This window comes from Amnibacterium sp. CER49 (genome assembly GCF_029846255.1).
In the GTDB taxonomy this organism is placed as follows: domain Bacteria; phylum Actinomycetota; class Actinomycetes; order Actinomycetales; family Microbacteriaceae; genus Amnibacterium.
Genome location: NZ_JARVWQ010000001.1, coordinates 1902980 through 1955594, shown reverse-complemented (window position 1 = coordinate 1955594; position 52615 = coordinate 1902980). Strand labels below are relative to the sequence as shown.

The 52615-nt window shown below is 73.0% G+C and carries 63 protein-coding genes and 2 tRNA genes (2 of these 65 cut by a window edge); 24 read left to right on the top strand and 41 right to left on the bottom strand.

Going from position 1 to position 52615, the window contains the following annotated elements; translation table 11 throughout:
• From QDR37_RS09630 to QDR37_RS09605, 6 genes are all read right to left on the bottom strand, one after another.
• On the bottom strand, positions 1-153 hold the 5' end (the start) of the coding sequence (locus QDR37_RS09630; RefSeq protein WP_279713427.1) for an MDR family MFS transporter. The gene continues 1377 nt to the left of window position 1, outside the view; 153 of the gene's 1530 nt are visible here — the first part of the coding sequence; it begins with the start codon at positions 151-153; the stop codon falls past the left edge of the window.
• A gap of 193 nt (positions 154-346) precedes the next feature.
• On the bottom strand, positions 347-805 hold the full coding sequence (locus QDR37_RS09625; protein WP_279713426.1) for a YbaK/EbsC family protein: 459 nt from the start codon (positions 803-805) through the stop codon (positions 347-349).
• A complete protein-coding gene (locus tag QDR37_RS09620; protein WP_279713424.1) occupies positions 802-1338 on the bottom strand; it encodes a DUF1697 domain-containing protein in 537 nt (178 codons plus the stop codon). The genes QDR37_RS09625 and QDR37_RS09620 overlap by 4 nt, the downstream gene beginning before the upstream one ends.
• A 180-nt stretch (positions 1339-1518) precedes the next feature.
• Positions 1519-2511, bottom strand: coding sequence for a ribonucleotide-diphosphate reductase subunit beta (locus tag QDR37_RS09615; RefSeq protein WP_279713423.1), 993 nt, complete (start codon positions 2509-2511; stop codon positions 1519-1521).
• Between the two features lie 110 nt (positions 2512-2621).
• Complete coding sequence (locus tag QDR37_RS09610) at positions 2622-2723, bottom strand: ribonucleotide-diphosphate reductase subunit beta (protein ID WP_279713422.1); 102 nt, start codon at positions 2721-2723, stop codon at positions 2622-2624.
• Between the two features lie 2 nt (positions 2724-2725).
• On the bottom strand, positions 2726-5203 hold the full coding sequence (locus QDR37_RS09605; protein WP_279713421.1) for a ribonucleoside-diphosphate reductase subunit alpha: 2478 nt from the start codon (positions 5201-5203) through the stop codon (positions 2726-2728).
• Positions 5204-5459: 256 nt separating this feature from the next.
• Between QDR37_RS09605 and QDR37_RS09600 the strand changes: the two genes are divergently transcribed.
• Positions 5460-6650: an MFS transporter gene (locus tag QDR37_RS09600; RefSeq protein ID WP_347882101.1), complete on the top strand. Its 1191-nt coding sequence runs from the start codon at positions 5460-5462 to the stop codon at positions 6648-6650.
• Here QDR37_RS09600 and QDR37_RS09595 read toward each other — a convergent pair.
• The 4 genes from QDR37_RS09595 to QDR37_RS09580 all read right to left on the bottom strand — a co-directional run bounded on the left by QDR37_RS09595 (position 6647) and on the right by QDR37_RS09580 (position 8604).
• Positions 6647-6769: a hypothetical protein gene (locus tag QDR37_RS09595; protein WP_279713419.1), complete on the bottom strand. Its 123-nt coding sequence runs from the start codon at positions 6767-6769 to the stop codon at positions 6647-6649. The genes QDR37_RS09600 and QDR37_RS09595 overlap by 4 nt on opposite strands.
• Positions 6766-7185, bottom strand: coding sequence for a pilus assembly protein CpaE (locus tag QDR37_RS09590; RefSeq protein WP_279713418.1), 420 nt, complete (start codon positions 7183-7185; stop codon positions 6766-6768). Before QDR37_RS09590 ends, QDR37_RS09595 begins: the two co-directional genes overlap by 4 nt.
• 99 nt (positions 7186-7284) lie before the next feature.
• Positions 7285-7638 carry an Lsr2 family protein gene (locus QDR37_RS09585; RefSeq protein ID WP_279713417.1) on the bottom strand — a complete coding sequence of 118 codons (354 nt, stop codon included), beginning with the start codon at positions 7636-7638 and terminating at the stop codon, positions 7285-7287.
• A gap of 342 nt (positions 7639-7980) precedes the next feature.
• Positions 7981-8604: a nucleoside/nucleotide kinase family protein gene (locus tag QDR37_RS09580; RefSeq protein WP_279713416.1), complete on the bottom strand. Its 624-nt coding sequence runs from the start codon at positions 8602-8604 to the stop codon at positions 7981-7983.
• A gap of 89 nt (positions 8605-8693) precedes the next feature.
• Between QDR37_RS09580 and QDR37_RS09575 the strand changes: the two genes are divergently transcribed.
• Positions 8694-9686, top strand: a complete 993-nt coding sequence (locus QDR37_RS09575) for an aldo/keto reductase (RefSeq protein ID WP_279713415.1) — start codon at positions 8694-8696, stop codon at positions 9684-9686.
• Positions 9687-9726: 40 nt separating this feature from the next.
• On the opposite strand, the gene QDR37_RS09570 is transcribed toward QDR37_RS09575, so the two are convergent.
• Both QDR37_RS09570 and QDR37_RS09565 read right to left on the bottom strand, forming a co-directional pair.
• Entirely contained in the window at positions 9727-10770 is a 1044-nt protein-coding gene (locus tag QDR37_RS09570; RefSeq protein ID WP_279713414.1) for an NAD-dependent epimerase/dehydratase family protein, read from the bottom strand.
• Between the two features lie 117 nt (positions 10771-10887).
• A complete protein-coding gene (locus QDR37_RS09565) occupies positions 10888-11364 on the bottom strand; it encodes a MarR family transcriptional regulator (RefSeq protein ID WP_279713413.1) in 477 nt (158 codons plus the stop codon).
• 50 nt (positions 11365-11414) lie between these two features.
• Here QDR37_RS09565 and QDR37_RS09560 point away from each other — a divergent pair, with 50 nt between their 5' ends.
• Positions 11415-11648, top strand: a complete 234-nt coding sequence (locus tag QDR37_RS09560; RefSeq protein WP_279713412.1) for a hypothetical protein — start codon at positions 11415-11417, stop codon at positions 11646-11648.
• Between the two features lie 19 nt (positions 11649-11667).
• On the opposite strand, the gene QDR37_RS09555 is transcribed toward QDR37_RS09560, so the two are convergent.
• Positions 11668-12012 carry a hypothetical protein gene (locus QDR37_RS09555; RefSeq protein ID WP_279713411.1) on the bottom strand — a complete coding sequence of 115 codons (345 nt, stop codon included), beginning with the start codon at positions 12010-12012 and terminating at the stop codon, positions 11668-11670.
• 53 nt (positions 12013-12065) lie between these two features.
• Here QDR37_RS09555 and QDR37_RS09550 point away from each other — a divergent pair, with 53 nt between their 5' ends.
• Positions 12066-12428: a hypothetical protein gene (locus QDR37_RS09550; protein ID WP_279713410.1), complete on the top strand. Its 363-nt coding sequence runs from the start codon at positions 12066-12068 to the stop codon at positions 12426-12428.
• A 57-nt stretch (positions 12429-12485) separates the two neighbouring features.
• Positions 12486-12558 (top strand) — tRNA-Ala (locus QDR37_RS09545).
• A 139-nt stretch (positions 12559-12697) separates the two neighbouring features.
• On the opposite strand, the gene QDR37_RS09540 is transcribed toward QDR37_RS09545, so the two are convergent.
• The 4 genes from QDR37_RS09540 to galU all read right to left on the bottom strand — a co-directional run bounded on the left by QDR37_RS09540 (position 12698) and on the right by galU (position 16568).
• The gene (locus QDR37_RS09540) at positions 12698-13795 is read right to left on the bottom strand and encodes an acyltransferase (RefSeq protein WP_279713409.1); all 1098 of its coding nucleotides are present in this window, start codon (positions 13793-13795) and stop codon (positions 12698-12700) included.
• A gap of 83 nt (positions 13796-13878) precedes the next feature.
• Complete coding sequence (locus QDR37_RS09535) at positions 13879-14781, bottom strand: hypothetical protein (protein WP_279713408.1); 903 nt, start codon at positions 14779-14781, stop codon at positions 13879-13881.
• 234 nt (positions 14782-15015) lie between these two features.
• Positions 15016-15657 carry a GNAT family protein gene (locus QDR37_RS09530; RefSeq protein ID WP_279713407.1) on the bottom strand — a complete coding sequence of 214 codons (642 nt, stop codon included), beginning with the start codon at positions 15655-15657 and terminating at the stop codon, positions 15016-15018.
• A gap of 14 nt (positions 15658-15671) precedes the next feature.
• Positions 15672-16568, bottom strand: coding sequence for a UTP--glucose-1-phosphate uridylyltransferase GalU (gene galU / locus QDR37_RS09525; RefSeq protein ID WP_279713406.1), 897 nt, complete (start codon positions 16566-16568; stop codon positions 15672-15674).
• 40 nt (positions 16569-16608) lie between these two features.
• On the opposite strand from galU, the gene QDR37_RS09520 reads away from it, so the two are divergent.
• The 3 genes from QDR37_RS09520 to mscL are packed head-to-tail and all read left to right on the top strand — an operon-like array spanning position 16609 to position 18035.
• Positions 16609-17220: a 5-formyltetrahydrofolate cyclo-ligase gene (locus tag QDR37_RS09520; RefSeq protein WP_279713404.1), complete on the top strand. Its 612-nt coding sequence runs from the start codon at positions 16609-16611 to the stop codon at positions 17218-17220.
• A gap of 2 nt (positions 17221-17222) precedes the next feature.
• Complete coding sequence (locus QDR37_RS09515; protein ID WP_279713403.1) at positions 17223-17540, top strand: FmdB family zinc ribbon protein; 318 nt, start codon at positions 17223-17225, stop codon at positions 17538-17540.
• Between the two features lie 27 nt (positions 17541-17567).
• The gene (mscL, locus tag QDR37_RS09510) at positions 17568-18035 is read left to right on the top strand and encodes a large conductance mechanosensitive channel protein MscL (RefSeq protein WP_279713402.1); all 468 of its coding nucleotides are present in this window, start codon (positions 17568-17570) and stop codon (positions 18033-18035) included.
• A 69-nt stretch (positions 18036-18104) separates the two neighbouring features.
• On the opposite strand, the gene QDR37_RS09505 is transcribed toward mscL, so the two are convergent.
• The 3 genes from QDR37_RS09505 to QDR37_RS09495 all read right to left on the bottom strand — a co-directional run bounded on the left by QDR37_RS09505 (position 18105) and on the right by QDR37_RS09495 (position 23276).
• Positions 18105-18248 (bottom strand): hypothetical protein, encoded by a 144-nt coding sequence (locus QDR37_RS09505; RefSeq protein ID WP_279713401.1) that lies wholly within the window; start codon positions 18246-18248, stop codon positions 18105-18107.
• A gap of 23 nt (positions 18249-18271) precedes the next feature.
• Entirely contained in the window at positions 18272-22039 is a 3768-nt protein-coding gene (locus tag QDR37_RS09500) for an AAA family ATPase (RefSeq protein WP_279713400.1), read from the bottom strand.
• A gap of 154 nt (positions 22040-22193) precedes the next feature.
• The gene (locus QDR37_RS09495; RefSeq protein WP_279713399.1) at positions 22194-23276 is read right to left on the bottom strand and encodes a ScyD/ScyE family protein; all 1083 of its coding nucleotides are present in this window, start codon (positions 23274-23276) and stop codon (positions 22194-22196) included.
• A gap of 198 nt (positions 23277-23474) precedes the next feature.
• Between QDR37_RS09495 and QDR37_RS09490 the strand changes: the two genes are divergently transcribed.
• Positions 23475-24125 (top strand): helix-turn-helix transcriptional regulator, encoded by a 651-nt coding sequence (locus tag QDR37_RS09490; protein ID WP_279713398.1) that lies wholly within the window; start codon positions 23475-23477, stop codon positions 24123-24125.
• Here QDR37_RS09490 and QDR37_RS09485 read toward each other — a convergent pair.
• Positions 24122-24481: a DUF4440 domain-containing protein gene (locus tag QDR37_RS09485; protein WP_279713397.1), complete on the bottom strand. Its 360-nt coding sequence runs from the start codon at positions 24479-24481 to the stop codon at positions 24122-24124. The genes QDR37_RS09490 and QDR37_RS09485 overlap by 4 nt on opposite strands.
• 49 nt (positions 24482-24530) lie before the next feature.
• On the opposite strand from QDR37_RS09485, the gene QDR37_RS09480 reads away from it, so the two are divergent.
• Positions 24531-24602: transfer RNA gene (locus tag QDR37_RS09480), tRNA-Arg, on the top strand.
• 229 nt (positions 24603-24831) lie between these two features.
• Here the strand turns inward: QDR37_RS09480 and QDR37_RS09475 are convergent.
• Complete coding sequence (locus QDR37_RS09475; protein WP_279713396.1) at positions 24832-26265, bottom strand: MFS transporter; 1434 nt, start codon at positions 26263-26265, stop codon at positions 24832-24834.
• Positions 26266-26608: 343 nt separating this feature from the next.
• On the opposite strand from QDR37_RS09475, the gene QDR37_RS09470 reads away from it, so the two are divergent.
• The 4 genes from QDR37_RS09470 (at position 26609) to QDR37_RS09455 (ending at position 29373) form a co-directional block, all read left to right on the top strand.
• Entirely contained in the window at positions 26609-26896 is a 288-nt protein-coding gene (locus QDR37_RS09470) for a hypothetical protein (protein ID WP_279713395.1), read from the top strand.
• Positions 26897-27129: 233 nt separating this feature from the next.
• The gene (locus QDR37_RS09465; protein ID WP_279713394.1) at positions 27130-27846 is read left to right on the top strand and encodes a phosphatase PAP2 family protein; all 717 of its coding nucleotides are present in this window, start codon (positions 27130-27132) and stop codon (positions 27844-27846) included.
• 190 nt (positions 27847-28036) lie between these two features.
• Positions 28037-28435, top strand: coding sequence for a BlaI/MecI/CopY family transcriptional regulator (locus QDR37_RS09460; protein ID WP_279713393.1), 399 nt, complete (start codon positions 28037-28039; stop codon positions 28433-28435).
• Positions 28435-29373, top strand: a complete 939-nt coding sequence (locus QDR37_RS09455; protein WP_279713392.1) for a M56 family metallopeptidase — start codon at positions 28435-28437, stop codon at positions 29371-29373. The genes QDR37_RS09460 and QDR37_RS09455 overlap by 1 nt, the downstream gene beginning before the upstream one ends.
• 70 nt (positions 29374-29443) lie before the next feature.
• Here QDR37_RS09455 and QDR37_RS09450 read toward each other — a convergent pair whose 3' ends face one another.
• The gene (locus QDR37_RS09450) at positions 29444-29635 is read right to left on the bottom strand and encodes a hypothetical protein (RefSeq protein WP_279713391.1); all 192 of its coding nucleotides are present in this window, start codon (positions 29633-29635) and stop codon (positions 29444-29446) included.
• A gap of 111 nt (positions 29636-29746) precedes the next feature.
• Positions 29747-29971 carry a D-alanyl-D-alanine carboxypeptidase family protein gene (locus tag QDR37_RS09445; RefSeq protein WP_279713390.1) on the bottom strand — a complete coding sequence of 75 codons (225 nt, stop codon included), beginning with the start codon at positions 29969-29971 and terminating at the stop codon, positions 29747-29749.
• 101 nt (positions 29972-30072) lie between these two features.
• On the opposite strand from QDR37_RS09445, the gene QDR37_RS09440 reads away from it, so the two are divergent.
• Entirely contained in the window at positions 30073-30744 is a 672-nt protein-coding gene (locus tag QDR37_RS09440; protein ID WP_279713389.1) for a hypothetical protein, read from the top strand.
• A gap of 90 nt (positions 30745-30834) precedes the next feature.
• Here the strand turns inward: QDR37_RS09440 and QDR37_RS09435 are convergent, their stop codons facing one another.
• Together QDR37_RS09435 and QDR37_RS09430 are read right to left on the bottom strand one after the other, a co-directional pair.
• Positions 30835-31089: a hypothetical protein gene (locus QDR37_RS09435; protein ID WP_279713388.1), complete on the bottom strand. Its 255-nt coding sequence runs from the start codon at positions 31087-31089 to the stop codon at positions 30835-30837.
• A gap of 177 nt (positions 31090-31266) precedes the next feature.
• Positions 31267-31887, bottom strand: coding sequence for a tetratricopeptide repeat protein (locus tag QDR37_RS09430; RefSeq protein WP_279713387.1), 621 nt, complete (start codon positions 31885-31887; stop codon positions 31267-31269).
• A gap of 75 nt (positions 31888-31962) precedes the next feature.
• Between QDR37_RS09430 and QDR37_RS09425 the strand changes: the two genes are divergently transcribed.
• On the top strand, positions 31963-32253 hold the full coding sequence (locus tag QDR37_RS09425; RefSeq protein ID WP_279713386.1) for a hypothetical protein: 291 nt from the start codon (positions 31963-31965) through the stop codon (positions 32251-32253).
• A gap of 10 nt (positions 32254-32263) precedes the next feature.
• On the opposite strand, the gene ribA is transcribed toward QDR37_RS09425, so the two are convergent.
• Both ribA and tal read right to left on the bottom strand, forming a co-directional pair.
• Positions 32264-32878, bottom strand: coding sequence for a GTP cyclohydrolase II (ribA, locus tag QDR37_RS09420; protein WP_279713385.1), 615 nt, complete (start codon positions 32876-32878; stop codon positions 32264-32266).
• Complete coding sequence (gene tal, locus QDR37_RS09415; protein ID WP_279713384.1) at positions 32875-34050, bottom strand: transaldolase; 1176 nt, start codon at positions 34048-34050, stop codon at positions 32875-32877. Before tal ends, ribA begins: the two co-directional genes overlap by 4 nt.
• A 230-nt stretch (positions 34051-34280) precedes the next feature.
• Here tal and QDR37_RS09410 point away from each other — a divergent pair, with 230 nt between their 5' ends.
• Entirely contained in the window at positions 34281-36242 is a 1962-nt protein-coding gene (locus QDR37_RS09410; RefSeq protein ID WP_279713383.1) for a potassium transporter Kup, read from the top strand.
• 6 nt (positions 36243-36248) lie between these two features.
• Here QDR37_RS09410 and QDR37_RS09405 read toward each other — a convergent pair whose 3' ends face one another.
• From QDR37_RS09405 to QDR37_RS09390, 4 genes are all read right to left on the bottom strand, one after another.
• Positions 36249-37925, bottom strand: a complete 1677-nt coding sequence (locus QDR37_RS09405) for an FAD-binding dehydrogenase (RefSeq protein ID WP_279713382.1) — start codon at positions 37923-37925, stop codon at positions 36249-36251.
• On the bottom strand, positions 37925-38887 hold the full coding sequence (locus tag QDR37_RS09400; protein ID WP_279713381.1) for an LLM class flavin-dependent oxidoreductase: 963 nt from the start codon (positions 38885-38887) through the stop codon (positions 37925-37927). The genes QDR37_RS09405 and QDR37_RS09400 overlap by 1 nt, the downstream gene beginning before the upstream one ends.
• Before the next feature lie 7 nt (positions 38888-38894).
• Positions 38895-39197 (bottom strand): putative quinol monooxygenase, encoded by a 303-nt coding sequence (locus tag QDR37_RS09395; RefSeq protein WP_279713379.1) that lies wholly within the window; start codon positions 39195-39197, stop codon positions 38895-38897.
• A 69-nt stretch (positions 39198-39266) separates the two neighbouring features.
• Positions 39267-39950 carry a pyridoxamine 5'-phosphate oxidase family protein gene (locus QDR37_RS09390; RefSeq protein WP_279713378.1) on the bottom strand — a complete coding sequence of 228 codons (684 nt, stop codon included), beginning with the start codon at positions 39948-39950 and terminating at the stop codon, positions 39267-39269.
• Between the two features lie 134 nt (positions 39951-40084).
• On the opposite strand from QDR37_RS09390, the gene QDR37_RS09385 reads away from it, so the two are divergent.
• The gene (locus tag QDR37_RS09385; protein ID WP_279713377.1) at positions 40085-41218 is read left to right on the top strand and encodes a glycoside hydrolase family 3 N-terminal domain-containing protein; all 1134 of its coding nucleotides are present in this window, start codon (positions 40085-40087) and stop codon (positions 41216-41218) included.
• Positions 41219-41256: 38 nt separating this feature from the next.
• Here the strand turns inward: QDR37_RS09385 and QDR37_RS09380 are convergent, their stop codons facing one another.
• The 4 genes from QDR37_RS09380 to QDR37_RS09365 form a co-directional block, all read right to left on the bottom strand.
• Complete coding sequence (locus QDR37_RS09380) at positions 41257-41472, bottom strand: hypothetical protein (protein ID WP_279713376.1); 216 nt, start codon at positions 41470-41472, stop codon at positions 41257-41259.
• A complete protein-coding gene (locus tag QDR37_RS09375) occupies positions 41469-41966 on the bottom strand; it encodes an HNH endonuclease (RefSeq protein WP_279713375.1) in 498 nt (165 codons plus the stop codon). The genes QDR37_RS09380 and QDR37_RS09375 overlap by 4 nt, the downstream gene beginning before the upstream one ends.
• Positions 41967-42267: 301 nt before the next feature.
• The gene (locus QDR37_RS09370) at positions 42268-43131 is read right to left on the bottom strand and encodes a C40 family peptidase (RefSeq protein ID WP_279713374.1); all 864 of its coding nucleotides are present in this window, start codon (positions 43129-43131) and stop codon (positions 42268-42270) included.
• A 122-nt stretch (positions 43132-43253) separates the two neighbouring features.
• The gene (locus QDR37_RS09365; RefSeq protein WP_279713373.1) at positions 43254-43946 is read right to left on the bottom strand and encodes a metal-dependent transcriptional regulator; all 693 of its coding nucleotides are present in this window, start codon (positions 43944-43946) and stop codon (positions 43254-43256) included.
• A gap of 88 nt (positions 43947-44034) precedes the next feature.
• Between QDR37_RS09365 and serC the strand changes: the two genes are divergently transcribed.
• Positions 44035-45165 carry a phosphoserine transaminase gene (serC, locus tag QDR37_RS09360; RefSeq protein WP_279713372.1) on the top strand — a complete coding sequence of 377 codons (1131 nt, stop codon included), beginning with the start codon at positions 44035-44037 and terminating at the stop codon, positions 45163-45165.
• A 59-nt stretch (positions 45166-45224) separates the two neighbouring features.
• On the opposite strand, the gene QDR37_RS09355 is transcribed toward serC, so the two are convergent.
• Positions 45225-45809: a DUF3027 domain-containing protein gene (locus QDR37_RS09355; protein ID WP_279713370.1), complete on the bottom strand. Its 585-nt coding sequence runs from the start codon at positions 45807-45809 to the stop codon at positions 45225-45227.
• A gap of 2 nt (positions 45810-45811) precedes the next feature.
• On the bottom strand, positions 45812-46192 hold the full coding sequence (locus QDR37_RS09350) for a cold shock domain-containing protein (protein ID WP_279713368.1): 381 nt from the start codon (positions 46190-46192) through the stop codon (positions 45812-45814).
• A 111-nt stretch (positions 46193-46303) separates the two neighbouring features.
• On the opposite strand from QDR37_RS09350, the gene QDR37_RS09345 reads away from it, so the two are divergent.
• From QDR37_RS09345 to QDR37_RS09330, 4 genes are all read left to right on the top strand, one after another.
• Entirely contained in the window at positions 46304-46561 is a 258-nt protein-coding gene (locus QDR37_RS09345; protein ID WP_279713366.1) for a hypothetical protein, read from the top strand.
• Between the two features lie 140 nt (positions 46562-46701).
• Complete coding sequence (locus QDR37_RS09340; protein WP_279713364.1) at positions 46702-47394, top strand: response regulator transcription factor; 693 nt, start codon at positions 46702-46704, stop codon at positions 47392-47394.
• 65 nt (positions 47395-47459) lie between these two features.
• Entirely contained in the window at positions 47460-49154 is a 1695-nt protein-coding gene (locus QDR37_RS09335; RefSeq protein WP_279713363.1) for a HAMP domain-containing sensor histidine kinase, read from the top strand.
• 44 nt (positions 49155-49198) lie between these two features.
• A complete protein-coding gene (locus QDR37_RS09330) occupies positions 49199-49486 on the top strand; it encodes a WXG100 family type VII secretion target (RefSeq protein ID WP_279713361.1) in 288 nt (95 codons plus the stop codon).
• Between the two features lie 68 nt (positions 49487-49554).
• On the opposite strand, the gene groL is transcribed toward QDR37_RS09330, so the two are convergent.
• From groL to QDR37_RS09315, 3 genes are all read right to left on the bottom strand, one after another.
• Positions 49555-51177, bottom strand: a complete 1623-nt coding sequence (groL, locus tag QDR37_RS09325; protein ID WP_279713360.1) for a chaperonin GroEL — start codon at positions 51175-51177, stop codon at positions 49555-49557.
• A gap of 202 nt (positions 51178-51379) precedes the next feature.
• Complete coding sequence (locus tag QDR37_RS09320; RefSeq protein WP_279713359.1) at positions 51380-51943, bottom strand: LytR C-terminal domain-containing protein; 564 nt, start codon at positions 51941-51943, stop codon at positions 51380-51382.
• A gap of 23 nt (positions 51944-51966) precedes the next feature.
• Positions 51967-52257: a DUF3263 domain-containing protein gene (locus tag QDR37_RS09315; RefSeq protein ID WP_279713358.1), complete on the bottom strand. Its 291-nt coding sequence runs from the start codon at positions 52255-52257 to the stop codon at positions 51967-51969.
• 150 nt (positions 52258-52407) lie between these two features.
• Between QDR37_RS09315 and msrB the strand changes: the two genes are divergently transcribed.
• Positions 52408-52615, top strand: partial view of a peptide-methionine (R)-S-oxide reductase MsrB gene (gene msrB, locus QDR37_RS09310; RefSeq protein WP_279713357.1) — the 5' portion only. Its footprint extends 200 nt past the window's final position; only the first 208 of its 408 coding nucleotides appear in the window; the start codon lies at positions 52408-52410; its stop codon lies off the right edge, out of view.

The following is a 52615-nucleotide window of genomic DNA, read 5'->3' as shown; positions in this document are numbered from 1 at the left end:
GAAGGCGGCCACGAGCAGCACGGCGATGACCGTGCGGTCGCGGACGGAGAGCCGCTCGATCGGCGCACGCTGCGGGGAGCGCTCGCCGGTGACACGTCCCGACCTGCCGCGGCCGGCCTTGGCGCGCTGCACGCGCTCGGCGGTTCCGGTCATGGGGGGCCTCCTCGAGCACCGTGGGATGGGTCAGACGCAGCGGTGCGCATGAAGACGGGAGGGACGACCGCGGAGAACAACGTCGTATTCCCGCTTGCGGTGACGTTCGCCTCGCCCGATCCCCGTCGGGGCTCAGTCTTGCAGACACCTCCGACAACCTCCCCGGACCGCCCGACCGCGTCGTTCAGCAGCGTCAGGCGATCGGGAGGACCTGTCCGCCCGTCAGGGCGACGAGCTCGGCGAACGAGGTGCGGAAGACCGAGTGCGGCGTCCCGGCGGCCGCCCACAGCTCCGGATACCGCTCGAGGTCCTCGTCGACCACCGCCCGGAGCGGCGACGGGTGGCCGACGGGCGAGACGCCACCGACGGTCTGGCCGGTGGCCGCACGGACCTGCTCGGGCGTCGCCCGCTCGATGCGGCCGACGCCCAGGCGGGCTGCGAGTCCCGTCGTGTGGACGCGATGGGCACCGCTCGCCATGACCAGCAGCGGCGCTCCGTCGGCGAGGAAGACGAGGCTGTTCGCGATGGCACCGACCTCCACGCCGAGTGCGGCCGCCGCCTCCCCCGCGGTGCGCGTCGAGTCCGGCAGCGTCACGGGCTCGCTCGCGCCGGCGGTGCGCAGCGCCTCGGCGACGCGGTCCGCAGCGCTCATGCCCGATCCTCGCCGGCGAGGATCTTCTCGAGGGTGTTCAGGTTCCTCGTCGTCACGACGCCGGTGCGCTGCTGCCCGCCGTAGTGCCTGCCGAAGGCGGTGGTGAGCGTCTCGCCCTTGGGCGCGTCCCAGTAGAGGACGCCCTCGCCCGGCTGCACCCGCTCGACGGCCGGGTCGAGCGCGCCCGCCGACTCGAGCAGCGCCGCGAGCGCGTCCGGCCGCTCCGCGAAGACGACGTAGGCGTGACGGTCCGGAGCGCGATCGAACGGGTACTCGTCGACAGCGGTCGCGACGAGCGGCATGGGAAGCGCGATCGCCGCGACGTCGAAGCCGAAGGCCTGGCGGATCACCCCGCTCACCGCCCGGCCGATGGCCCGTGCGTCGTCCTGGTCGCCGGTGAGCACGACGTTGCCGCTCGCCAGCACGGTGCGCACGTCGGTGAAGCCCGCCTCCATGAGGCGCGCGGCGAGCTCCTTCATCGGGAAGCGCACACCGCCGACGTTCACACCCCGCAGCAGGACGACGGCACGCACCCGCTCATGCTGCCGCGACCGCGGCTGCCGGCGCCACTCGGGCGTCCGTGTGCCGTCGGGACGCCTGCAGGCCTCGTCGGGCTACTCGAGGTCCCGACGGCATGCATGCGCGGCGCGTGGAACGCCGCAGCGGCCGCACAGGGGCGGGGACCCCGTGCGGCCGCTGCCGGATGGACGAGCTCAGCGCGAGGAGACCGTCGCCTGCGCGTTCGACTCGTAGGAGGTGTTCGTCGACTCGAAGAAGTTGACGAGCTGCAGCGTGTCGTTCGCCGTCGCCATCCACTTCGCCGGGTTCGACACCTTGTAGTGCGGCTCGAAACCGAGCTCCTCGAGGCGCCGATCGGCGAGGTACTTCACGTACTGGTTGATGTAGTTCGCATTCAGACCGAGGATGCCGTTCGGCAGGAGGTCGCGGTTGTACTGCTCCTCCATCTCGACGGCGTTCAGGATCATCGAGCGGATCTCGTCCGCGAACTCCGGCGTCTGCAGATCCGGGTTCTCGTCGAGGACCGTGAGGATCAGGTTGATGCCGAACTTCAGGTGGAGGCTCTCGTCGCGCACGATCCAGTCGACGAGCGACCCGAAGTTGCGCAGCAGGTTCCGCTGCCGGAACGACAGCGCCACCATGAACCCCGAGTAGAACCAGATGCCCTCGAGGATCACGTTGTAGGCGACGAGATTCCGCACGAAATCGCGCTTGCCCTCGGTGGTCGAGATGTCGAGCGTCTGCTCCGTCATGCGACGGATGAACTCGACCTCGAACTCCTCCTTCTTGCGCATCGACGGGATGTCGACGTGCGAGTTGTAGGCCTCGTCGCGGTCGATCGGGAACGTCTCGAGGACGTACTCGAACGACATGCAGTGGTTGGCCTCCTCCCACATCTGCTTCGCGAGGTAGAGGTGCGCCTCGGGCGCGTTCACGTAGGGGTAGACGCCGAACGCGAGCGCCTTGTTCACGAGGAGCTCGCTCGGGTTGAAGTAGCTCATCAGGAACGTCACCGCGTGACGCTCCTCGTCGGTCATCCGCTTGAAGTCGGCGATGTCCTCACCGAGCTGGATCTCGTTGGGGAACCAGGTGTTCGCCACGGCCTGCTCGTACAGATCCATGGCCCACTGGTAGCGGACCGGCTTGAGCAGCAGGCCCTCCTGGATCCCCGTGCCGAGGATGCTCATCTCGTCCCTCTTCCTTGTGTACTCGAGCGATCGTGCCGCCGCCCGGGACGGGCGTCGGCGCCGGCGTCGCGGGGACGGCCGGAAACGGCCGTCCCCTCAGCTCCCGCGCGCTACTGGCACGAGTCGCACTGCAGCAGATCCATCGGGTCCATGGGCACGGCGTAGCCGCCGACCTGGTCGATGTCGTTCATGAGCGAACCCCCCTCGTTCATCGTCATTCCCCCTTCGCGACGCCGCCGAAGCCGAACCCGCGGCGAGCGGGTGCGGCAGGCGCTGAAGGCGCGACCGCGGCCGCCGGCTGCGGCGCACCGAAACCGCGGCGTGCGGGCGCCCCGGAGTCGATGGTCTCGGCCTTGTTCACGCGGACCGTGGACTGCTCGGCGGTGTGGCGCGGCTTCATGTGCAGGTAGTACGTCGTCTTGACGCCGCGCTCCCACGCCCCCGCGTAGATCGCCATCATGTCGCCGAGGTCGCGGGTCTCGAGGTACATGTTGCGGCTGATGGCCTGGTCGATCCACTTCTGCGCACGCGCCGCGACCTCGAGGAACGCGTACGGCGAGAGCTGGAAGCTCGTCTTGTACGCGTCCTTGATCTCGTCGGGGATGTCGGCGACGTGCTGGATGTCGCCCTGGCTGCGGAGGATCTGCTCGCGCACGCGCTCCCAGAGCCCGCGCTCCTGGAGCGCCGTCACGAGGTTGCGGTTGACCTCGAGGAACTTGCCGCTCGACGTGGCACGGCTGAAGATCTGCGAGAACTGCGGGTCGAGGCCGGGCGTCGTGCCGGCGACGAGGCCGATCGACGCGGTCGGCGCGATGGCCATGAGCGTCGCGTTGCGCATGCCGCCCTTGACCCGCGCGCGGAGCGCGTCCCAGTCGAGGCGCGTGGTGCGGTCGACCTGGATCGGCACGCCGCGGTCGGCCTCGGTGAGCGCGATCGTGTCGAACGGCACGAGGCCCTGCGACCAGCGCGAGCCCGCGAAGTTCGGGTAGGCCCCGCGCTCGGCGGCGAGGTCGACCGACTCCTCGATGGCGGCGTAGGAGACGTGCTCCATGATCTCGTCGATGAGGGCGTAGGACTGCTCGCTCTCGTACGAGTAGCCGAGGCGCTCGACGACGTCGGTGAAGCCCATGACGCCGAGGCCGATCGCACGGTTCAGCTCGTTGGAGTTGTCGGCCTCGTCGACGCTCGACAGCGTGATGTCGATGAGGTTGTCGAGCTGGCGGACGGCCAGCTTCGCGCTCTCGGCGATGCGGGCCCAGTCCATGCCGAGCGAGCCGTCCGCCTGCACCACGAGGTGCCGGGAGAGGTTGATCGACGCGAGGTTGCAGACGGAGACGTTGTCGCGGTCCTGCGGCAGCGTGATCTCGGTGCAGAGGTTCGAGGAGTGGATCGTGCCGGTGTTGTTGTTGAGCGCCCGGTTGTTGATCGTGTCCTTCCACGTGAGCCACGGGTGGCTCGTGGTCTGCAGCGCGATGAGGATCGACTTGAACTGCTCGCGGGCGCCGATGCGCTTGAACGCCCGCATGCGGCCCGCCTCGGCCTCGGCGATGTAGTGGGCGTACCGCTCCGAGAACGCCTTGCCGGTGAGCTCGTTGAGGTCGGGCACCTCCAGCGGGTCGAACAGGTACCAGTCCTGGTCGTCCTGCACCCGCTTCATGAACTCGTCGGAGATCCAGACGGCCGTGTTCGCGGTGCGGGTGCGCCGGTACGGGTCGCCGGAGTTCTGGCGGAGGTCGAGGAACTCGGGGAAGTCGAGGTGCCAGTTCTCCATGTAGAAGCAGAGGGCGCCGAACTTCTTGCCGCCGCGGCTGACCGCGCGGAGCACCGAGTCGATGGTGTGCATGAACGGGATCGGGCCGGTGGACATCGTGTTGTTCGACCGGATCGGCGAGCCCTGGGCCCGCAGCTTGGTGACGGAGAGGCCGATGCCGCCCGTGCCCTTCGTGAGCCACATGACGTCGCGCACGCTCTTCGCGATGTGCTCGATGTCGTCCTGCATCTCGAGCACGAAGCAGTTCGAGAGCTGCGGGTAGCGGGTGCCGGCGTTCACGAGCGTGGAGCCCGCGGCGAGGTAGTCGAGGCTCGACATCTTGCGGTAGAAGTCGAGCGCGATCTCGGTGGGCTGCTGCTCGTTCAGCGCGAGGCCCATCGCGATGCGCATGAAGAAGTACTGGGGCACCTCGAGCGGCTCGCCGTTGCGGGCCTTGATGCCGTAGCGGTTGTTCAGCGTGACGACGCCGATGTACTTGAGCAGCTCGTCGCGCTCGGGGTCGAGCGCCGCACCGAGCGCCTCGAGGTCGAAGCGCGACCCGAGGCGCGGGTCGAGCAGGTCCTCGGCCACGCCGCGCTCGATGTAGCGGCGGAAGTGCTCGGCGTGGAGCGCCCGGACGTCGGCGTCGCTGTCGTAGTCGCCGAGGACGCGCTTGTAGATGGTCTTCAGCAGCAGCCGCGCGGCGACCGTGTCGAACGCCGGGTCGTCCTTGACGTTCTGCAGCGCCACCTGGATGACGGCCTCGTCGAGCTGCTGGGTGGTGATGCCGTCGAAGAGCGTGAGCTCGAGCTCGGACGCGATCTGGGTGACCCACGTGATGTTCGGGTCGAGACCGGCGCTCGCGTGCTCGATGGCCAGGTTGATCTTGTTGGCGTCGTACGGCTCCCTCGTGCCGTCGCGCTTGACCACCGTGATGCCCATGGAATCTCCTCTCGAGGCGGTCGCTCCGCCGTCCCCCGGCCGGAGGAGGACTCGCCCCCGTCGAACCGGCCATCACTATATACAGGGGTGCCCGAAGGGCAAGAGCCCTACATGTTGTGGAAACCCCCGGCGTGTCGTCCACATGCCCTGGGGATGGCTGTGGACAACGAGGGGGTCGCTGGGGAGACCGTAGGCCGAGGCCCGGACACTGGGCGGGACCTAGGATGGAGGGCCTGTGAGCGGTGGGTACGGCGGGCTGTTGAGAACCCGGGGCGTCGCGCGGATCATCGCCGCGCAGCTCGTCGCCCGGTTCCCGAGCGGCATGCTCTCGCTCGGCCTGCTCTTCCACGTCGAGCGCTCGACGCACTCCTTCGGCGCCGCCGGCGTGGCGCTCGCCGCGCTCAGCATCGGGCAGGCGCTCGCGGGACCGGCCACGGGGCGGCTCATGGGGCGGGTGGGGATGCGCCCGGTGATCATCGTCACGGCGATCGCCTGCGCCGCGGGGGTCGCGGTCATCGCGCTCGTGCCGATGCCCCTCGCCGGCGTCGTCGCGCTCGCGTTCCTCGCAGGGCTCGCGTTCCCACCGATCACGTCGGCCGTGCGCACGATCTACCCGAAGCTCGTGAACGCGCGGATGCTCACCCCGCTCTACTCGCTCGACGCGTCGCTGCAGGAGCTCATCTGGATCGGCGGCCCGGTCGCCGTCACCTTCGTCGCGACCACGCTCAGCACGGCGCTCGGCCTGCTGCTGTCGGTCGCCCTGCTGCTCGGCGGCGGCGCGTGGTTCGCCGCGTCGCCGGAGGTCGGCCGCGTGCGGATCCCGCGCAGCAAGCGCCGCTTCGGCGCCGTGCTGGCGCGGCCGCCGGTGCTGCTCTCGACGGTCGTCGGGTTCCTCATGATCGCGGCCTGCGCCGACGTCGAGGCGAGCGTGCCCGGCGCCTTCGGCACGACGAACCCGCTCTCCGGGGTCGTGCTCGCCATCTGGTCGCTCGCCTCGCTCGTCGGCGGGTTCGCGCTCGGGCGCCTGCCGATGCGCCGGTGGTCGCTCACGCTGCGGCTGCTCATCGTGACGGCCGGCTCGGCGCTGCTCCCCTTCGTCTCCGGGTTCGCGGGCATCTCCGGCGCGCTCGTGGTCGCCGGCTTCGGCATCGCCCCCGCCCTCGGCGTGATGTCGGCGATCGTGTCGTCGTCCGTGCGCTTCAGCGACACCGCGGAGGCCTACGGCTGGACGAACACGGGCCAGCTGATCGGCGGTGCGCTCGGCGCTGCGCTCGCCGGCTGGTTCCTCGACGTGGCGGGCCCGCCGGCCGCGTTCGGCTGCGGCGCCGTGCTCTCCGCGGTGGCGCTGGGCGTCGCCGCCGCGGCGCACCGCGCGACGCCCGACATGCGAGGCCGCGACGCGGGCCCGGTGCCGGAGACCGCGCCCGTCCCGGTGCAGCCGGCCTAGCCCCGGTCGTCCTCGTCCGGGTCGCGCGGCCGGCGGGGACCGCGATCCGGCACGAGCAGGAACGCGACGACGCCCGCGACCGCGGCGATCGCCGCGACCACGGCGGCGACGGTCGTCATGCGAGCGCCGACTCGACCTCGGCGAGCACCGCGAGCGCGTAGGCGTCCTCGGCGGTGTCGGCGGCGTGCTCGCGCGGCTCGCCGCGGAACACGGTGCGGACGACGAAGCGCCCGGCGTCGTCGCGCTCGAGGCGGAGGAAGGTGCCGCGCAGCGCCTGCCGCAGCTGGTCCTCGCGCGGGAACCAGAGCGCGTCCTCCAGCGCGACGGAGTCGAGCGCCCACTCGGTGGTGCCGTTGAACCCGAGCACCACGCCGGTCGGGTAGTGGTGCGCCTCGATCGTCATGTCGCTGACGGTGAACAGCTCGGTGCCGGTCGACTCCATGTCCTGCTTCAGGAACTGGAAGCGATCCCCCGCCTCGGGTCGCCAGACGAGTCCGGCCTCGCGCAGCCGCAGCGCCAGCTCCCGGGAGATCATCCGGACAGGATACGAACGCCCGCCGAGCGTTCCTCCCGGGAACGACGGGAGGGCCCGGCGCGGATCGCTCCGCGCCGGGCCCTCCCTCTCGATCGGCCGTCAGTTGGCCGCGTTGTACGCCTCCTGCACGTTCGACGGGATGCGACCCCGGCTCGAGACGTGGAAACCGTTCTGGTTGGCCCATTCACGGACCACCTTGAGGTCGCCGCCGCTCTTCGCGCCGCCGCGCGAGGAGGAACCGGTGGACGACTTGGCCTTGACTGCGACGTCGGCCTTGCGAGCAGCGTTCACGTACTGCGAGAGCGCGTTCCGCAGGTCGTCGGCGTGCTCACGCGTGAGATCGATGGTGTAGCTGACGCCGTCGAGCGCGAATCGCACGCTCTCGCCGGCCCCGTCCTCGATGGGCTGCTGCGTGAGGTCGTCGACGAGCTGCACGATGTACTTCTGTGCCATGTTCGGCGTTTCTCCCCGGAAGTCGGAATCGGATGACGCGGAGCGGGGGCTGCGCGATGCACATGACTGTAGCGGGAATTCCGTCTATTCCGCGCGCAATTCGAAGGCGTTTTCAGCGTTTTTTCGGCTGGGCGTTTCGAAACGGTGATCGATAACGTTCGAGAGGCGCTTGAAGGAGCGCCTATTCGATCTCCGACACGTCGGGCGCGGATCCGCGGAAGGGCAGTCGGACTCTGGTAGAAAGCCGTCGGCCTTCCCCGCGCCACGTGCCGGCCCACCCCCGGCTTCCTGGGTAGACCGACCCGGTTTCCGCTGGAATGACGGGCGATTCGGTCGCCGAACCTACGGGATCCGCAGCAGGAGATCGGCGGAGGCGCGCGTTCCCTGCACGAGGACGGCGTTCGGCTCGTCGCTGCGCGACACCCATTCGGCGGCCGCGTCGGGCGCCTTGCCGAACCGCACGTGCCGCGCGAGGAGCCGCTCCCGCCGCAGGTCGCCGTCGACCTCGACGAACCAGGTCTCGTCGAGCGCCGCCCGCGCGTGCGACCACGGCGCGTCCGGCAGCAGCAGGTAGTTGCCCTCCGTGAGCACGAGCCGCGTCGCGGGCGGCACCGCGATCGACCCGGCGATCGGCTGCTCGAGGTCCCGCTCGAACGCCGGCGCCCACACGATGCCGTCGCCGGCGCGGATGCGCTGCAGCAGCGCCGCGTACCCGCCCGCATCGAAGGTGTCGGGCGCGCCCTTGCGATCGAGGCGGCCGAGGGCGGCGAGCGCCCGGTCGGCGAGGTGGAAGCCGTCCATCGGCACGACCGCCGTGGCGATGCCGGCGTCCTCCGCCGCGCCCGCGAGCGCCGCGGCCAGCGTCGACTTGCCAGCGCCGGGGGCACCGGCGATGCCGATGAGCACCCGCGGGCGCCCCGCGAGCAGCCGCGCGACGCGGGCGAGCAGCGCCGGCGGGTCGGTCATGCACCCATCCTCCCCGTCCGGGCAGCACTCAGCCACGCGCGGGTAGACCGATCCGCGGTCCGCCAGGACCGACACGAGGGAGGAACGCGATGGACACGCGCACGCTCGGCGGGCAGGGGCTCGTCGTCTCGGCCGAGGGACTCGGCTGCATGGGGATGAGCGCCTTCTACGGCGCGCACGACGATGAGGAGTCGACCGCGACGATCCGCCGCGCGCTCGACCTCGGCGTCACGTTCTTCGACACCGCCGACGTCTACGGCCCGTGGACGAACGAGCGGCTCGTCGGGAAGGCGCTCGCCGACCGGCGCGACGAGGTCGTGATCGCGACGAAGTTCGGCAACGAGATCGACGAGCAGGGCAACCGCACGGGGAAGGTGAACGGGTCGCCCGACTACCTGCGGCGAGCGGTCGACGGATCGCTGTCGCGGCTCGGCATCGACGTGATCGACCTCTACTACCAGCACCGGGTCGACCCGGACGTGCCCGTCGAGGACACCTTCGGAGCGCTCGGCGAGCTCGTGCAGGCCGGCAAGGTGCGCTTCCTCGGCATCAGCGAGGCGTCGCCCGCGAGCATCCGGAAGGCGCATGCGACGGCCCCGCTCACGGCCGTGCAGACGGAGTACTCGCTGTTCACGCGCGACGTGGAGGACGACGGGGTGCTCGAGACCGTCCGCGAGCTCGGCATCGGCTTCGTGCCGTACTCGCCGCTCGGCCGGGGCTTCCTGTCCGGGAGGATCCGCTCGGTCGACGACTTCGCCGAGGACGACTTCCGTCGCACGAGCCCCCGATTCCAGGGCGACAACTTCCGGAAGAACCTCGAGCTGCTCGATGAGGTCGGGAAGATCGCCGAGGCGAAGGGCGTGACGCCGTCGCAGCTCGCGCTCGCCTGGGTGCTCGCGCAAGGCGACGACGTGGTGCCGATCCCGGGCACGCGGCGCATCCCGAACCTCGAGGAGAACGTCGCGGCGCTCGAGGTGACGCTCACCGCGGAGGACCTCGCGGAGATCGACCGGGTCGCGCCGTCGGGCGCGGCGGCCGGCGACCGCTACGCCGCGCAGGGCATGGCGACCCTGAACCGCTGAGACGGAGGGCGTCCGCCTCGCCGTGGTGCGGGGCGGACGCCTACTGCGCCATGGTCGGCGGCCACGGATGGCGCCCGAGGTGCGGGGACGCGGCCTCGATCTCATGGTCCGCGACGCCGACGATCGCCTCGCGCAGCGCGTCGATCGCGTCGACCTCCGGCTCCCAGCCGAGCACACGGCGCGCGCGCTCGGTCGACATGACGGGCACGCTCAGGGCGATGTCGAGCCAGCCCGGGTCGACGCGGATGAGGTGCAGCTGCCACGCGAGCCAGATCGCGCCGCGCACGGGGGCGATGCGCACCGGGATCCACCTGGCCTTCAGCACCTCCGCCACCTCCTCGGGGCCGACGCGCGGCTCGGTGGCGATGTTGAAGGCGCCGCCCGCGCGCCGGTCGACCGCCCGCCAGAAGGCGTCGCCGAGGTCGTCCACGTGCACGACCTGCGAGACGGTGCGGATCGGCATCGGCAGCACCCCGAGCGGGACGCGGGTCATCCACCGGGTCGGCACGAACGGCCCGACGAAGAGGCGGACGAGGTCGGCGCCCGCCTTCCTGTTCATGACGAGCCCGGGCCGCAGCCGGGTGACGACGATGTCGGGATGGGTGCCCTCGAAGGCGTCCAGCATCCGCTCGACCCTCGCCTTGTGCCGCCCGTAGTGCGAGCTCGCGATCGAGCCGGTGGGCCAGGTCTCGTCGACCCGCGCGGTCTTCGGCCCCTGGCTGTACGCCCCGACCGACGACGCGACGACGACCTGGGGGACCCCCGCCGCGGCGACCGCCTGCAGCACGTGCCGGAGGCCGCCGACGTTCGTCGCGGCGAGCACCCGCTCGTCGTGGTTCGGCTGCAGCAGCCACGCGAGGCTGATCACGGCGTCGGCGCCGGACAACGCCAGCGTGAGGTCACGGACCGCCGTGTCCTCGGCGATGTCGATGGCGTGCCAGGAGACGCCGGCGTAGGGCGGGGGCGCGTCCGGGCCCGGGACGCGCCGGGCGACCCCGACGATCTCGATGTCCTGCTCCCGCTGGAGGCGCCGCAGCACCCCGAGCCCCACGTTGCCGGTCGCCCCGACCACCACGATGCGCATCCGCTCCCCTTCGCCGACCGACCTCACGCTACGGAGGGGCCGTCGGGCGGCACCGCGCGGGCGGCCCGGTTCCCACGGGATGCTCGGCGGGATGTCGGCGGCCGTCGAGCGGACGGGTCAGGCGGCGCGGCCGCCGTCCTCGGTCTGCTCGGCCCCCGCCTGCTCCGCACGGCGAGTGGCGGCGAGCAGCTCGGTGAGCCGGTCGCGGAGCTCCTCGAGCGCCGCGAGCGGCATCCCGAGCCGCTCGACGATACGAGCGGGCACCTGCTCGGCCCGACGGCGCAGCGCAGTCCCGCGGTCCGTGAGGCCGACGGCGAGCTCGCGCTCGTTCGCCCGGTTGCGCTCGCGGGTGACGAGGCCCGCGGCCTCGAGCCGCTTCAGCAGCGGGGTGAGCGTGGCGGGCTCGAGGTGGAGGGCGTCCGCGAGTGCCCGCACGGTGCGGGGGCTGCGCTCCCAGAGGGCGAGCATCACGAGGTACTGCGGATGGGTCAGCCCCAGCGGCTCGAGCACGGGCCGGTAGAAGGCCACGACGCTGCGGCTCGTCGCCGCGAGCGCGAAGCACACCTGCCGGTCGAGCGCGAGGGGATCCGTCATGTCGCCAGCGTAGCGCGATCGTTAGTGCACGAAGGATTAGACTGCTCGACATGGTGAAGGATCGGCTGTTCGGGTGGGCGCGGCGCATCGACCGAGGCCTCCTGCCCTGGGTCGGTCCCGCGCAGGTCGGCATCGGCCGCCCCGAGGCGCCCTACGTGCCGCCGGCCGACCCGTCCTGCCCGATCTGCGGACGACCGCTCGCGCAGCACACGTTCGAGCGCGGCCGCGACCAGTTCTCGGCGACCCGCATGCTCTGTCCGACGGACGACGGGCCTGCGGCCTGATGCGCCTCCGCTCGAGCCGCTAGCCGAAGAGCCCCGCTGCGATCGCGTACCCGATCACCGCGACCGCGCCGAGCCCGAACGCGCTCGTCACGGTGAAGGCGGTGCGCTCGACCACGACGCGCACCGGGCGGGGCGCCGGCAGCGGCGGACCGCCGTGGTGCGCGGCGAGCGCGGCCATCGCGGTGTCGAGGCCGTCGTACCGGCCGATCGTGCCGCCGTCGACGTCGAGCGCGGTGTAGCGATGACCGTGCTCGACGGTGCCGAGCGGCCGCCCCTGGCGCGACGCGGCCCACAGGCGGCGGTCGAGCCGACGCCACGCGACCTCGTCGATCGCGTCGTCGCCGTGCAGCGTGCCGGATCCCATCGGGCGCAACCTAGCCGACGGGCCTGACCCCGCGGGGGTGCGAGGATCGCCGCATGGAGCTGTCGGCGAAGCTGCAGCTGCGCCCCGGCGTCGCGCTCGAGGTGGTCGGAGCGCCCGACGGGCTCGAGCTCGACGGCGTGGCGCTCGGCGCCCCGGGCTCCCCCGCGGTCCTCGCCTTCGTGCGCATGCGGTCCGATCTCGACGGCATCGGCGAGGCCGTCGAGGCCGCCCGGGCGGACCGCGTCGCCTGGATCGCGTACCCGAAGGCGGGCGCCCTCGGCACCGACCTGAACCGCGACCGTCTCGCGGCGGCGGCCGAGGCGCTCGGCATCCGCCCGGTGCGGCAGATCGCGCTCGACGCGACGTGGTCGGCGCTGCGCTTCAGGCCGGCGACGCCCACGCCGTCCCCGGCCTGACCGCGCGTCGGCGCCCGGATCGGCCTGCCCCGGGGTGCTAGCCTGGTCCGCGCACACGGGCCCATGGCGCAGTTGGTAGCGCGTCTCGTTCGCAATGAGAAGGTCGGGGGTTCGAATCCCCCTGGGTCCACGACGCAGAAGGCCCCGTCCAGTCGGACGGGGCCTTTCTCGTTCCCGCCACCGATTCGGACGGCAGCAACGGATCCTGCTCACGAGCCGAATCGGTGGCGGATCGGCCGCTGAGCCGAATGCGTGAGGGACGCAGAGAGTCAGACCGGAGACGGTGCGACGCGGTGCGCCTCCGACGTCGGCGACTCCGCATCGGGGGTGCGGTCGCGGCGCAGCAGCGCCCCGACCGCGGCCGCGACCCGGCCGTCGCGGAACGGCTGCTCCACGAACCGGTACGAGACCCAGGCCAGCAGCACCGACAGGGCGAGCGCCGACAGGATCGCGGCGGGAGTGACCCCGAGGAAGCCGCAGACGAACGCGAGCACCGGCAGGTGCCAGAGATAGAGGGAGTACGACAGGTCGCCGACGACTCGGAGTGGCCGGATCGCGAGCACCCGCGGCGCGGCGACGAGAAGCGCCGCAGTCCCGAACACCGGCAGCAGCGCTCCCGGGAACGGGTACACGAACGCCTTCGGCATCAGCAGAGCGGCCACCGCCATCGCACCCGCTCCGACCAGGCCGAACCCGAGGCGGCGCGTGCGATCCGGCGCTCCCACCGGGAGCAGCGCGAGCAGGCCGCCGGCAGCCAGCTCCCAGCCCCGCGAGGCGGTCGAGAAGTACCCGAGCCCGACAGCACCGGCGGTGTCCGTCCGGCTGACGAGCAGCGATGCCACGAGCACCGCAGCGACCGCCACGGCGGCGCCGCCCACGGGCCGGTTCCAACGCCGGCCGACGGCGGTGCCGACGAGGATCAGCAGGGGCCACACGAGGTAGAACTGCTCCTCCACCGCCAGCGACCAGTAGTGGCCGACCGGGTTGAAGTCGCTCGAGGTCAAGGCGCCGATGCTCATCTGCCTCCAGTTCTCGCCTCCGAGCAGCGCCCAGAGCAGGTCGTCGCTCACCTTCCCCCGGACGGTCGGCGGAAGCAGCAGCGCGAGCAGCCCGACGACGCCGAGCAGTAGCAGCGACGCCGGCAGGATCCGCCGTGCCCGCCGAAGGTAGAACCCGGGCAGCGCGATGCGTCCAGACCTCGACACCTCGCGCATCAGGCCCGAGGTGATCACGAAGCCGCTGATCACGAAGAACATGTCGACGCCGACGAAGCCACCGCGTGGCTCCCCCAGTGCATGCAGCCCGACCACGAGCAGCACGGCGACGGCGCGGAGCCCCTGGATGTCCGGTCGCCGCGGCTCGCTCACGAGGTCGCACGCTAGGAGCACGGAGCCCGGGACGTCGAGCGATGTTCAGCCCGTTGAACCCGGGACGTCGTGATGCGCCGGGGTCAGCCGGCGCGGCGACGGCGCAGCACCGCGTCGAGGTCGGTGAGCACCGGACCCGACTCGTGCACGACGCCGGGCGCGGGGTAGCCGATGCGGATGCCGCTCGTGTCGATCGACACGACCTCGGGCGCCCCCTGGGCCGCACGCAGGGCGCTGTCGGACCGGCGGGCGGCGGCGTCGAGCCGGGCGGCCGCGGCGGCCGGATCCTCGCGAGGCCCGCGGGCCTCCTCACGGTCGAGGTAGAGCGGTCGCGGCACGGGCACCGGCGTCCAGGTCGGCCGCACCTGCTCGCCGCGCTGCCAGTCGACGAAGCTGCGCTGCGCCTCCGGGACGACGACGGTGCGGTCGACGGCGTCGACGAGGCGGTGCGCCGCGGCGACCGTCGCGGCACGCTGCAGGAGCGCGAGCGCGCCGAGCAGCCCGACGATCCCGAGCACGAGCGGGAGCCAGGTGCCGCCCGACATCGCGGACGGCAGGCCGAAGGAGGCGACGGCGACCGAGACGAGCAGCACGCCGCCAGCGAGCATCCGCGACCGGCGGAGTCGCGCCGCGGCGAGCGCGGAGACCGCACGGGCGCGCTGCCGAGGCTCGCGCGGCTGCCGGCTGCGGCGACGCAGCGCACGCTCGGCGGCGGCTTCTCGCGGCCGGGACACGCTCTCGGCCTGCCGGGCGGCCTCGCGGAGCGCACGGTGCTGGTCGGCGATGCTCCGCGCGGTCACCTCGGCCCGGACCTCGTCCGGCACCTCGGTGGTCTCCGCGAGCACGCGGAGCGTCTGCTGCAGCCGGACGGCGGTCCGCTCGGTCTGCAGGTAGCGGCGTCGCTGCACGAACGCGGGCGTCAGGTAGAGCAGCCAGAGCACGGCCGCGAACGCGAGGATCACCCCGCCGCCGAACCCGCCCGCCATACCACGACGCTACGGTCAGCGCGGGTTCCGCACCGGGAGCGCACGAGCGCGTGTCGCGCCAGCCGACACGCGGGCGTGTCCCCGGCACGCGGGACTCCCCAGTCCTGGCCGCCGGCATGTCGTAGCGGAACCGCGCGTAGGTGATCCGCCCGGGCGTAGGTCCAGAAGGCGGATCCGGACCTACACGAGGGCGAAGTACCTAGACGCGGTGGTCGGACGGGCGGGAGCGGCGGGTCAGGGGAAGCGGCTGCGCGCGAGCTCCTGGTCGGACTCCGGCACCGCCGCGGCGTCCACCGGCACCGAGCCCTCGCGCCAGCGGCGGAGGACGCCCTGGGGCACCTCCTCGGTGACGAGCGCGAAGCAGAAGTGGTCGCGCCAGGCGCCGTTGATGTGGATGTAGCGCCGGCGGAGCCCCTCGTAGCGGAAGCCGAGCTTCTCGACCACGCGCAGGGACTTCGCGTTCTCGGGCCGGATGCAGATCTCCATCCGGTGCAGTCCGAGCGCCTGGAAGCAGTGGTCGGTCGCGAGCGCGACGGCGGTCGGGGTGGCGCCCCGGCCCGCGAAGCGCTCCGCGATCCAGTACCCGATGGTGGCGGACGACAGCGACCCGTAGGAGATCGACGTGACGTTCAGCTGGCCCGCGACCTGCCCGTCGACCTCGATGACGAACGGCAGCCCCTGCCCGTTGCGCGCGTTCTGCTGCAGCGCGCGGATGCTGGAGCGCGTGTCGAAGCCCACGGAGCCGCGCGGGCTCGTCGCCTCCCACTCGCGCAGCCAGGAGCGGCCCTCGACGAGCTCGCGCTCGACGGCGCGCGCGTCACGCAGCCGGATGGGCCGGATCGCGATCGCGCCGCTCGCCAAGGTGGGGATGGGCACGGCTGCCTCGTCGCTCAGTCGAGACCGGCCGAGAACTGCTTCAGCCAGGGCCGCAGCTCGGGGCCCAGGTCGTCGCGCTCGGTCGCGAGCTGCAGGATCGCCTTGATGTAGTCGATCTTGTCGCCGGTGTCGTAGCGACGGCCGCGGAAGACGACGCCGTACACGCCGCCCGTCCACTCCGGCGCCTTCGCCATGCGCTGCAGCGCGTCGGTGAGCTGGATCTCGCCGCCCTTGCCCGGCTCGGTGTGCTCGAGCACCGAGAACACCTCGGGGCGCAGCACGTAGCGGCCGATGATCGCGAGGTTCGAGGGCGCGTTCTCCTTCGACGGCTTCTCGACGAGACCCGTGATGCGCACCACGTCCTCCTCGTCGGTCGGCTCGACCGCGGCGGCGCCGTAGAGGTGGATCTGGTCGGGGTCCACCTCGAGCAGCGCGACGATCGAGGCGCGCCGCTTCGTCTGCTCGGCGATCATGCGCGACAGCAGCGGGTCGCGCGAGTCGATCAGGTCGTCGCCGAGGAGCACCGCGAACGGCTCGTGCCCGACGTGCATGCGCGCCTGGAGCACCGCGTGGCCGAGGCCCATCGGGTCGCCCTGGCGGAAGTAGTGGATGTCGGCGATGTTCGTCGACTCGTGCACGCGCTGCAGCTTCGCGTGGTCGCCCTTGCGCTCGAGCGTGGCCTCGAGCTCGTACACCCGGTCGAAGTGGTTCTCGAGCGCGTACTTGTTGCGGCCCGTGACCATGAGCACGTCGTGCAGACCGGCGGCGACGGCCTCCTCGACCACGTACTGGATGGCGGGCTTGTCGACGACGGGCAGCATCTCCTTGGGCATCGCCTTGGTCGCGGGGAGGAATCGGGTCCCGAGTCCCGCGGCCGGGATGACGGCCTTCGTGATGTGGTGCTGCGCCATGGCGCCAGGCTAACCGAGCGTTCCTTTTTAGGATCCTGGTATGAGCGCCGATGCCATGTCCCAGAAGAGGGCACTCCGGGCCGAGCTGCGCGAGCGTCGGCGCACCCTCACGCAGTCGGAGCGCCGCGCCGCGACCGAGGGCATCACGGCGCAGCTGACGGCCCTCGTGCAGCGGTTCGGCGCGCGCAGCGTGTCCTGCTACCTCTCCGCCGTCGACGAGCCGAACACGCGCCCCTTCCTCAACTGGGCGAAGCAGCAGGGCGTGCGGGTGCTGTTCCCGATCTCGCGCGCCGACGGCCTGCTCGACTGGACGACCGCGACGCCGGGCGAGGAGGAGTTCATCAGCGCGTACGGCGTGCCCGAGGCGGTCGGCGAGCCGCTCGGGCCGATCGCGATCAACGACGTCGACCTGATCGTCGTACCGGCCGCCGCCGTGGACAGGTCCGGGATGCGCATGGGCTGGGGCCGCGGCTACTACGACAAGACGCTCGGCTCGATGGAGCGGTGCCCGCCCGTCTACGGGGTAGTCTTCGACGGCGAATTCGTGGACGAGGTGCCCCGCGAGCGTCATGACGAGGCGCTCGACGGCGTGGTCACCCCCACTCGCACCGTGGACTTCTCCACGCGTTCCGGTCACCGACGGAGGACGTGAGCATGCCCGTGTACGCCTACAAGTGCCGTGACTGCGGCACCCCGCTCGAGGTGCACCAGGAGTTCAGCGACGCTGCGCTGACCGTCTGCCCCACCTGCGGCGGCACGCTCCGCAAGCAGTACGGCTCCATCGGCGTCACCTTCAACGGCTCCGGGTTCTACCGCACCGACTCCCGCGAGGGCGCGAAGAAGGGTGACGGGGCCGCGAAGGCCGATGCCGCCACGAAGTCCGACGGCGCGTCGACGAGCCCCACGTCGGCGCCCGCCGCGCCCGCGAAGTCCGACAGCGGCACGAAGACGGCGAGCACTCCCGCCTCCTGACGCACCGCGGTGCTAGACCTGGGGTCCGTGAAGGGCTTCCGGGACTTCCTGCTGCGCGGCAACGTGCTCGACCTGGCGGTCGCCGTCGTGATCGGCGCCGCGTTCACCGCGATCGTGACGTCGGTCGTCACGAACGTCATCACGCCGCTCATCGGCGCGCTGTTCAACGCGAGCAGCCTCGACAGGACGCTCATCGTGGCGATCCCGACGCTCACGCACAAACCGGCGGAGCTCAAGTTCGGCGCCGTGCTCGGCGCGGTGATCAACTTCGTGATCGTGGCCGCGGTCGTCTACTTCGCCCTCGTGCTGCCGGCGAACTGGGCGATGAAGCGGGCCTTCCAGCGCAAGCAGGAGGAGCCGACCGCGACCCCGGCCGACACCCCGCCGACCGAGGCCGAGCTGCTCATCGAGATCCGCGACCTGCTCGCCGGGCGCCCGTCGCCGGAGGGCGACCACGCCCAGCCACCGACGCGGCCGGCGGTCCCGCCGACCTGAGCCTCCTGCTCCGGATCCGTGTCGCTGCGGCCGCCGGAGAGCGGCGAGGATCCGGAGCAGCGCGGCCGGTCAGCCCCAGTGCGGCGGCACGTCCTCGCGCAGGCGCGCGTCGTTGCCGTCGCCGCGATCGCCCCACGCTCGCGGCTCGTCCTCGGCCGCGACGTCGCCCGACTGCGGCGCCGGGTCCGAGCCCGGCGCCGGTGGGGTCCGCACCCGTCGGTGCCGCCGCCCTGCGGTCAGGGGCGGACCTCGACGATCGGGATCGTGTTCGTGAGCGGCGACGGCTCGCGCGCCCCGAGGGCGATCGCGATGCGCTGCGCGACGGCGTCGGGGTCGGAGAACAGGTCGAAGCTGTGCACACGGAGGTAGTGCCAGCCGAGGCGCTTCAGCATCTCGGGCTTGAGGCGCAGGCTCTGCCGCAGGGTGCCCGAGCCGAGCGTCGCGTCGGTCTCGACGGTGATCGCGCGGGAGCCGTACGAGGCCACGAGCGCGAGCTTGCCGTGGTAGCCGAGCGAGGCGCGCATGCCGAGCACCCGGAGGCGGCGCGCGAGGTCGACGAGCATCGCGTCGCGCTCGTCATCGGGTGACGTGTCGGCGACGCGCGCCTCGGCGTCGGCGAGCAGCCGTCGGAGCGCGAGCACGCCCTGCGGCATCCGCTCGCCCTCGAGGTCCTCGGGCCGGAAGCAGGAGACGACGGCGAGGCCGCGGCGGGCGCGGGTCGCGGCCGCCGCGAGGAGCCGCTCGCCACCGGGCTGGGCGAGCGGGCCGAGCGAGGCGAGCACGCGCCCGTGGGGCGTCCGCCCGTACCCCACGCTGAAGATCACGCGGTCGCGGCTGTGTCCCACCGCCTCGGCGAGGGTGACCGCCATGAACGGCTCGGGCTGGTCGCGCACGAAGAAGTCCATGAGGTCGCCACGCCGCACGAGCGCCTTCAGCACCGCCTGCTGCACCCGCACCGCGTGCTTCGCGCTGCCGGAGATCACCATGAGCGACTCGCGCGGCCGGTGCTGCGCGTGCTCGATGACGCGGTCGACGACGCGCTGCACCTCGGGCTCCACCGCCTCGACGGTGCCGGTCTCGGCGTCGGGCAGGCCGTGGCCGTTGTCGACGTAGTCGAGCACGAGGCTGCCGTGGCCGAGGAACGTGCCCGCCCACGGCACGCTCTCGATGCGGCCCTCGTAGAAGCGGCGGTTCACGGCCTCCGCGAGGTCCTCGCCGCCGGCGCGGTAGCTCGTCGTCAGCTCGAGCGACGGCACGAGGTCGGCGAGCCGGGAGAAGACGGAGTCGGCCGCGCGCTCGTCGAGCCGGCGCTGCGTCTCGCGCGGCGGCTCGGTCTCCCGCACCGCGATGTCGAACGGGCTCGGCGTCTGCGTGACCGGGTCGCCGAACGCGACGACCTGCTTCGCACGGCGGACCGCGCCGATGCCCTCGGCGACCGACAGCGCGGCGGCGTCGACCACGAAGACGGTGTCGAACGGGATCGCGTCGCCGAGCTCGTGCACCTCGTACGGCGAGGCGAGCCACACCGGGGCGAGCAGCTTGAGCAGGTGCGGCGCCTCGCGGTGGAGCACGACCGGGTCGTCGATCTTCGCCTGCAGCAGCTGCCGCAGCGCCTCGGCCTCCCCCGGCCAGTCGGTGACGCCGAGCCGCCACGCGTCGGCGAGCTGCCAGGCGAGCCGCTTCCCGTTCGACTTCTGGTGCGCCTCGTCGACGAGCCGGAAGTCCTGCTCGAGCCGGTCGAGCACGGTCGTGTTCGCGCCGAGGAGCGCCGGGTCGTCGGCGAGCATCCGCTCGAGCACGCTCTTCCACCAGGCGAGCTCGAGCTCGACGGCGACCTGCTCGGGCGCGACGTGCCGCCCGGCGAGGTCCTCGAGCAGCGGCGCGAGGTCGAGGTCGCGCAGCTCGGCGACGAGCTGGGTGCGGTCCTGCAGGTTGTGGAGCACCTCGGAGTCCGCGGCGAGCGCGGCGAGCCGCTCGGGCAGGAAGTCGATCGGCATCTGCAGCAGCGAGTCGGGCGTGTTCGCCGTGCCGAGCGGCTCGTCGAGCGAGGTGAGCTCGGACGCGGCGCGCTGGTAGTCCGTCCAGAGGTCCGTGATGCCGGCGGGCACATCGGGCGTGACGCCGCCCGTGACGAAGCGCTGGTGGAGCACCCGCTGCTGCTGCACGCGCACGAGCCAGTCGTTGAGGTCCGCGATGTGCACGCCGGGGCGCACGTACTCCCGGGCGAGCTTCTTGAGGCGGCGCCGGTTGACGCTCGACATCTCGCGGGCGTCGCGGCGCGGCCCGGTGGCGACGATGAGCTCGCCGAGCGAGCGGTCGAACACCGCGGGCACGAACTTGTCGAGCGTCTCGCGGATGTCGAGCAGCAGCCGCAGGTAGATGCCGAGCTCGGCGAGGGTGGTGAACGGGCGGAGCCGCGTCGAGGCGAGCAGGGCGTTCGCGCGCTCGAGCAGCCGCGGCACGTCGGCCTGGGAGAGGCGCTTCGCGAGCCGGTGCGCGGTGGCGGCGGCGTCCGCCGTGGAGAACATCGCGCCGTACCAGGGCGAGTCGCCGGGGCCGTAGCGGAACTCGCCGAGCGCCGCGGCCCGCTGCAGCGCGGCGGCGACCGACGCGCGGTCGATGGCGAGCGCCTCGACCGCGCGGGTCGAGAGCCGGGCGGTGGTGGCGGGCGGCTCAGGCAGCAGCGCGAGGCGCGACAGCTCGCCGAGCGCGTCGAGCACGCTGACGCGCAGCTGCGGGTCCCGGCGGGTGAGCGCCGAGCGGTAGTCGAGCAGCACGGAGCGCAGGCGCACGAGGGCCTCGTCGACCTCACCGGTCTCGGGCTGGGCGGCCTTCTCGTTGCGGGAGATCGAGGCGATCAGGTCGCGGCGCAGCGTCCTCGGCGACACCGCGAGGCCGCCGAGGCCCACGTCGGCGAGCCGCGTGGCCACGCCGCGGAGCGTCGCGTGCCGGGGGCTCACGACGAGCACCCGCCTGTGCTTCGCGACGAGCGCGCCGAGCGCGTTCACGATGGTCTGCGTCGCCCCGGTGCCGGGCAGCGTGTGGACGGCGAGCGTGTCGCCCGCCGCGATCTGCGCGACGATCTGCTCCTGCTCCGGATCGGCGTCGAGCACGGCGGTGTCGAACGTCGGAGGCCTCTCGTCCTGGCCGAGCACCTCGACCCGCTCGACGCCGTGCGTGAGCCGTTCGATCGCCGCGGGGTTGCCCGCTACCGCGTCGAGGACCGGGTGGCCCAGGTGCTCGGCGTCGGCGAGCAGCGCGGGGCCGACCTCCGCGAAGGAGGAGATGAGCAGCCGGGGCTGCACGCTGAACCGCTGCAGGTGCGCGGTGAGCTCACGGAGGCGGTCGATGACCGGCTGCGGCTTGAAGGCACCGGCCTGCAGGGCGAGGGCGACGAAGGCAGCGGGGTCGAGCACGATCCCGTACTGCTCCTCCATCGCGCGGACGAGCCCGGGGTTCAGGGTGAGCGCGCCCTTCAGGCGCAGCTCGAAGTCGCGGCCGTAGCGTCGGATCGCGAGGGGCCGCAGCAGGACCGGGCCGCGGAACTCCTGCTTCTCGAACCGCCATTCGGCGAGGCCGATCGCGAGGTGCATCGAGTCGATCCCGCGGGTCGCGGCGAGCTCGACCGCCTTCGCGGTGAGCGTCGAGGCGGCCGCGCTCGCGGTGCGGAAGGCGATGTCCTCACGGATCAGGTTCGACAGGAGCGTCGTCTTGCCGGTGATGAACTGCGCGAGCCCCGACGGGTGCGTCGTGGACAGCTCGATGCGGGTGCGCGGGGTGTCCTCGAAGTGGATGAGCGGCGAGGTGCCGCCGATCCGCTCGAGCTCGTCGCGCCACCGCTCCCACGAGGGGGCGGCGATGTTCACGGGCTGGAAGCGGGCGTCACCCACCGTGACGGCGTGCGGGCCCGTGACCGCGGAGGTCGGCCCCGTCACCGGCACCTTCACGGGGTCGGTGCGGGTCGACTGCTCGTCCTCCGCGGAGAGGTCCTCGGCACGCCACACGAGTAGCCACTGTAGGCACCGGGCGTCCCCCGTCCGGGTGACGCGCCGGTGAGCGTCCGATCGTTCCCCGGGCGCCCGGCGTGGCGTGGCGGGCGCACGGATGCGGCCCGCGAGACTGACGGGTCATCGCGGGCCGCACCGTGCTGGATCGGGCCTACCCGAGGAGCAGGATCTGCCCCGGCGCCTTGCCGCCGGTGACGGCCGGCGCAGTCGAGGCGTACAGGTGGTTGTTCGCCCACTCGACGCCGACGACGCCGGGGATCATCGCCGCGGTCGAGACGCGGCCCTCGTGCACCTTCGCGATGGCGCCTGCGCCGAGCTGCGCGACGTAGACGTCGCCGTTGCCCGCCACCGCGATGTTCGTCGCGAGCGCGAAGCCGGTCGCGAGGCGGGTGAGGTGGCAGTCGTGGATGCGCCAGACGCTGCCACGCGCCGGCACGCCGGGAGCCTCCGGACCGCCGGGCAGCGTCGACACGTAGATGCCGCCGGGGCCCGTCTCCACATCGGTCGGCACGGGCTCCGTGCGGTAGTCGATGCCCGCGCAGTCCGGCGCGCCGAGCGCCTTCGCAAGATCCGCCGTCACGTGCAGCGTCTGCGGCGGCAGCACCGCGACGACCGAGATGGCGCCGTGGCGGTCCACCTTGAGGATGTCGTTGCCGCCCGCGTCCGCGACCAGCCAGGCGTCGTGATCGAGAGCCGCGACCGCGTAGGGGTGCGAGTCCACCTTCCCGCGGTACCGCACGCTTCCGGTGCCCTTCGTGAGCTCCGCGGAGCACTTGGCGTTCACCGATCCGACGGCGCCGTAGGTGTTGCGGTGGTCCGGGTTGTGCTGCGCCTCGAACGTCGACAGCGACACCCGCAGCTTCACGTGGCCGTCCTGCAGCACGGTCAGCCGGGTGTCCTTGTGGTCGCCGGTGCTCTGCGTGTAGGCGACCGCCTCGTCGGATGCGGCCACGCCGGCGAGGTCGCCGCTCGCCTCGGGGTTCGACGTCGGTGTGCCGCCCCGGGCGATCACGTGCTTCGGGTTGTGGATCTCGGTGAGGGTCGACATCGCGGAGTCGGCGACGTAGACCTGGCTGCCCCTCACGGCGAACTGCAGCGGCGCCACGTAGGCGCTCGAGAGGACCTTGGTGACCTTCAGCTGCGGGGTCGCGGCGCTGGCGCCACCGGCCCCGGTCGCGACCGCGATCCCCAGTCCCGCGGCCGCTGCGACGGCCAGGGCTTTCCGAACAGACATGGTGCTCCTCCGATGGGGCATGGATGGATGGACCCGCGCTCGGCGTCCATCCGGGTCCCCTCAGCGTCGACCGGGCACGGGGCGGATCGCCATACGTAGAAACACGCAGATGCCCCCGGAAACTGGGGAGACAGCCGCACTCCGCCGGGAGTACGGTGCGCTCGGCGCGGGAGCGGACCGCGCCGTGGAGGCGTTCGAATGCGCATTCTCGACGACGAGGTCGCGCCGGTCGACTACCATTCCGTGCTCGATCTCGCGCTGCGGCTGCACGCCGCTCCCACGCCGCGATCGTTCATCACGGTGCTGGCCACGGACCTCGGCTCACTCATCCCCTACGAGCACGCCGACTGGGGTGACCTCGTCCGCGGGGGCATCGAGGTGGAGCGCGACGAGTTCGCGGCGCTGCTGCGCGGCGCCCCCGGTCCCCGCACCGCGTCGCCGCCGCTCGAACCGGTGCCGTCACCGGAGCACCGGCTCGCGCTCAGCATCGCCACCGGTTCCCGGGTGCTCGGCTTCGTGCTGCTGCGGGTGCGCTCCCGGTTCGCCCGGCGCGACCGGGTCGTCGCCGACCTGCTGCAGCCGCACCTCGGCGCCGCGTTCGACCACGTCCGGCTGCGCGCGGCGGACTCAGCATCGCACCGCTCGCTCCCCTCCCTGACGGTGCGCGAGCAGGAGGTGCTCGCCCTCGTCGCCGATGGCCGCACGAACCGCGACATCGCGACGACGCTGGTGATCGAGCCGCGCACGGTCGAGAAGCACGTGGAGAACATCCGCGCGAAGCTCGGCGCGCGCAGCCGCGCCGAGGCGGCGGCGAAGTGGGCGCGGAGCGCCGGGATGGTGCAGGTCTAGGCCACCGGCGTGCCCTGGTGGAAGCGGAGCCGCCACCCGGTGGTGCCGCGCACCCAGATCGAGCTGCGGTTGGCGCGCAGCACCTCGCCGCCTGCGGCGACCTCGCTGACGTAGACGGCGAGCACGACGTCCTCGGCGAGGGCGGACAGCCGGTACCCGGGGAGCGGCAGCGTCGCGGTGAACGGCTCGGCCTCGGCGCCGAGCGTCGCGGCGAGGTCGTAGGTGCGGCCGGACCTGCCGAGCTCGAGGAAGTCGGGCGTCAGCGCGGCCCGCATCCACTCCCGGTCGAAGCGGGTCGCGGACCGCCACATCCCCTCCTCGAGCCGGCCGATCTCGCGCTCGTCGTCGGCGTCCATCCCGATCCCCTCTCGTCCCGCTCCTCTACACTGTCGGAACCCGGCGCACGCCTCTGTAGCTCAATGGAAGAGCAGTTCCGTCCTAAGGAAACGGTTGGGGGTTCGAGTCCCTCCAGGGGCACGACGAGTGGCTGACCGGAGGGCGGCGACTCGGCGTGCCGGTGGGTGGCCTTCGCGGAGCCCTCGGGTGCGCCCCTGGAGCCGGTACCGGCGCGCCCCCCAGCGGCGTGACGGCCGTGCGACAGGGATGGAGTCCCTCCAGGGGCGGAGGGCCCGATCCGCTGCTCGAGGAGCCGCCGCAGCCGACGGCTCGAGCCCTGCGTGGGCGGCATTCACCCGCAGATCCGTGGTCACGAGGCGGCCGAGCCCCGCGTGCCCGGCCGTGACGTGGTGAGTGTCAGCGACGCCGCGACGATCAGCATCAGGACGGCGCCGCACGCGAACGACGGCACGTATCGCAGGGCCGCGGGGAGAGCGGACGCCGCCGCGATGCCCGTCGCGTAGAGCGCGACGCCGACGACGGAGCCGGCCGTGAAGGCGATGTTCTGCAGGGCGCCGGCGGCCCCGGCGTCCGCCGGCGGAACGGCGAGCAGCGACGCGTTCGACCCGCCGACGTAGGCGGGCCCCATGCCGACCCCGAACAGGACGAGCCCGGGCGCGAGCAGCAGGGTCGGGGCGCCCATGGCCGTCGCGGCGAAGCAGACGCCCGCCGCGCCGAGGGCGAGGAGCCCGATCGCGGCGAGCGCGGGTGCGCCGAGCCGCGGCACGAGCCGGCCGGCGAGCCACGACGATCCCACCGAGGTCACGGTCATCACCGCGGCCGCCGCGGCGAAGCCGAGGGCGTTCCACCCGAGCTGCCGCTGGGTCAGCAGGGTGAGAGCGAACAGCAGGCCGTCGACGGTGAGACCCGCGGCGCCGAGCGCGACCAACCCGCCGGCCACGCGAGGCTGCCGCAGCAGCCGGAACGGCAGCGCGGGCGCAGCCGTGCTGCGCTCCACGAGCACGAACGCGACGAGCGATGCGACACCGAGCCCCGAGGTCGCGAGCGGAGCCGCGGTGAGCCCCTGCTCGGGGATCTCGCTGAGGCCGTCGATGACGGCGGCCGCGCCGAGCGTGAAGGTCAGGAGGCCTGCGACGTCCAGCGGCTCCCGCCCGCGGCGGGGCGTCCGCGGGAGCAGGGTCGCGGCGGCGAGCCCGAGCAGCAGACCGCCGGGCACGTTGATGAGGAACACCCACCGCCACCCGATCACACCGCTCAGCACCCCGCCGAGCAGCAGTCCGGCCGTCGCCCCGACCCCGCTGACCGTCGACCAGACCGCGAGCGCCTTCGTCCGCTCCGTCCCGTCGGTGAAGGTGGCGAGCAGCACCGCGAGCGACGCGGGGACGAAGACGCCGGCCGCGACGCCCTGGACCACCCGGCAGGCGAGCAGGACCGCGTAGGAGCCGGTCACCGCGCAGCCGAGCGACCCGAGCGTGAACGCGGCGAGGCCGAGCAGGAACGTCCGCCGTCCCCCGTACCGGTCGGCGAGGTTCCCGCCGACGAGCAGGACCGCTCCCCCGGGCAGCGTCGCCGCCGTGAACAGCCACTGCAGCGCCGTCGCGTCGAGTCGCATCGCGCCGCCGATCGCGGGCGACGCCGCGAAGACGCTCGTCGACCCGAGCACGTCGAGGAAGAAGGCCCCGCAGAGCGTCAGCAGGAGGCCACGACGGCGTCCTCCCCCGGCGACGACGACCGTGTCGTACGCGATGGGAGTGCCGTCCGACGACAGCGCGAACTCGGGCATGCGGGCTCCTTCCGTGCGGGCCGCACTCCGGCCCTCGCAGTACGACGCGCGGAACGCGACGTCGAGGACACCCTCCGCAGCGCTCCGCTCGGCGCTCGAGAGGGGGCGCACCGGAGGCGCGGCTGGTCGCCGGCTGCAGATCCTCATCCGCCGAGCGGCGCCCTCGACCGCGCGGGGACGCCCGGGGAAGGAACGGCGTCGTTCGCCTGAGCCCTTCTCCTCTTCCGGCGCCGCGGCGTCGGAGGACCGTCGTCCTCACAGGCGGCCGGAGCACCCGCCGCGGCGCTCCGCCACCGCTGGCGCGGCACGAGGACGGGTCGAGCACCCGGACGGGAGCGATGCGATGGACGAGCACCCACTCGTGCAGCGGGCGGCGGGGATCGCGCTGCTCGCCGCCCTGGTCGGCACGACCAGCGGCTGCGCTCCCGGCACGTCGGCCGGGGCCGGCATCGACGCGGCCCTGCGGCAGGCGAGCCACGACGGCCTCCCTGCGCTGGTCGCGCTGCGCGGGGATCCGGTGACCGACTGCCGCTCCGCGTGCTTCGCCGGGCTGCGGCCCCTGCGTGCGGCGGCCGTGCCCCAGGGGCTGCGTCTTCCCCCGCGCCCGGTGGCGTGGCCACGGCTCCGCTGAGCCCTGCGGCTCGGGTCCGAGCCCGCAGCGCCGCCCGCTCGCTGCCGGCGGCGCCGCGATCCGGGTCGAGCCCATGACCGTGGACGCCGGCGCACACCTCGACGCGCTGCCGCGCACCTCGCCGTTCAGGAACGACCGACTCCGTTGTTTCTACAATCGCTGTAGGCGATCCTCGCGCCGCGGCCGCACGGACCCGCGACGCTTCAGGACCCCGGAGCGCGCGAGGAGACGGCATGGCGGCATCGGCGATCCCCTTCCGCCCGTGGGCGCGACGGATGCTCACCCCCACCGTCGAAGCCCTGCTCGCCCTGATCTGCCTGCTGGCGGTCGTCGGCCTCGGCCTGCTCGCGAAGACGGCGTTCGTGACGCGGCACGATCTCCGCGTCGACGTCCGCGCCGAGGCCCTCCGCTCGCCGCACGGCACTCAGCTCGCCCTGGCGCTCACCGACGCCGCATCCGAGGTGGTCGGGATCGGGGTGCTGCTCCTCGCCGTCGTCGTGCTCGTCCTCCGCCGCCGCCGCTGGGACGCGGCCCGGCTGGTGGCGGCCGCCGGCACCGCCTGGGTGCTCGGGATCGTCCTGAAGTCGCTGATCGGCCGGACCAGGCCGCCCGCGACGCTCGAGCTCCTGAAGCCCGACTCCGCCGCCAGCTTCCCGAGCGGCCATGACACGACGGCGTGCATCACGATCCTCGTCGCGCTCGTCGTGCTGCGGGGGCTGCCCCGAGCACGCCTCGTGGTCACCGCGCTCGCCGTCGTGTTCGCCGCGGCGGTGGGCGCGAGCCGCGTGTACCTCGGCGACCACTACCCCACCGACGTGCTGGGCAGCTGGCTCACCGTCGCGACCGCCGCGCTGCTCGTACGCGCCTTCACCGACCTCCGCCCCGTCCGACGCGCCGCCACGCGGCTGCTGCGCGACCCGGCCCCGGAGCCGATCGGCGCCCGATCCTGAGCCCGTACGACGACGACTCCGGCGAGGAGCGGGCCGGGAGCCGACGAGCGCCCCCCGTCGCGGCTGCGCGCACGACGCGACGCGAGCACATCCTCGACCTCCTGAGCCGGGTGCGCAGGTCCCTCCCATAGGGCTTCGCCCGGATGCGGGAGGGGACGCGGCTACGCTCGCCCGGGCAGGAGGGGACGACATGAGCGACGAGCAACGGATGCGTAGGCGGCACGGCTCGCTCGAGGCCTCGGTGCTCGGCTTCCTGCAGGAGTCCGAGGGGCCGCGCACCCCCGCCGAGGTGCGCACCTGGCTGAACGAGGAGGGCGACGGCGCCCTCGCCTACACGACGGTCGTGACCGTGCTGTCGCGACTCCAGGAGAAGGGACTGCTCGACCGGGTGAGGACAGGGCGCTCCTACGCCTACCTCGCCGTCACGGACGAGGCTCGGCTCACCGCCCGGCGCCTGCGCAGCCTGCTCGACCACGGCCCGGACCGCGAGTCGGTGCTGGCGCACTTCGTCGGCGATCTGCCGGCCGGCGACGCCGCCCTGCTCCGCCGCCTGGTCGAATCCGCCCCCGACGAGACGGGGCGGCGCTGATGCGCTTCGCCGTCTACCTCCCGATCGCGATGCCGCTCGTCGCCGCGGTCGCCGCCCGGCCGATCGCCGAGCACCTGCGTCCCCGGACCGCGGCGTGGATGGTCACCGCCGCCGCGCTCGTGCTCGCCGTCGCGAGCCTCGGCGCGCTCGGGCTCCTCGCCGCCGCCGGTCTCGCGCAGCTGCCCGCGCTCGCGGCGATGAAGGGCTACCCGATCCGGCTCGTGCAGCACGAGGACCCGGCGAGCCTCTCCCTCGGCGCGCTCGCGGCGGTCCTGCTCGCCGCCGCCGTGGGGAACGGTCTTCACGCCGGGGCGCGCCGGCTCGTGGCCCTCCTCGACGTCATGGATCGCGCCGCGGGGCTCGACGCCCCCGGTCAGGTCGTCGTGCTCGACGACGGGTCGTGCGACGCCTACGCGGTCCCGGGCCTGCCCGGACGGATCGTCGTCTCCCGCGCGATGCTCGAGGCCTTGCGCCCCGAGGAGCGGGTCGCGCTCATCGCGCACGAGCGCGCGCACCTCCAGCGCTGGCACGTCGCGTTCGTCGGCGTCACCCGCTGCGCCGCCGCCGCCAACCCCTTCCTGCGCCCCCTCCAGCGCACCGTCGAGTACGCCGTCGAGCGCTGGGCCGACGAGCTGGCCGCCGACGTGACCGGTGACCGCCGGCGCACGGCTGTCGCGATCGCGAAGGCCGCCCTGGCCCGGGACGGCCGCTCGAGTGCCGCCCCGATCGCGTCGCTCGGCATCGCCGGTGCGGCGTCTGCCGCGGGCCAGGGCGGTCCGGTGCCCCGCCGGGTCGCCGCACTCCTCGCTCCCCCGGTCCGCTCGCACCCGGCCGCGCTGCTCCTCGCGGTCGTCGGGCTGCTCGTCGCAGTGGGCTGCGCCGCAGAAGGTGCTCGCGACCTGCACGCGCTGTTCCTGATGGTGGGCCTGCTGCACTAGCACCGCACGCCGTGGACGCGGGACCCGCACCTCGGATCCTGCCCCCGACGGCGCTCGCGATCCTCGAGGGCTAGCTCGCCATGATCGAGATCATCTGCACCCCGGCGATGAAGACGCCACCGGCACCGCAGATGACGGTCAGCACCACGAGCGCGCGGACCTCGAACTTCCAGCGCCGCCCGATGGAGAGCAGCACGCCGACCCCGATCAGCACGATGGTCGACAGCACCGCGAACGCGAGCGGAACGGTCCCGAATCGCATGGCACCGCTCCCTCCGCCCGAGCCGGCTCTCGGCGGCCGTGGACCCAACCTAGGGCGGAAGAGGGACGCCACCTCCGGACTGCGTAGACCGGCGCCCGGCGGCGCGTCGCCTCACGTGTTGCCGGTGCGGTGCAGCTCGGCGGCGAGCGCGGTCCCCACGAGGCGGACGTGCCACGGCTCGACGGCGATGCCGGTGATGTGCTCCCGATCCGCGGGGTGGCCGAGCAGGAAGCCGTGCCGCCACGCGTTCGCCGCGAGCCGCTCCCCCTCGTCGGTGTCCGCCATGCAGGTGTCGAGCTCGCACCGCGCGTGCGGGTCGTCGATGGAGCGACTCACCCCCAGTGCTGGGGCGAATACTCGCCTTTCTCCCAGAGATTCCATATCGTCTGCTTCTCCGGCCGAAATCCTGGCCACAACATTCCTTGGGGGAGGAATTCATGTCTCTGTTCACATCTCTGCTCGCGGGAAAAGCGGTCTTCGCGATGTCCGCCGGGCTGATCGCCGTCGGCGGCACCAGTGCTGCCGCCTACGCGGGCGTGCTGCCGTCCGACCTGCAGAGCAGCGCCCACGTCCTGATCGGCGCGCCCGCGCCGACCGAGACCGCGCAGCCGGCCGACACGGCCGCCACTGACGCGCCCACCGCGAGCGCCGACCCGACCGAGTCGGCCTCGCCCGAGCCGACCGAGACCGTCGACCCGGCGCCGACCGAGTCCGCGTCGCCCGAGCCGACCGAGACCGCGGCCCCGCAGCCGAGCGACACCGCGTCGCCGGAGCCGACCGATTCGGCCGCCCCGGCGCCGACGGAGGCGACGCAGCCCGCGCCGCAGCAGTCCGACTCGACCGAGAGCGGCGACGACCAGGGCCAGCACAAGGACCACGGCAAGCACCTCGGCGAGCTGAAGCACGCCGACGACCAGCAGGGCGACTCGACCGACCAGCAGGGCGGCGACTCGAGCGACCAGCAGGGCGACTCGACCGACCAGCAGGGCGGCGACCAGGGCGACTCGACCGACGTCAGCGTGACGGTGTCGGGCCACGACGGCCAGCACGGCCACGACGGCTCGGACTCGACGGACTCGTCCGGCGACTCGTCCAACGGCAACGACTGAGCGCAGCCGCACCATCCCGGAGGAGGGTCGTCCGCATCGCGGGCGGCCCTCCTCCGTCGTCTCCGGGGCCCGACGTCGTCGCGGTGAGGTCTACGTCGTCGGCTCGGCGCGCCGGAACAGGTACACGCCCTGCACGACGCCCCGCGTCACGACGCCCTGACCGGTGTTGAACATCCGGTTCGTGGTGGTCGCGCCGGTCTCGACGAACACGTATCCGACGTGCTCGAGGTGCCAGCCCTCCCGCTCGACGAGCGCGAGCACGTGGGGGTCGCCGGCGCCCTCGATCCGGTTCTCCGACGAGCCCAGCAGCGACGGCTCCCCGGCGAGCCCGCCCGCCGGCATCATCGGCTGGAAGAAGCCGTCGCCACGGGCGAAGGCGGCGCGGGCGAGACCCTCGGCGCCTCGGCGGACCGCGCCTGCCGATCGCGCTCGTCCTGCTGGGGATCGGGCTCGAGCCACGTCACGGGCGGAGCCGAGCGAGGGCTCCCGAGGTCGCCCGCAGGACGAGCGCCCGAGCCGCGGTCAGCGCGGCTCGGGCACGACCCCGTTCGCGCGGGCAGCGCGGCGGAACACCTCGGCCTCGGCGGTGCTCCCCCGCCGTTCGAGCAGCTCGAGCAGCCGGGCGAGGGCGGCGCCGCTGTGGGTCCATCCCCGGCGGAGCAGCGGCTCGGCGGCGTCGTCGTCGCCGGTCTCGAAGCGCAGGATGCCGAGCGTCGCGGAGGCGTGCTCGCCGACCTCGTCGTCGCGCTGCGCGAGCGGCTCGAGCAGCAGCACCGCCTCGAGGATCTCGCCGCGGTTCGCATGCACGACCGCGAGCGCGAAGGTGCTCTCCGGATCACCGTGCGCGGCGAGCTCGGTGTAGATCGCCTCTGCGGCGGCGACGTCGCCGTCGTGCTCGAGGATCTGGGCCAGCTCGTACCGGCAGTCGTCGCTGCCCGCCGCGGCGCCGGCCGCGAAGGCCCGCCGCGCGGCCTCGAGGTCGCCCTGCTCGAGCAGGCTGAGCCCGAGGTTCAGGTTCAACGGCGCCGCGCCCGCGTCGACGAGCGCCCGGAAGAGCGGCACGGCCTCGTCGTGCCGGCCCGCGTCGGCGAGCAGGTTCGCGTGCGCGAGCACCTCGTCGAAGCGGTCGTCGTCGATCTGCACGGGACTCCTCTCGCTGCCGGACGGGTGGGACCTCCAGCAGACCACGGATCGTGGTGCTGGGGCGACGATGGCCGGATGACGGACGACACGGTCGAGGTGAGCGCCCTCGCGATCAACGTGACGGTGCCCGAGGCGCTGCGGTGGCGGGACGTCCGCCGCGGCGAGGAGTTCGAGCTCACGACGCTGAACGTGCGCATGCTGCCCGACGGGCACCTCGCGGTGAAGGCGTACGGGCGCCCGACGGCGGGCGGCCGCGGGGCCTACGTCGCCTTCCGGGTGCCCGACCGGCCGGAGCTCGTCGCCCTCGTCGGCGCGGCCGCCGATCAGGCGGCGACGCGCTGGCGCGAGCACCGAGGGCTCCGGTGACCAGGCCCGCTCAGCCGAGCAGGTGGCCGAGGCGGCGCCGCTTCGTCTCGAGGTAGTCGTCGCTCGGGCCACCGCTCTCGAGCACGAGCGGCAGTCGCTCCGCGATCCGGATCCCCGCCGCCTCGAGCTGCGCGAGCTTGTCCGGGTTGTTCGTGAGCAGCCGGACGCGCTCGATCCCCAGGTCGCGCAGCACCGCGGCCGCGGCGCCGTAGTCGCGGGCGTCGACCGGCAGGCCGAGCGCGGTGTTCGCGTCGACGGTGTCGAGCCCGTCCTGCTGCAGCCGGTAGGCGCGGAGCTTGTTCAGCAGGCCGATGCCGCGGCCCTCGTGTCCCCGCAGGTACACGACCGCGCCGCCCTGCGCGACGACGGTGCGGATCGCGGCATCGAGCTGAGGGCCGCACTCGCACTTCGCCGAGGCGAGGACCTCGCCGGTGAGGCACTCCGAGTGCACCCGGACGACCGGCACCGGGCCGATCGGGTCGACGACGAGCGCGAGGTGCTCGGCACGCGTGACGAGGTCGCGGTAGCCGCGCACCCGCAGCGGGCCATGGGCGGTCGGGATGGTGGTCTCGACGGCGAAGCGCACGCGCCCGTCGATCGCGTGAGCCGGCAGCACGGCGCTCATGCCGCGCCGTCGGGGCGCTCGAGGGCCGACGCCACCGTGGCGAGCAGCTCCTCGCCGGAGCGGGCGAACCGCGCGACGCCGTCCCGCTCGAGCTCGGCGGTGATCTCGTCGAGCGACACCCCCGCCTCCGCGAGGCGCTCGAGCACGTCCCGCGCCTGCGCCGCCCGCCCGGTCACCGTGTCGCCTGTGATCCGGCCGTGGTCGACGAGCGCCTCGAGGGTCGCCGCGGGCATCGTGCTGATCGCTCCGGGCAGCACGAGCTCCTCGAGGTAGCGGGTGTCGCGCATCGCCTCGTCCTTGACGCCGGTCGAGGCCCAGAGCAGCCGCTGCGGCGTGGCGCCGGCGGCGAGCAGCCGCTGCGCCCGCGGCGACGCGAACGTCTCGGCGTGGATCGCCGCGGCGATCCGGCAGCCGGCGACGGCGACGCGCCCGCGCAGGGCGAGCGCCGCCGACGAGCCGAGGGCCTGGAGCCGCGCGTCGACGGCGCTGTCGACGCGCGACACGAAGAAGGACGCGACCGAGCGGATGGCCCCGAGGTCGCGCCCCTGCTCGAGCGCCTGCTCGAGACCTGCGAGGAAGCCGTCGAGCACCTCGCGGTACCGCTGCAGCGAGAACACGAGCGTGACGTTCACGGGGATCCCCTCGGCAAGCGCGCCGGTGATCGCGGGCAGCCCGGCACGGGTCGCCGGGATCTTGACGAACACGTTCGACCGGGCGACGGCCGCCGCGAGCCGCCGGGCCTCGTCGAGGGTCGCGGCGCTGTCGTGAGCGGCCGACGCGCCCACCTCGATCGACACCCAGCCGTCCCGGCCGCCGGTGGCCGCATGCAGCGGAGCGAGCACGTCGGCGGCCGCTGCGACGTCATCGGTGGTGACGGCGAACGCCGCCTCCTCGGGGCTCGCGCCGCTGCGGGCCAGCTCCGCCAGCTGCTCGTCGTAGGCGTCGGTCCCGCTGACCGCGGCGGCGAAGATCGTCGGGTTCGTGGTGATGCCGGAGACGAGCCGCTCCTCGACGAGGCGGGGCAGGTCGCCGCTGCGGATGCGGTCGCGGCTCAGGTCGTCGAGCCAGATGCTCATCCCCGCCTCCACGAACGCGCGGATCGCCGGGGGCACCGCGCCCCTCGGCCGGGCGGGTCCTCCGCCGAGGTCGAGCCGCACGTCCGCGCCGGTCATCCGCTGCTCCTTCGCCGTTGCAGGTGGCCCGACGGTAGGTCGGTGCGCTTCTAAAGTCAAGAGTACTAGCAATAGAAGTGCGCACCGGACGTCCGGACGGCCGTGCCCGTGTGCGCACGCGAGCCGCACCTGGCATACCCTCGCCGGGTGCCTCTGCACGCCGCGAGCCCGCGACGACGAACGAACCGCACGCCCGGGTCGAACCGCCCGGTGGGAAGGAACGGAAGCCGATGACCCTCCCGGTCGAGTCCGACGGGACGGCCGCCCCCGGCGCCGCCGACGCCCCCGCCGAGTCGGGCGGGCACGGGCACAACGGTGCCGTCGCCGTCGCGCTCGCCGCCCTCGGCGTCGTCTTCGGCGACATCGGCACGAGCCCGCTCTACGCGCTGCAGACCGTCTTCACGATCGACAACGGCGCCGTCAAGGCGACCCAGGGGGACGTGTACGGCGTCATCTCGCTCATGTTCTGGAGCGTCACGATCATCGTGTCGATCAAGTACCTCGCGGTGCTCATGCGCGCGGACAACAACGGCGAGGGCGGCGTCATGGCCCTCGCGGCTCTCGCCCAGCGCCTCTACACCGGCGCCGGCAAGCGGGCCGGTGTCCTCATCGTGGTCGGCGTGATCGGCGTCGCGCTCTTCTACGGCGACTCGATCATCACGCCCGCGATCTCGGTGCTCTCCGCGGTCGAGGGCATCGAGGTCTCCGCGCCCGCGGTCTCGCACCTCGTGGTGCCGATCGCCGCGGTCATCCTGACCGGGCTGTTCGCGATCCAGCGCTTCGGCACCGGCCGGGTCGGCAACCTCTTCGGGCCCGTCATGGTGCTCTGGTTCGCCGTGCTCGCGGCGGCCGGGCTCGTGATGGTCGTGCAGCACCCCGCGGTGCTGCAGGGGCTGCTGCCCACGTACGCGATCGCCTTCATCTTCGCCCACCCGTACATCGCGTTCGTGGCGATGGGTGCCGTCGTGCTCACCATCACGGGCGCCGAGGCGCTCTACGCCGACATGGGCCACTTCGGCCGCTCGCCGATCCGGCGCGCCTGGTTCTACCTCGTCTTCCCGGCGCTCACGCTGAACTACCTCGGGCAGGCGTCGCTGATCCTGAGCTCCCCGAAGGCCGTCGCGAACCCGTTCTTCCTGCTGTTCCCCGACTGGGCGCGCATCCCCGTCGTCGTGCTCGCCACCGCGGCGACGATCATCGCGAGCCAGGCGGTCATCTCGGGCGCGTTCTCCCTCTCGCGGCAGGCGGTGCAGCTCGGCCTGCTGCCACCGCTCACCATCAAGCAGACCTCGCAGCGCGAGAGCGGCCAGATCTACCTGCCGGTCGTGAACGCCCTGCTCTTCCTCGGCGTGCTCGCCGTCGCGCTCACGTTCCAGTCGTCGAGCCGTCTCGCCACCGCCTACGGCGTCTCGGTGACGGGCGCCCTCGTCGTCGACACCGCCCTGCTGCTCATGGTCGCGCCGAAGCTGTGGCACTGGAAGCCGTGGAAGATCGCGCTCGCCGCGCTGGCGTTCGGCGGCCTCGAGCTCACGTTCCTCGCCGGCAACCTCTCGAAGATCCTCCACGGCGGGTGGGTGCCGCTGCTCATCGCGGTGCTGATCCTCATCGTGATGACCACCTGGCGGCGCGGCCGCCAGCTCGTGTCGGACGACCGGCGCGACAAGGAGGGGTCGCTCGAGCAGTTCGTCGAGGCGGTGCGCGCGAAGCGCCTGCCCCGGGTGCCGGGCGTCGCCGTGTTCCCGCACCCGAACCGCGACACCACCCCGCTGGCGCTCCGCGCGAACGTGGAGCACAACCACGTGCTCCACGAGCACGTGATCATCATCTCCGTCATCGTGCTGCGGGTGCCGTTCGCGCCGCCCGAGAAGGCGTTCACCTACGACGACCTCGGCTACTCCGACGACGGCATCGACCACCTCACGATCCGGTTCGGCTTCTCGGAGGCGCCGGACGTGCCGCGCGCCCTGCAGGCCGCGAGCGCGGCGGGCGCGATCAACCTGACCCCCGAGCAGCTCGAGCAGGTGTCGTACTTCATCTCCCGCGGCGCGATCCGCACGATCCCGCACCACGGCATGGTCGCGTGGCGCAAGGCGCTCTTCGTCGGCCTCGCGCACAACGCGGCCGACCCGGCCGGCCGGTTCCGCCTCCCCTCCACCCGCACCGTGACGATGGGCAGCGACGTCGAGATCTGACCGGCCTCAGAGGTCGCGGGCGAGCGCGCGGCCGACGACGCGGCCGGTGAAGAGGCAGCCACCGAGGAAGGTGCCCTCGAGCGCGTTGTAGCCGTGGGCGCCGCCTCCGCCGAACCCGGCCGCCTCGCCGGCGGCGAAGAGGCCGGGGACCGGCCGTCCGTCGGCGTCGAGCGCCCGGCCGTCGAGGTCGGTCTGGATGCCGCCGAGGGTCTTCCGCGTGATCACCCGCAGCCGGACCGCGACGAGCGGGCCGGCTGCCGGGTCGAGGACCCGGTGCGGCTTCGCGACGCGGAGCAGGCGGTCCGACAGCGCCCGGCGGCCGTTGCGGATGCTCATCACCTGCAGGTCCTTCGTGTAGGGGTTCGCGAGCTCGGCGTCGCGCTCGCGCATCTGCCGCTCGATGGCGGCCGCGTCGAGCAGCGGTTCGCCGACGAGGGCGTTCATCCCCGCGACGAGCTCGTGGAGCGTCCACGCGACGACGAAGTCGCTGCCGCGGCGCAGGAACGTCTCGAGGGCGGGCGGCGCGCCCCGGCCGAGCCGGGTGCGGAGCACCTCGCGCCGGCTGCCCCCGGTGAGGTCGGGGTTCTGCTCCGAGCCCGAGAGCGCGAACTCCTTCTCGAGGACCCGCTGCGTCGTGACGAACCAGGAGTGGTCGTAGGGCTGCAGCTCAGGTGTCGTGCGCAGGACCCGGAGCGTGCCGAGCGTGTCGTGCCCGGGTGTCGCGGGGAACGGCAGGCGCCGGCCGAGCGCGTCGAACCAGAGGCTCGAGGGCCCGGGAAGGATGCGGATGCCGTGCCCCGGCCAGACCGGCGAGTGGTTCTCGATGCCCTCGGTGTAGTGCCACATGCGGTCGCGGTTCACGAGCCGCACACCGGCGCGCTCGGCGATGTCGAGCATCCGTCCGTCGACCGATGCGGGCACGCCGGTGAGCATCCGGGCAGGGGGCGTGCCGAGGCGGGTGGGCCAGAGCCGGCGCACCTGGTCGTGGTCGGCGCCGATGCCGCCGGTGGCGATCACGACGGCGCGCGCGGTCAGCGCGAACTCGTCGAGCACCGTCCGGTTGGTCGGGGCGCCGCGGGGCGCGTCGTCCGGAGCGAGCACGGTCCCGTGGACGCCTGTCACCGCGCCGCCCTCGCGGACGAGGCCGTCGACGCGGTGCCGGAAGCGGAGCGCGAGCCGCCCGTCGCTCGCGGCGGCGCGGATGCGGTCGGCGAAGGGCTCGGAGACGCCGGTGCCGGTGCCCCACGGCACGTGGAAGCGGGGCACGGAGTTGCCGTGGCCCCCGGCGCTGCCGCTCCCCCGTTCGGCCCAGCCGACGATCGGCGTGAAGCGCACACCGCGCGCCTCGAGCCAGGGGCGGGCGTCGCCCGCGGCGAACTCGACGAACGCGCGACCCCACCGCTGCGCGTGCAGGTCCTCGGGGTGCTCGCCCTCGAGCCGGTCCCAGGCCGCGCTGCCGCGCCAGTCCTGCCAGGCGAGGTCGAACGAGTCCCGGATGCCGAAGCGGCGCTGCTGCGGGGTGTCGACGAGGAAGATCCCGCCGAACGACCACCAGGCCTGGCCGCCGAGGTTCGCGGCGCTCTCCTGCTCGACGATCGTCACGCGGCGGCCGGCCCGCAGCAGCTCGTCGGCGGCGACGAGGCCGGCGAGCCCGCCGCCGACCACGAGGACGTCGGCGTCCATCAGGCGGCGAGCCCGGGCAGCTCGGGCGCGAGACGCTCGATGGCGTCGAGCACGTCGCCGCCCGCGACACCCGGACCGGCGAGCTGGATCGCGACCTCGTCGGCCGCGTCGAAGTCCTTCAGTCGCGCGCGGATCGCCTCGGCGACGACGGGCGCCTCGCCGAGCAGCAGCTCGAGCCGCTCGGCCGCGTCGGCGAAGGCGGCCGTGTCCGGACCGCCGGCCTCGACGCCGAGGTACCGCCGGGCGTAGTCCTGCACGAACGGCGCGGCGAGACGCCGGGTCTCCGCCGCCGAGCCGGCGACGAAGCCCGCGGCGAAGTGCGCGACGCGGCCGTCGGGCACGACGGCGCGGTACGCGCGCGCCAGCTCGACGCGTGCGGGCAGCGGCATCGGCCGCGGCAGCAGCAGACCGGTGCCGTAGCGCTCCGCCAGCTCGAGCGCGTGCCGCCCTGCGGCGGTCCAGACCCGCTCGATCAGCGGTCCGGCCGGCGGCGGATCGAGCTCGAGCGCCCGGCCGTCCAGCTCCGGCACGACCCCGGGGGCCACCTTGGCGAGCAGCGCGTAGAGGTCGGCCGTCCGCTCAGCCGGCTCGTGCTCGCCGACCCCGAGCACGTCGAGGATCGGCCCCGCCTCGGAGCCGCTGCCGATGCCGAGGTCGACGCGGCCGCCGGAGAGCGCATCGAGCTGCAGCACGGACTCGACCGCGAGCACCGGGTCGTGCACCGCCGCGGGCAGCACGCCCGTGGCCAGGCGGATCCGCGCGGTTCGAGCGGCGAGGAACGCGAGCGCCTGGAGCGAGTCGGGCACGCGACCGCGGGCCGAGAGGTGCTGCTCGGTCAGCCAGAACCGCGCGTACCCGGCGGAGTCGGCGAGCGCCGCCTGGTCCGCGATGTCGCGGTAGAGCCCGCCGACCGGACCGGTGAGCGCGGCGTCGGCGTAGCAGAACAGCGAGACGGTGGCCACGATGGCGTCAGAGGTCGAGCGGCGAGCCCGCGATGTCGAACTTCAGGCTGATCATGTCGCCCGACAGCAGCGGGAGCGCCTCGCGCATCGCGGCCAGCACGCCCGGCCGGCCGAGCGAGTCGCGGTGCGCCTCGGGCGACACCCACACCTCGAGCACGTAGACCCGGTCGGGGTAGTCCTCGTTGCGGCCCACCTCGTAGACGAGGCAGCCGCACTCCGCGAGCTCGGGCTTCGGCCGCGTGAGGATCTCGATGAGCCGCTCGCGGTCGTCCGGTCGCACGGTCAGGGTGCCCATGTTGCCCCACGTCACGGATCCATTCTCCCGGTCCGGGCGCCGCGGTGCCGCTGTCCGCCGGCCGCCCGTGCCCTCTCCCACCGGTCAGGCGTGCAGCTCCGGGCGGAGCGCCTCGAAGCGCGAGGCGGCGGCCGCGACGCTCGCGGGCACCGGGACGCCGCGCGGTGCGTCCGCGGAGGCCACGGGCTCGAGCGTCGCGAGGGTGAGCGGCACGACGCCTGCCCACACCGCGCGGTCCTCGCCGTCGTCCGGCTCGGTCGAGGCGCCCGTGGCCCGCACCTTCACGCTGACCTCGTCGAGCGGCACCCGCAGCACCACGGTGGCGGCGAGCTCGCGGCGCGTGGGCGGTCGCACCTCGTCCCACCGGCCCGGCATCAGGTGCTCGGACAGCCGCCGCAGCGCCTCCTCCTTCAGCGCGTCGGGGACGGCCACGGCCGTCCCGAGCACCATCACGCTGCGGTAGTTCATCGACGAGTCGAACAGCGAGCGGGCGTAGACGAGGCCGTCGAGCAGCGTGACCGTGACGGCCACGGGCACCCCGGAGGCCGCGGCACGCAGGAGGCCCCCGCCCGTCGAGCCGTGCAGCAGCACCGACTCGCCGTCGCGGGCGTACCCGACCGGCAGCACGATCGGCACCCCGTCGCGGACGACGGCGACGTGCGCGACGAGCCCGGCGTCGAGCACGTCGTGCAGCACCTGCCGATCGACGACCTGCCGGTCGGCGAGCCGGGTGACGCGGGTGCGATCGGTGACGGGCACTGGTTCCACCCCGTCAGGATGCCGTGGACGGCGCGGTCGCGCCGCGAGCCCGGCGTGAGCGCACGTCGTCGACGAGGTGCGGCGCCTCGCATCCATGCCGAAGGACTGTGGCGAAGCGGGGTCGCAGGCCCTACCCTGCGCCGATGAACCTTCAGGGGGTCGCACGGGTGTGCGCCTCGGGCGCCGTGGGCGCTCTGCTTCTCGGCCTGCTGGCGGCCTCCCCCGCAGGCGCCGCCCCTGGCGCGTCCGTCTCGCGGGCGCAGCAGACCGCCGCCTCGATGACCGACGCCGAGCTCGTCGGGCAGCTGCTCATGATCGGCTGCTCGAGCACCACCTCGTCCCCCGACTGCGGCAGCGCGATCAGCCGCTACCACGTGGGATCCGTGATCCTCGACGGCAACAGCTCCCTGAGCATCAGCCAGGAGCACGGGATCACGGCCGCGCTGCAGCGGTACGCGCCGGCGCACGAGAAGCTGCTCGTCGCCACCGACCAGGAGGGCGGCTACGTCCGCCGGATGCGCGGCCCCGGCTTCACCGACTACTCGACCGCGCTCGTGCAGGGCACCTGGTACACGTCGAGCCTGCAGTACTGGGCCACCACCTGGGGGCAGCAGCTGAAGGCGGCGGGCATCAACCTGAACCTCGCGCCGGTGCTCGACACCGTGCCGAGCGGGGCCTACAACCCGCCGATCGGCTCGTACGACCGTGAGTACGGCCACACCACGTCGGTCGTCGCGCGGCAGGGCCGCGCCGTGCTGCTCGGCCTCCTCGCGGGCGGCATCGACGCGACGATCAAGCACTTCCCCGGCCTCGGCCGCGTGACGGCGAACACCGACACCACGTCCGGCGTGAAGGACACCGTCACCACGAGCACGAGCTCGTACCTGGACCCGTTCAAGACCGCGATCGCGGCGCACGCGCCGTTCGTGATGATGTCGACGGCGATCTACACCCGCATCGACAGCCACAACCCGGCCGCCTTCTCGCACACGATCGTCGCCTCGCTGCTGCGCGGCACGCTCGGCTTCAAGGGCGTGGTCATCAGCGACGACCTCGGCGCGGCGCGGCAGGTGTCCGGGTACTCCGTGGGCGACCGGGCGGTGCGCTTCATCAAGGCGGGCGGGGACCTCGTGCTCACCGTGAACGCGAGCCAGGCCGGCTCCATGACCTCGGCGATCCTGTCGCGGATGCGCTGGGACAGCGGCTTCGCCGCCCAGGTGCGCGCCTCCGCGGCGCGCGTGCTCGCCGCGAAGCAGCACCTCGGCCTGCTGAACTGACGGCCGACCACGATCCGGGCACCGCCTCGCGCGGTGCGTCAGCGGGGCAGGGCGAGGATCCGCTCGGCGAGCAGGTCGCCGAACCCGTCGGGCGTCTCGAGGACCACGCGGTGCCGGGCGCCGGGCACGGCGGACACGTCGCCGTGCACCGCGCCGATGCCGAGGAGGTCGGCCCCCGCGGCGACCCGGTGGGCGAGCGCGAGCGCGTCGTCGATGCCGGGGCGGCAGTCGAGGGAGAGCGGGACCTCCGTCACGCGGCAGGCGCCAGGTACTCCCGCCAATCCGGCTGGGGCCGCTCGACGCCGCGCACGAGCCACGCGGTGCCGTGCGGCGCCCTGGGCGTGGTCCGCATCGACCAGCCCATCTCGGCGGGCGTGCGGTCGCCTTTCGTGTTGTTGCACGCGAGGCAGCAGGCGACGAGGTTCTCCCACGAGTCCGCGCCGCCGCGCGAACGGGGCAGCACGTGGTCGATCGTCGTGGCGCCCTTGCCGCAGTAGCAGCAGCGGAACTCGTCGCGCCGCAGCACCCCGCGCCGAGTGACCGGCACGTGCCGGGTGTGCGGCATGCGCACGTAGCGGGTCAGGATGATGACGCTCGGCCGGTCCCACGCGCCCGACGAGCCGAACACCGGGTGGCTCTCGTCGGCGGCCACGACGGTCGCCTTGCCGTTCAGCACGAGCACGATCGCCCGTTTGAACGAGACCACCGCGAGCGGCTCGTATCCCGCGTTCAGGACCAGGGTGCGCATCGGCGCTCCTCTCGGCGGAGCCCGCACGGCTTGCGGGCGATCGACCGGGACCGACCTGCCGGCGTGCGAGCGTCTGCGAGCGCGAGGCGCCCCGAGAACGAGAAAGGGCGCCGTCCGACGGACGACACCCTGCACGACGACGACAGCGGACTGACCGTCGACCGCGCGCAGCACGAGGCGCTCAGCGTGGCCCGCTGCCGCCTCGCTCGTCGCATCGCCGTTCTCCAGTCGCCGCCTGGTCTCGGGCACAGGCTAACCGCATCCGACGACGGGTCGGTACGGGACGGAGGGGAAGAGCGGCCTACTTGATACCGAAGCGGACGAAGTGCACGTTGGTCGTCCAGATCGGCTGCACCCGCACGTTCTCGCCGGGGTACGGCGCATGCAGGATCATGCCGTTGCCGGCGTACAGGCCGTCGTGCTCGGCCGCGTAGCCGTTGCCGGCGTCGCCGTCGAAGACCACGACGTCGCCGGGCTCGGCCTGCGACTCGGGGATGCGGGTGCCCATGAGGTCCTGCTGGCGCACGGAGTGCGGCAGCGAGACGCCGTACTGGGCGTAGACGAACATGACGAAGCCGGAGCAGTCGAAGCCGCTCGGGTCGGCGCCGCCGAACACGTACGGCACGCCCTGGTACCTGAGGGCCGTCTGGTACAGCGCGGACAGGCCGAACGCGGGATGCGCGGGGTTCTTCACGAAGCTCGCCACGTAGTCCGACGCGGTCGGGCCGGTGTACGAGGCGTACTGCTTCGCGAGCGCGGCGCGCTTCAGCTCCGCCTTGCTCGTGGCGCTGAACGAGTCGCGGGTGATGGTCGCGGTCGCGACGTCACCCGCGATCCGCGGCAGCTGCTGGGCGCCCGACTTCGTCGTCTCCCGGCCGGCGACCTGGACGGTCGCGCTCGCCTTGTGCGGGTCGAAGGCGTACGAGGGCAGCGCGAGCGTGGCGACGAGGCCGGCGGCGAACGTCATCACGAAGCCGGAGAGCACGATGCGCGCGGCTGCGCGGCGGCCACGCCCGACACCCGCCGGCTGGGCCGGAGCGGTGCGGGTCGCCGCGGCATGCGCGCGATGCGGCGCGCCGTACGGCCGGACCGGCTCGACGCGGCGGGCACCCTGCCGCGGGGCGCGGACGCCGGCGGATCCGCTCGTCCTCGTGGGTCCGACCATCGGCGACACCTCCTGCAGCTGCTCGTCCTGGCCCGTGCGATCAGCACGGCGCGGCCAACGTAACGAAACGGTTGCGGCTGAGCGTGGAGGACGCGCGGGGAGTCGCGAGGAGCGTCGGCCGCTCAGCGGGCGACGAAGACGTGCGCGGCGATCTCGCCGGGCAGCTCGAGCGCGTCGTCGAAGCCGTCGACTTCGAGCCGCACGCCACCCGGCACCGCCGAGGCCGTCGCGGTCGCCCCGGGCATCACGCCGGTCTGCTTCAGCTGCGCGAGCAGCTCCGGCTCGAACTGCACCGGCTCGCCGAGCCGGCGGATGACGACCCGGCCGCCCTGCGGGCGCTCGCGCAGGAAGGGCACGAGCGAGACGACGCCGTCGAGGAAGCGGCCGGACGGCGGGCCCGAGAGCTCGTCGAGCGTCGGGATCGGGTTGCCGTACGGCGACTCGGTCGGGTCTCCGAGCAGGTGGACGAGCCGGCGCTCGACCTGCTCGCTCATCACGTGCTCCCACCGGCAGGCCTCGTCGTGCACGTACTCCCAGTCGAGCCCGATGACGTCGCTGAGCAGCCGCTCGGCGAGCCGGTGCTTGCGGAGCACGTGCACCGCCTTGCTGCGGCCCGCGGCGGTGAGCTCGAGGTGCCGGTCGCCCCCGACGATCACGAGGCCGTCACGCTCCATGCGCGCGATCGTCTGCGAGACCGTGGGGCCGGAGTGGCCGAGCCGTTCGGAGATGCGGGCCCGGAGGGGGACGATGTCCTCCTCCTCGAGGTCGATGATCGTGCGCAGGTACATCTCGGTGGTGTCGACGAGATCCGTCACCGCCGACCTCCCGATTCCCTCGTCCGGCTGCGTCAGTGTACGGGCGTGGTCGCCCCGGCTCGCGCCCGACCCCTACAGTGCTGTGCCTGTGACGAGCCTCGCGATCCCCACCGAGTTGCTGCCCGCCGACGGCCGGTTCGGCTGCGGCCCCTCCCGTGTGCGCCGCGAGCAGGTCGACGCGCTGCTCGCCGCGAGCCGCGACCTGCTCGGCACCTCGCACCGCCAGCGGCCGGTGAAGGCGCTCGTCGGCTCCGTGCGGCGCGGCCTCGCCGAGCTGCTCGGCGCACCGGACGGATACGAGGTGGTGCTCGGCAACGGCGGCTCCACCGCGTTCTGGGACGCCGCCGCCTTCGGCCTGATCGAGCGCCGCAGCCAGCACCTCTCGTTCGGGGAGTTCGGGGCGAAGTTCGCGAAGGCGGCGTCCGCGCCGTGGCTCGAGGCGCCGTCCAGGATCGCGAGCGAGCCGGGCACCCGCCCGGCGCCCCGGCCCGAGGACGGCGTCGACGTCTACGCCTGGCCGCACAACGAGACCTCGACCGGGGTCGCCGCGCCGGTGCGACGGGTCGACGCCCCGGGCGCGCTCACCGTCGTCGACGCGACGAGCGCCGCGGGCGGCATCGCGTTCGACGCGGCCGAGGCCGACGTCTACTACTTCGCCCCGCAGAAGAACCTCGGCTCCGACGGCGGCCTCTGGTTCGCGCTCTGCTCGCCGGCCGCGATCGAGCGGATCGAGCGCGTGGCCGCGAGCGGCCGATACATCCCCGAGTTCCTGAGCCTGCAGGCCGCGGTCGAGAACTCGCGTCTCGACCAGACCCTGAACACCCCGGCGATCGCGACGCTCGTGCTGCTCGACGAGCAGGTGCGCTGGATCCTCGAGCGCGGCGGCCTCGCCTGGGCCGCCGGGCGCACCGCCCAGTCGTCGACGATGCTCTACGACTGGGCCGATCGCACGACGTTCGCGAGGCCCTTCGTCGCGGACCCCGCCGACCGCTCCCCCGTCGTCGTCACGATCGACTTCGAGGGCGTCGATGCGGGACAGGTGGCGTCGGTCCTGCGCGCGAACGGGGTCGTCGACGTCGAGCCGTACCGCAAGCTGGGCCGCAACCAGCTCCGTGTCGGCACCTTCGTGTCCGTCGAGCCGGCCGATGTCGCGGCGCTCATCGGCTGCATCGACTACGTGGTCGAGCGGCTGCCGCAGGCCGCGCCTGCCCTCGCCTGAGCGGCCCGATCGCCCCCCGCCGGCACCGCACGGCACCCGGCAGCCGGATGGCGCCGGGGTCAGGCGCGCTCGTCGGCCTCCGCGGCGTCTGAGCCGGCGTGCTCGGAGTCCGCCTCGTCGGGCTCGTCCGCCTCGTCGGGCTCGTCCGCCTCGTCGGTCGGCTCCGCGTCGTCGGCATCGTCCTCGGTCGGCTCCGCCTCGTCGGCGGCCTCCTCGAAGTCGACGCCGTCGATCTCGAGCGCGTCGTCGGCGGGGTCGAGGTCGGCGTCGTCGAGGTCCTCGTCGTCCTCCTCGTCGTCCTCGAGCTCGTCGTCGAGGTCCTCGTCGAGGTCCTCGTCGTCGGGATGCGTGCGCCGGTACTCCGCGAGGCGCTCGGCCCACGGCACCCACGGCGGCGCGAGCAGCGCGCCCTCACCGGGCAGCAGCTCGAGCTCGAGCACCGTCGGCTCCTCGCCCTCGACCTGCCCGGTGGAGACCGTCCAGCGCCACGCGGCGTAGCCCGGTAGCCGGCAGGCGAAGATCAGGTCGCGGACGCCCTCGGCGGGCTCGGCGACCTCGACGAGGTCGCCGACGCTTCCCGGTTCGGTCACCTCGGCGAGCGCCGCGAGGGCGAGCGGGGCGCGGTCGTCGTGCAGGGCCGCCACGATCAGGCGTCGAAGTCGTCGGCGATACGACGCAGCAGCGCGGCGATGCGCTGGCCGTGAGCCGAGTCGGGGTAGCGGCCGCGGCGCAGGTTGCCGCCCTCGCGATCGAGCAGCTTGATGAGGTCCTCGATGCGGACGGCCATGTCCTCGGCCGGCGTGCGCTGCAGGCGGTGCAGGCTCGGCGGGGCGTCGAGGACGCGCACGGCGAGCGCCTGGCTGCCGCGCTTGCCCGCGGCGACGCCGAACTCGAGCTTCGTGCCGGCCTTCACCTTCGCGCCCTCGGGGAGCGCCGACGCGTGCAGGAAGACCTCCTGCCCGTCGTCCGAGGTGATGAAGCCGAAGCCCTTCTGCTCGTCGTAGAACTTGACTCGACCGGTGGGCATCGGAGACCTCGAAGACTGGGGACGGTGCGACCGGGAATCCGGCCGGTCAAGTGTACCGAGCGGTCGCGGGAGCGGCGCGGGCGGGTCCACACCCCTCGCTACGCTGCTGCCGTGCCTCCGACCACGCCCGCCGGCCGCGCCCAGCGCGTGCTCGCGGTCATGGCCTTCACCGTGATCGGCGTCTCGGCGCTCGCGATCGTCGTCCTGCTCGTCTGCCAGGCGGTCGGCGTGCCGGCGTCGGCCTTCACGACGGGGCCGCTGAAGGTGCTCGGGGTGCTGCCGCTGCCCGGGCTCGCCATCGGGCTCCTGCTCGTGATCGCCTCGCTCGTGACGGCCGTCGTCGCCCGCTCCCGGGCGAACCGCGGCTGACGTCGCGCGGTCCTCGAGGGGCACCTCAGGACACGCGCGGAGGAACCGGAACTCCCGGTCAGCACGCTCTCCGACGGACCCTCCACCGCGCACGATGAAGCACCAGCAACCTCCCAGGCAGCGCGCAGACAATTGCCCGCATGGCCGACCAACCACGCATTCTCATCGTCGACGACGAGCCGAACATCCGTGACCTCCTGACGACGAGCCTGCGCTTCGCCGGCTTCGCCGTACGCGCCGTCAGCAACGGCGCCCAAGCGATCTCGGCGGTGCTCGAGGAGGAGCCCGACCTGATCATCCTCGACGTGATGCTGCCCGACATGAACGGGTTCGGCGTCACGAAGCGGCTGCGCTCCTCCGGGTACACCTCGCCGATCCTGTTCCTCACCGCCAAGGACGACACCGAGGACAAGATCACGGGTCTCACGGTTGGCGGCGACGACTACGTCACGAAGCCGTTCAGCCTCGACGAGATCGTCGCCCGCATCAAGGCGATCCTCCGCCGCACCATGCACGCGGAGGAGGACGCGGTCATCCGCGCCGGCGAGCTGACCATGGATCAGGACACGCACGAGGTCACGGTGGGCAACGAGCCCATCGAGCTCTCCCCCACCGAGTTCAAGCTGCTGCGCTACCTCATGCTGAACCCGAACCGGGTGCTGTCGAAGGCGCAGATCCTCGACCACGTCTGGGAGTACGACTTCAACGGCGACGCCGGCATCGTCGAGTCGTACATCTCGTACCTGCGGCGCAAGCTCGACGCGCACAGCACCGAGCCGATCATCCAGACGAAGCGCGGCTTCGGCTACATGCTGAAGGCGGCGAAGGTCTGAGACCGCTGAGGACTCGGGGAGGGCGGTGCTCCGCCTAGCGGAGCGCTGCCTACACTTCGCTCATCATGCACGCGTCGCTGGCCGAGTGGTGGAACACCATCTCGCTGCGCACGAAGATCACCGCCGTCACGGTGCTGCTCATGACGGTGGGTCTCGTCGTCAGCGGGTTCGGCACGATGACGGTCCTGCGCGACTACCTCGTCGAACGCACCGACAAGCAGATCGAGTCGGCCATCGACACCGTCAGCGCGCAGACGACCGCGGTGAACGCGCGCTCCGCCGCGACGCAGTACGTGTACGCCCACTTCTCGCCGAGCGGGCAGCTCACGAACATGAACGGCAGGTGGCGCGCGCTCAAGCCGCAGATCTCGTGGAGCACGGTCGAGAGCGCGCCCGAGGAGAAGGCGTTCACGGTCCGCGACCCGAGGGGAGCGGCCGCCTTCCGCGTGGAGGTGAAGAACACGGGCGACGGCCGGGCGGTGCTCGGCCTGCCGCTGTCGGAGACGAACGGCCTCATCGCGCGGCTGTTCACCCTCTTCTTCGTGTTCGGCATCATCGTGGTGCTGCTCGGCGCGATCCTCACGTGGTTCCTCGTCGGCTCGGCGTTCCGGCCGCTCCGCCAGGTCGAGCGCACAGCGGCGGCGATCGCGGCCGGTGACTTCGGCCAGCGGCTCGGCAACGCGACGCCGAACACCGAGGTGGGGCGGCTCAACCGCTCGCTGAACCGCATGCTGAACCGCATCGACTCGGCCCTCGCCGACCGGGCGCGCACCATCGAGCAGATGCGCCGCTTCGTCGGCGACGCGAGCCACGAGCTGCGCACGCCGCTCGTCTCGGTGCGCGGCTACGCCGAGCTGTACCGCATGGGCGCGCTGCAGAGCCGTGAGGACATCGCCCAGGCGATGGACCGCATCGAGCGCGAGGCGGTGCGGCTGGGCGCGCTCGTCACCGACCTGCTGGCGCTCGCCCGGCTCGACGAGGCCCGCGAGCTGAAGAAGACGCCGGTCGAGCTCGTGCCCCTGGCCCACGACGCCGCGCTCGACGCCCGTGCGCTCGCGCCGAAGCGGGTCATCCGCGTGATCGCGCACGACCCCGACGTGCCCACCGGGGCGATCGAGATCCTGCGCCCGGTGCTCCCCCCTGCCGAGGACACGCAGGACGCGGCGCTCACGACCGCGTCCCGGCTGTTCCGCCGCATGCCCGCTCCCGGCGACGCGAGCATCACGGGCTCCATCCGCCTCGCCAGCGCGCGTCTGCTGCGCGCACGCCGCCGCGCGGGCGAGCTCGACCCCGAGGACGGCGCGGCGCAGTCGACCCCGGCGGCCGGGGCCGCGCGCCCGGTCGTGCTCGCCGAGGAGGACAAGCTCCGGCAGGTGCTGACGAACCTCATCGGCAACGCGATGCGGTACACGCCGGACGACTCGCCCATCGAGATCGCGACCTACGCCGACAAGGCGCGCGGTCTCGCGGTGCTCGAGATCATCGATCACGGCGAGGGCATCCCGCCCCAGATCCGCGAGAAGATCTTCCAGCGGTTCTGGCGCGCCGACTCGTCCCGCACCCGTGACACCGGCGGCAGCGGGCTCGGCCTCGCCATCGTGGCAGCGATCGTGCAGGCGCACGAGGGCAGCATCGGCATCACCGAGACCGCCGGCGGCGGTGCGACGTTCCGCGTGGCCCTTCCTCTCCTCCCCACCGACGACGTCGAGCCCGACGAGGCCGACGACGAGGTCGAGGTCTCGGAGTCGGCCTACAGCTGACCTACCGTCCTCCCCGTTCCACGACGGATGAAGGAGGACGGACGATGACCAGGTTCACGGTCGACAGCGAGGCGGTGAACGCCGCAGCCGCAGCGATCACGGGCACCACCGGGCGGCTGCAGGGCGAGATGACGTCGCTCCACGGGCAGCTCGAGCAGCTGCAGGGCGTGTGGACGGGCCAGGCGGCGCAGGCGTTCCAGGGCGTGGTGCAGCAGTGGCGCACGGCGCAGACCAACCTCGAGCAGGTGCTCACGAGCATCGACCGCTCGCTGCGGCAGGCCGCCGACCAGTACGCGCAGATCGAGCTGGCGAACCTCCGCCTGTTCGGCTGAGCCGCCGGAACGGCAGGAGCCGGGCATCCCGAAGGATGCCCGGCTCCTGTGACGTTCAGCAGGTCGGACTAGAAGTCCATGCCTCCGCCGGCGTCGGCGCCGGCGGCGACCGGCGTCTTCTCCGGCTTGTCGGCGACGACGGCCTCGGTGGTGAGGAACAGGCCCGCGATCGACGCCGCGTTGAGCAGCGCCGAGCGGGTGACCTTCACCGGGTCGTTGATGCCGGCGGCGAGCATGTCGACGTACTCGCCCGTGGCCGCGTTGAGACCGTGGCCGGGCTCGAGCGAGCGGACCTTCTCGGCCACGACACCGGGCTCGAGACCGGCGTTCAGCGCGATCTGCTTGAGCGGGGCCTCGACGGCGACCTTGACGATGTTCGCGCCGGTCGCCTCGTCGCCCGTGAGCTCGAGGCTCGCGAACGCGCGCTTGCCGGCCTGGATGAGGGCCACGCCACCACCGGGCACGATGCCCTCCTCGACGGCCGCCTTCGCGTTGCGGACGGCGTCCTCGATGCGGTGCTTGCGCTCCTTCAGCTCGACCTCGGTCGCCGCGCCCGCCTTGATGACGGCGACGCCGCCGGCGAGCTTGGCGAGACGCTCCTGGAGCTTCTCGCGGTCGTAGTCGCTGTCGGTGCTCTCGATCTCGTTGCGGATCTGCTGCACGCGGCCGGCGATCTGGTCGGCGTCACCGGCACCGTCGACGATGGTCGTCTCGTCCTTGGTGATGACGACCTTGCGCGCCTGGCCCAGCAGGTCGAGCGTCACGTTCTCGAGCTTGAGGCCGACCTCCTCGGAGATCACCTGGCCGCCCGTGAGGATCGCGATGTCCTGCAGCTGCGCCTTGCGGCGGTCGCCGAAGCCCGGCGCCTTGACGGCGGTGGACTTGAAGATGCCGCGGATCTTGTTGACGATCAGGGTCGCGAGCGCCTCGCCCTCGACGTCCTCGGCGATGATCAGCAGCTGCTTGCCGGTCTGGATCACCTTGTCGACGATCGGCAGCAGATCCTTGATGTTCGAGATCTTGCTGTTCACGATCAGGATGTACGGGTCCTCGAACACCGCCTCCTGACGCTCCGGGTCGGTGACGAAGTACTGCGACAGGAAGCCCTTGTCGAAGCGCATGCCCTCCGTGAGCTCGAGCTCGGTGCCGAAGGTGTTCGACTCCTCGACGGTGACGACACCCTCCTTGCCGACCTTGTCGATCGCCTCGGCGATGATCTCGCCGATCTGCGGGTCGCCGGCGGAGATGGACGCGGTCGCGGCGATCTCCTCCTTGGTCTCGACCTCCTTGGCACCGGCGAGCAGCTCGGCCGACACCGCGGCCACGGCCTTGTCGATGCCGCGCTTGAGGCTGATCGGGTCGGCGCCGGCAGCGACGTTGCGGAGGCCCTCGCGGACCAGCGCCTGCGCGAGCACGACCGACGTGGTGGTGCCGTCACCGGCGACGTCGTCGGTCTTCTTCGCGACCTCCTTGACGAGCTCGGCCCCGATCTTCTCGTACGGGTCCTCGAGCTCGATCTCCTTCGCGATGGAGACGCCGTCGTTCGTGATCGTGGGGGCGCCCCACTTCTTCTCGAGCACGACGTTGCGGCCGCGGGGACCGAGGGTGACGCGCACGGCGTCGGCGAGCGTGTTGAGACCACGCTCGAGGCCGCGCCGGGCCTCCTCCTCGAAGGCAATCATCTTCGCCATAAGTGGTCGTCCCTCCTGGACGGGTGACGGATGGATCGCGGAGGCCCATGGCACCCCGCCTGGCACTCGACTGAACCGAGTGCTAAAGCAATCTTGGCAGTCCACCCGAGCGAGTGCAAGCCGCGCAGGGGCGGCACGCCGGGCCGTCCGGACACGACACCGCCCCCGGACCGCGACGGTCCGGGGGCGGTGGAAGGCGTGCTCAGTGCTTGGCGGCGTAGTCCGCGCCGAGGACGACCGTGAGCCGGTCCTGCCCGGGCACGGCGAAGCGCTCCGACTGGAGGGTGCGGGTCACGCCCAGCGACTTCGCGAGACCGGCGGCGGCACCCGCATCGCCCGACTTCGCGTAGTAGACCGTCGTCCGGGTCACCGATGTCGAGTTCGCGTTCGCGAGCGAGCCGATCCTCCAGCCCGCCTGCTTCAGCGTCGTCGACGCGCTCTTCGCGAGCCCCGTGGTCGACGTGGCGTTCAGCACGACGACGTCGATCTGCGGGTCGACGGTCGGTACGGGCGCCGCGCGCGTCGCGGCCGTGGTCCCCGTCGCGGAGACGCGGCTCTCGATCGCGTTGAGGCCGAGCACGCCGGCCGTGACGAGCACGCCCGTGGCGAGGGCGGCCCAGGCGAGGACGACGAAGCCGCGGCGCGGCGGCACCGGCGCGCGGTGGGCGCCCACGCGGGCGAGGTCCTGCGGGATGTCGTCGAAGCGATCGCGCGGGTAGGAGGTGGGCATGCTCTTCCGGGTGTCGGCGTACGTCGCTCCGGCCATCACCGGCAGTGCCCCTGTCGCGGTCAACTCGAGTGGCGGCGCAGGAGGTCCGCGCGCCGGACGGTCCGGGCGTCACGGAGACGCTGCAGACGCTTCACGAGCATGGGATCCTCGCGCAGGGCGGCTGGGGTCTCGATGAGCGCCCCGAGCAGCTGGTAGTACCGCGCGGCGGAGATGCCGAACTCCTCACGGATGGCCTCCTCCTTCTGCCCGCCCCTGCGCCACCAGGCGCGCTCGAACGCGAGCATCGCGAGGTCGCGGGCGCCGAGCGCGCTGCCGCGGCCTGCGCCGGTCGCCGTCTCGTCGTCGGTCACGTCACATGTCCTTCCGCGACGTCGACGCCGCACTCGGGAGAGGAATACGAGCGATGCTAGGAGCGCTGCATCCGACAGGGACGGAGCGACAGGCCGTCTTCGGCAACAACTCCTAGCCCGCACGGGGCGGGAGCGGAAGAGAAGGACGTCATGACCTACGAGGTGACGAAGAGCGACGCCGAGTGGCGCCAGACGCTCGGCCCGCAGGAGTTCGAGGTGCTGCGGCACGCCGCCACGGAGCGGCCGTGGAGCGGTGCGCTGCTCGACGAGCACCGCGACGGCCTGTTCCGGTGCCGAGCGTGCGACGCCCCGCTGTTCAAGTCCGCGGCGAAGTTCGACTCCGGGTCCGGCTGGCCGA

Excerpts from the sequence above, each read along its gene's own strand:
- QDR37_RS09625 (WP_279713426.1), bottom strand. The coding sequence starts at position 805 with ATGAGCGCTGCGGACCGCGTCGCCGAGGCGCTGCGCACCGCCGGCGCG.
- QDR37_RS09615 (WP_279713423.1), bottom strand. The coding sequence starts at position 2,511 with ATGAGCATCCTCGGCACGGGGATCCAGGAGGGCCTGCTGCTCAAGCCG.
- QDR37_RS09610 (WP_279713422.1), bottom strand. The coding sequence starts at position 2,723 with ATGAACGAGGGGGGTTCGCTCATGAACGACATCGACCAGGTCGGCGGC.
- QDR37_RS09605 (WP_279713421.1), bottom strand. The coding sequence starts at position 5,203 with ATGGGCATCACGGTGGTCAAGCGCGACGGCACGAGGGAGCCGTACGAC.
- QDR37_RS09595 (WP_279713419.1), bottom strand. The coding sequence starts at position 6,769 with ATGACGACCGTCGCCGCCGTGGTCGCGGCGATCGCCGCGGTCGCGGGC.
- QDR37_RS09590 (WP_279713418.1), bottom strand. The coding sequence starts at position 7,185 with ATGATCTCCCGGGAGCTGGCGCTGCGGCTGCGCGAGGCCGGACTCGTC.
- QDR37_RS09585 (WP_279713417.1), bottom strand. The coding sequence starts at position 7,638 with ATGGCACAGAAGTACATCGTGCAGCTCGTCGACGACCTCACGCAGCAG.
- QDR37_RS09580 (WP_279713416.1), bottom strand. The coding sequence starts at position 8,604 with ATGACCGACCCGCCGGCGCTGCTCGCCCGCGTCGCGCGGCTGCTCGCG.
- QDR37_RS09575 (WP_279713415.1), top strand. The coding sequence starts at position 8,694 with ATGGACACGCGCACGCTCGGCGGGCAGGGGCTCGTCGTCTCGGCCGAG.
- QDR37_RS09570 (WP_279713414.1), bottom strand. The coding sequence starts at position 10,770 with ATGCGCATCGTGGTGGTCGGGGCGACCGGCAACGTGGGGCTCGGGGTG.
- QDR37_RS09565 (WP_279713413.1), bottom strand. The coding sequence starts at position 11,364 with ATGACGGATCCCCTCGCGCTCGACCGGCAGGTGTGCTTCGCGCTCGCG.
- QDR37_RS09560 (WP_279713412.1), top strand. The coding sequence starts at position 11,415 with ATGGTGAAGGATCGGCTGTTCGGGTGGGCGCGGCGCATCGACCGAGGC.
- QDR37_RS09555 (WP_279713411.1), bottom strand. The coding sequence starts at position 12,012 with ATGGGATCCGGCACGCTGCACGGCGACGACGCGATCGACGAGGTCGCG.
- QDR37_RS09550 (WP_279713410.1), top strand. The coding sequence starts at position 12,066 with ATGGAGCTGTCGGCGAAGCTGCAGCTGCGCCCCGGCGTCGCGCTCGAG.
- QDR37_RS09535 (WP_279713408.1), bottom strand. The coding sequence starts at position 14,781 with ATGGCGGGCGGGTTCGGCGGCGGGGTGATCCTCGCGTTCGCGGCCGTG.
- galU (WP_279713406.1), bottom strand. The coding sequence starts at position 16,568 with ATGGCGCAGCACCACATCACGAAGGCCGTCATCCCGGCCGCGGGACTC.
- QDR37_RS09520 (WP_279713404.1), top strand. The coding sequence starts at position 16,609 with ATGAGCGCCGATGCCATGTCCCAGAAGAGGGCACTCCGGGCCGAGCTG.
- QDR37_RS09515 (WP_279713403.1), top strand. The coding sequence starts at position 17,223 with ATGCCCGTGTACGCCTACAAGTGCCGTGACTGCGGCACCCCGCTCGAG.
- QDR37_RS09495 (WP_279713399.1), bottom strand. The coding sequence starts at position 23,276 with ATGTCTGTTCGGAAAGCCCTGGCCGTCGCAGCGGCCGCGGGACTGGGG.
- QDR37_RS09490 (WP_279713398.1), top strand. The coding sequence starts at position 23,475 with ATGCGCATTCTCGACGACGAGGTCGCGCCGGTCGACTACCATTCCGTG.
- QDR37_RS09485 (WP_279713397.1), bottom strand. The coding sequence starts at position 24,481 with ATGGACGCCGACGACGAGCGCGAGATCGGCCGGCTCGAGGAGGGGATG.
- QDR37_RS09475 (WP_279713396.1), bottom strand. The coding sequence starts at position 26,265 with ATGCCCGAGTTCGCGCTGTCGTCGGACGGCACTCCCATCGCGTACGAC.
- QDR37_RS09470 (WP_279713395.1), top strand. The coding sequence starts at position 26,609 with ATGGACGAGCACCCACTCGTGCAGCGGGCGGCGGGGATCGCGCTGCTC.
- QDR37_RS09465 (WP_279713394.1), top strand. The coding sequence starts at position 27,130 with ATGGCGGCATCGGCGATCCCCTTCCGCCCGTGGGCGCGACGGATGCTC.
- QDR37_RS09460 (WP_279713393.1), top strand. The coding sequence starts at position 28,037 with ATGAGCGACGAGCAACGGATGCGTAGGCGGCACGGCTCGCTCGAGGCC.
- QDR37_RS09455 (WP_279713392.1), top strand. The coding sequence starts at position 28,435 with ATGCGCTTCGCCGTCTACCTCCCGATCGCGATGCCGCTCGTCGCCGCG.
- QDR37_RS09450 (WP_279713391.1), bottom strand. The coding sequence starts at position 29,635 with ATGCGATTCGGGACCGTTCCGCTCGCGTTCGCGGTGCTGTCGACCATC.
- QDR37_RS09440 (WP_279713389.1), top strand. The coding sequence starts at position 30,073 with ATGTCTCTGTTCACATCTCTGCTCGCGGGAAAAGCGGTCTTCGCGATG.
- QDR37_RS09435 (WP_279713388.1), bottom strand. The coding sequence starts at position 31,089 with ATGATGCCGGCGGGCGGGCTCGCCGGGGAGCCGTCGCTGCTGGGCTCG.
- QDR37_RS09425 (WP_279713386.1), top strand. The coding sequence starts at position 31,963 with ATGACGGACGACACGGTCGAGGTGAGCGCCCTCGCGATCAACGTGACG.
- ribA (WP_279713385.1), bottom strand. The coding sequence starts at position 32,878 with ATGAGCGCCGTGCTGCCGGCTCACGCGATCGACGGGCGCGTGCGCTTC.
- tal (WP_279713384.1), bottom strand. The coding sequence starts at position 34,050 with ATGACCGGCGCGGACGTGCGGCTCGACCTCGGCGGAGGACCCGCCCGG.
- QDR37_RS09410 (WP_279713383.1), top strand. The coding sequence starts at position 34,281 with ATGACCCTCCCGGTCGAGTCCGACGGGACGGCCGCCCCCGGCGCCGCC.
- QDR37_RS09405 (WP_279713382.1), bottom strand. The coding sequence starts at position 37,925 with ATGGACGCCGACGTCCTCGTGGTCGGCGGCGGGCTCGCCGGCCTCGTC.
- QDR37_RS09385 (WP_279713377.1), top strand. The coding sequence starts at position 40,085 with ATGAACCTTCAGGGGGTCGCACGGGTGTGCGCCTCGGGCGCCGTGGGC.
- QDR37_RS09375 (WP_279713375.1), bottom strand. The coding sequence starts at position 41,966 with ATGCGCACCCTGGTCCTGAACGCGGGATACGAGCCGCTCGCGGTGGTC.
- QDR37_RS09370 (WP_279713374.1), bottom strand. The coding sequence starts at position 43,131 with ATGGTCGGACCCACGAGGACGAGCGGATCCGCCGGCGTCCGCGCCCCG.
- QDR37_RS09350 (WP_279713368.1), bottom strand. The coding sequence starts at position 46,192 with ATGCCCACCGGTCGAGTCAAGTTCTACGACGAGCAGAAGGGCTTCGGC.
- QDR37_RS09340 (WP_279713364.1), top strand. The coding sequence starts at position 46,702 with ATGGCCGACCAACCACGCATTCTCATCGTCGACGACGAGCCGAACATC.
- QDR37_RS09335 (WP_279713363.1), top strand. The coding sequence starts at position 47,460 with ATGCACGCGTCGCTGGCCGAGTGGTGGAACACCATCTCGCTGCGCACG.
- QDR37_RS09330 (WP_279713361.1), top strand. The coding sequence starts at position 49,199 with ATGACCAGGTTCACGGTCGACAGCGAGGCGGTGAACGCCGCAGCCGCA.
- groL (WP_279713360.1), bottom strand. The coding sequence starts at position 51,177 with ATGGCGAAGATGATTGCCTTCGAGGAGGAGGCCCGGCGCGGCCTCGAG.
- QDR37_RS09320 (WP_279713359.1), bottom strand. The coding sequence starts at position 51,943 with ATGGCCGGAGCGACGTACGCCGACACCCGGAAGAGCATGCCCACCTCC.